Origin of the sequence: Novosphingobium sp. UBA6272, from assembly GCF_002440635.1 — a bacterium.
Lineage (GTDB): Bacteria > Pseudomonadota > Alphaproteobacteria > Sphingomonadales > Sphingomonadaceae > Novosphingobium.
On sequence record NZ_DJUW01000030.1, the window covers coordinates 1 to 54,892 of the forward strand.

General features: G+C 62.7%; 57 protein-coding genes, 1 tRNA gene and 1 pseudogene (1 of these 59 cut by a window edge). 26 read left to right on the plus strand and 33 right to left on the minus strand.

What is annotated here, in order from left to right; all coding sequences use genetic code 11:
* The first annotated feature begins 460 nt into the window (after window positions 1-460).
* The 3 genes and pseudogenes from B2V17_RS14210 to B2V17_RS14220 all read left to right on the plus strand — a co-directional run bounded on the left by B2V17_RS14210 (window position 461) and on the right by B2V17_RS14220 (window position 1,396).
* A complete protein-coding gene (locus B2V17_RS14210) occupies window positions 461-784 on the plus strand; it encodes a hypothetical protein (protein WP_292998791.1) in 324 nt (107 codons plus the stop codon).
* Window positions 785-1,010: 226 nt separating this feature from the next.
* Window positions 1,011-1,244, plus strand: a pseudogene (locus tag B2V17_RS14215) (RHS repeat-associated core domain-containing protein); the annotation flags it as partial.
* 78 nt (window positions 1,245-1,322) lie between these two features.
* Window positions 1,323-1,396 (plus strand) — tRNA-Gly (locus B2V17_RS14220).
* 82 nt (window positions 1,397-1,478) lie between these two features.
* On the opposite strand, the gene B2V17_RS14225 is transcribed toward B2V17_RS14220, so the two are convergent.
* The 5 genes from B2V17_RS14225 to B2V17_RS14245 form a co-directional block, all read right to left on the minus strand.
* Window positions 1,479-1,856, minus strand: a complete 378-nt coding sequence (locus B2V17_RS14225; protein ID WP_292998793.1) for an avidin/streptavidin family protein — start codon at window positions 1,854-1,856, stop codon at window positions 1,479-1,481.
* A 230-nt stretch (window positions 1,857-2,086) separates the two neighbouring features.
* Complete coding sequence (locus B2V17_RS14230; protein WP_292998795.1) at window positions 2,087-3,247, minus strand: aminotransferase; 1,161 nt, start codon at window positions 3,245-3,247, stop codon at window positions 2,087-2,089.
* A gap of 23 nt (window positions 3,248-3,270) precedes the next feature.
* On the minus strand, window positions 3,271-4,707 hold the full coding sequence (locus tag B2V17_RS14235; RefSeq protein ID WP_292998797.1) for a bifunctional 3-(3-hydroxy-phenyl)propionate/3-hydroxycinnamic acid hydroxylase: 1,437 nt from the start codon (window positions 4,705-4,707) through the stop codon (window positions 3,271-3,273).
* A gap of 4 nt (window positions 4,708-4,711) precedes the next feature.
* Window positions 4,712-5,551 (minus strand): fumarylacetoacetate hydrolase family protein, encoded by an 840-nt coding sequence (locus B2V17_RS14240; protein WP_292998799.1) that lies wholly within the window; start codon window positions 5,549-5,551, stop codon window positions 4,712-4,714.
* Window positions 5,548-6,567, minus strand: coding sequence for a VOC family protein (locus tag B2V17_RS14245; RefSeq protein WP_292998801.1), 1,020 nt, complete (start codon window positions 6,565-6,567; stop codon window positions 5,548-5,550). The genes B2V17_RS14240 and B2V17_RS14245 overlap by 4 nt, the downstream gene beginning before the upstream one ends.
* A gap of 89 nt (window positions 6,568-6,656) precedes the next feature.
* On the opposite strand from B2V17_RS14245, the gene B2V17_RS14250 reads away from it, so the two are divergent.
* A complete protein-coding gene (locus tag B2V17_RS14250; RefSeq protein ID WP_292998803.1) occupies window positions 6,657-7,349 on the plus strand; it encodes a TetR/AcrR family transcriptional regulator in 693 nt (230 codons plus the stop codon).
* Here the strand turns inward: B2V17_RS14250 and B2V17_RS14255 are convergent.
* From B2V17_RS14255 to B2V17_RS14285, 7 genes are all read right to left on the minus strand, one after another.
* Window positions 7,276-8,499: an MFS transporter gene (locus B2V17_RS14255; protein WP_292998805.1), complete on the minus strand. Its 1,224-nt coding sequence runs from the start codon at window positions 8,497-8,499 to the stop codon at window positions 7,276-7,278. The two genes, B2V17_RS14250 and B2V17_RS14255, sit on opposite strands and share 74 nt — an antisense overlap.
* Complete coding sequence (locus B2V17_RS14260) at window positions 8,496-9,725, minus strand: MFS transporter (protein WP_292998807.1); 1,230 nt, start codon at window positions 9,723-9,725, stop codon at window positions 8,496-8,498. Before B2V17_RS14260 ends, B2V17_RS14255 begins: the two co-directional genes overlap by 4 nt.
* 57 nt (window positions 9,726-9,782) lie before the next feature.
* Window positions 9,783-10,961 carry a saccharopine dehydrogenase family protein gene (locus tag B2V17_RS14265; RefSeq protein WP_292998809.1) on the minus strand — a complete coding sequence of 393 codons (1,179 nt, stop codon included), beginning with the start codon at window positions 10,959-10,961 and terminating at the stop codon, window positions 9,783-9,785.
* A 289-nt stretch (window positions 10,962-11,250) separates the two neighbouring features.
* Window positions 11,251-12,423: an acyl-CoA dehydrogenase family protein gene (locus B2V17_RS14270; protein ID WP_292998811.1), complete on the minus strand. Its 1,173-nt coding sequence runs from the start codon at window positions 12,421-12,423 to the stop codon at window positions 11,251-11,253.
* Between the two features lie 12 nt (window positions 12,424-12,435).
* The gene (dcd, locus tag B2V17_RS14275) at window positions 12,436-12,990 is read right to left on the minus strand and encodes a dCTP deaminase (protein WP_292998813.1); all 555 of its coding nucleotides are present in this window, start codon (window positions 12,988-12,990) and stop codon (window positions 12,436-12,438) included.
* Window positions 12,991-13,009: 19 nt separating this feature from the next.
* Window positions 13,010-13,522, minus strand: coding sequence for a hypothetical protein (locus tag B2V17_RS14280; protein WP_292998815.1), 513 nt, complete (start codon window positions 13,520-13,522; stop codon window positions 13,010-13,012).
* Between the two features lie 38 nt (window positions 13,523-13,560).
* A complete protein-coding gene (locus B2V17_RS14285) occupies window positions 13,561-14,559 on the minus strand; it encodes a GDP-mannose 4,6-dehydratase (protein ID WP_292998817.1) in 999 nt (332 codons plus the stop codon).
* A gap of 220 nt (window positions 14,560-14,779) precedes the next feature.
* On the opposite strand from B2V17_RS14285, the gene wecB reads away from it, so the two are divergent.
* From wecB to B2V17_RS14310, 5 genes are all read left to right on the plus strand, one after another.
* Entirely contained in the window at window positions 14,780-15,913 is a 1,134-nt protein-coding gene (gene wecB / locus B2V17_RS14290; protein WP_292998819.1) for a non-hydrolyzing UDP-N-acetylglucosamine 2-epimerase, read from the plus strand.
* Window positions 15,897-17,201 (plus strand): UDP-N-acetyl-D-mannosamine dehydrogenase, encoded by a 1,305-nt coding sequence (gene wecC / locus B2V17_RS14295; protein ID WP_292998821.1) that lies wholly within the window; start codon window positions 15,897-15,899, stop codon window positions 17,199-17,201. The genes wecB and wecC overlap by 17 nt, the downstream gene beginning before the upstream one ends.
* A gap of 8 nt (window positions 17,202-17,209) precedes the next feature.
* The gene (locus tag B2V17_RS14300) at window positions 17,210-17,596 is read left to right on the plus strand and encodes a DUF3592 domain-containing protein (RefSeq protein ID WP_292998823.1); all 387 of its coding nucleotides are present in this window, start codon (window positions 17,210-17,212) and stop codon (window positions 17,594-17,596) included.
* A gap of 68 nt (window positions 17,597-17,664) precedes the next feature.
* On the plus strand, window positions 17,665-18,105 hold the full coding sequence (locus B2V17_RS14305; RefSeq protein ID WP_292998825.1) for a DUF4870 family protein: 441 nt from the start codon (window positions 17,665-17,667) through the stop codon (window positions 18,103-18,105).
* Between the two features lie 11 nt (window positions 18,106-18,116).
* Complete coding sequence (locus B2V17_RS14310) at window positions 18,117-18,452, plus strand: hypothetical protein (RefSeq protein WP_292998827.1); 336 nt, start codon at window positions 18,117-18,119, stop codon at window positions 18,450-18,452.
* Between the two features lie 27 nt (window positions 18,453-18,479).
* Here B2V17_RS14310 and B2V17_RS14315 read toward each other — a convergent pair whose 3' ends face one another.
* Together B2V17_RS14315 and B2V17_RS14320 are read right to left on the minus strand one after the other, a co-directional pair.
* The gene (locus B2V17_RS14315; RefSeq protein WP_324475806.1) at window positions 18,480-18,845 is read right to left on the minus strand and encodes a DUF1294 domain-containing protein; all 366 of its coding nucleotides are present in this window, start codon (window positions 18,843-18,845) and stop codon (window positions 18,480-18,482) included.
* Between the two features lie 145 nt (window positions 18,846-18,990).
* Window positions 18,991-19,119, minus strand: coding sequence for a DUF1330 domain-containing protein (locus tag B2V17_RS14320; RefSeq protein WP_324475840.1), 129 nt, complete (start codon window positions 19,117-19,119; stop codon window positions 18,991-18,993).
* A 79-nt stretch (window positions 19,120-19,198) separates the two neighbouring features.
* Between B2V17_RS14320 and B2V17_RS14325 the strand changes: the two genes are divergently transcribed.
* The 3 genes from B2V17_RS14325 to B2V17_RS14335 all read left to right on the plus strand — a co-directional run bounded on the left by B2V17_RS14325 (window position 19,199) and on the right by B2V17_RS14335 (window position 20,942).
* Entirely contained in the window at window positions 19,199-19,426 is a 228-nt protein-coding gene (locus B2V17_RS14325; protein WP_292998829.1) for a hypothetical protein, read from the plus strand.
* A 3-nt stretch (window positions 19,427-19,429) separates the two neighbouring features.
* Entirely contained in the window at window positions 19,430-20,350 is a 921-nt protein-coding gene (locus tag B2V17_RS14330; RefSeq protein WP_292998831.1) for an IS1595 family transposase, read from the plus strand.
* A 436-nt stretch (window positions 20,351-20,786) separates the two neighbouring features.
* The gene (locus B2V17_RS14335) at window positions 20,787-20,942 is read left to right on the plus strand and encodes a hypothetical protein (protein WP_292998833.1); all 156 of its coding nucleotides are present in this window, start codon (window positions 20,787-20,789) and stop codon (window positions 20,940-20,942) included.
* Here B2V17_RS14335 and B2V17_RS14340 read toward each other — a convergent pair.
* Entirely contained in the window at window positions 20,935-21,123 is a 189-nt protein-coding gene (locus B2V17_RS14340; protein WP_292998835.1) for a DUF1330 domain-containing protein, read from the minus strand. The two genes, B2V17_RS14335 and B2V17_RS14340, sit on opposite strands and share 8 nt — an antisense overlap.
* 508 nt (window positions 21,124-21,631) lie before the next feature.
* Between B2V17_RS14340 and B2V17_RS14345 the strand changes: the two genes are divergently transcribed.
* Window positions 21,632-22,051, plus strand: coding sequence for a hypothetical protein (locus B2V17_RS14345; RefSeq protein ID WP_292998837.1), 420 nt, complete (start codon window positions 21,632-21,634; stop codon window positions 22,049-22,051).
* A gap of 233 nt (window positions 22,052-22,284) precedes the next feature.
* On the opposite strand, the gene B2V17_RS14350 is transcribed toward B2V17_RS14345, so the two are convergent.
* The 6 genes from B2V17_RS14350 to B2V17_RS14375 form a co-directional block, all read right to left on the minus strand.
* Entirely contained in the window at window positions 22,285-23,130 is an 846-nt protein-coding gene (locus B2V17_RS14350; protein ID WP_292998839.1) for a NotI family restriction endonuclease, read from the minus strand.
* Window positions 23,130-24,260: a DNA cytosine methyltransferase gene (locus B2V17_RS14355; protein WP_292998841.1), complete on the minus strand. Its 1,131-nt coding sequence runs from the start codon at window positions 24,258-24,260 to the stop codon at window positions 23,130-23,132. Before B2V17_RS14355 ends, B2V17_RS14350 begins: the two co-directional genes overlap by 1 nt.
* A gap of 81 nt (window positions 24,261-24,341) precedes the next feature.
* Entirely contained in the window at window positions 24,342-25,403 is a 1,062-nt protein-coding gene (locus tag B2V17_RS14360; protein ID WP_292998843.1) for a ribonucleotide-diphosphate reductase subunit beta, read from the minus strand.
* Between the two features lie 276 nt (window positions 25,404-25,679).
* Complete coding sequence (locus tag B2V17_RS14365; protein WP_292998845.1) at window positions 25,680-26,057, minus strand: PepSY domain-containing protein; 378 nt, start codon at window positions 26,055-26,057, stop codon at window positions 25,680-25,682.
* 140 nt (window positions 26,058-26,197) lie between these two features.
* Window positions 26,198-26,458, minus strand: a complete 261-nt coding sequence (locus B2V17_RS14370; RefSeq protein ID WP_292998847.1) for a hypothetical protein — start codon at window positions 26,456-26,458, stop codon at window positions 26,198-26,200.
* Window positions 26,459-26,467: 9 nt separating this feature from the next.
* Window positions 26,468-28,519 (minus strand): ribonucleoside-diphosphate reductase subunit alpha, encoded by a 2,052-nt coding sequence (locus B2V17_RS14375; protein ID WP_292998849.1) that lies wholly within the window; start codon window positions 28,517-28,519, stop codon window positions 26,468-26,470.
* Between the two features lie 578 nt (window positions 28,520-29,097).
* On the opposite strand from B2V17_RS14375, the gene B2V17_RS14380 reads away from it, so the two are divergent.
* Window positions 29,098-29,358 (plus strand): GlsB/YeaQ/YmgE family stress response membrane protein, encoded by a 261-nt coding sequence (locus B2V17_RS14380; protein ID WP_292998851.1) that lies wholly within the window; start codon window positions 29,098-29,100, stop codon window positions 29,356-29,358.
* On the opposite strand, the gene B2V17_RS14385 is transcribed toward B2V17_RS14380, so the two are convergent.
* From B2V17_RS14385 to B2V17_RS14405, 5 genes are all read right to left on the minus strand, one after another.
* Complete coding sequence (locus tag B2V17_RS14385) at window positions 29,359-30,240, minus strand: alpha/beta fold hydrolase (RefSeq protein ID WP_292998853.1); 882 nt, start codon at window positions 30,238-30,240, stop codon at window positions 29,359-29,361.
* Between the two features lie 62 nt (window positions 30,241-30,302).
* Window positions 30,303-31,373 carry a polyphosphate kinase 2 gene (ppk2, locus tag B2V17_RS14390; protein WP_292998855.1) on the minus strand — a complete coding sequence of 357 codons (1,071 nt, stop codon included), beginning with the start codon at window positions 31,371-31,373 and terminating at the stop codon, window positions 30,303-30,305.
* A gap of 61 nt (window positions 31,374-31,434) precedes the next feature.
* Entirely contained in the window at window positions 31,435-33,009 is a 1,575-nt protein-coding gene (gene nadB / locus B2V17_RS14395; RefSeq protein WP_292998857.1) for an L-aspartate oxidase, read from the minus strand.
* Window positions 33,006-33,662: a septation protein IspZ gene (locus tag B2V17_RS14400; RefSeq protein ID WP_292998859.1), complete on the minus strand. Its 657-nt coding sequence runs from the start codon at window positions 33,660-33,662 to the stop codon at window positions 33,006-33,008. Before B2V17_RS14400 ends, nadB begins: the two co-directional genes overlap by 4 nt.
* Window positions 33,659-34,600 (minus strand): ABC transporter ATP-binding protein, encoded by a 942-nt coding sequence (locus B2V17_RS14405; RefSeq protein ID WP_292998861.1) that lies wholly within the window; start codon window positions 34,598-34,600, stop codon window positions 33,659-33,661. The genes B2V17_RS14400 and B2V17_RS14405 overlap by 4 nt, the downstream gene beginning before the upstream one ends.
* A gap of 181 nt (window positions 34,601-34,781) precedes the next feature.
* Between B2V17_RS14405 and B2V17_RS14410 the strand changes: the two genes are divergently transcribed.
* On the plus strand, window positions 34,782-35,315 hold the full coding sequence (locus B2V17_RS14410) for a DUF4402 domain-containing protein (RefSeq protein ID WP_292998862.1): 534 nt from the start codon (window positions 34,782-34,784) through the stop codon (window positions 35,313-35,315).
* 38 nt (window positions 35,316-35,353) lie between these two features.
* Window positions 35,354-35,581, plus strand: a complete 228-nt coding sequence (locus B2V17_RS14415; protein WP_292998863.1) for a zinc-finger domain-containing protein — start codon at window positions 35,354-35,356, stop codon at window positions 35,579-35,581.
* Here B2V17_RS14415 and B2V17_RS14420 read toward each other — a convergent pair.
* Window positions 35,578-36,021 (minus strand): GNAT family N-acetyltransferase, encoded by a 444-nt coding sequence (locus tag B2V17_RS14420; protein ID WP_292998864.1) that lies wholly within the window; start codon window positions 36,019-36,021, stop codon window positions 35,578-35,580. The genes B2V17_RS14415 and B2V17_RS14420 overlap by 4 nt on opposite strands.
* Window positions 36,022-36,076: 55 nt before the next feature.
* Here B2V17_RS14420 and tldD point away from each other — a divergent pair, with 55 nt between their 5' ends.
* From tldD to B2V17_RS14445, 5 genes are all read left to right on the plus strand, one after another.
* Window positions 36,077-37,495: a metalloprotease TldD gene (gene tldD, locus B2V17_RS14425; protein ID WP_292998865.1), complete on the plus strand. Its 1,419-nt coding sequence runs from the start codon at window positions 36,077-36,079 to the stop codon at window positions 37,493-37,495.
* 64 nt (window positions 37,496-37,559) lie between these two features.
* Complete coding sequence (locus B2V17_RS14430; RefSeq protein WP_292998866.1) at window positions 37,560-37,970, plus strand: hypothetical protein; 411 nt, start codon at window positions 37,560-37,562, stop codon at window positions 37,968-37,970.
* Between the two features lie 141 nt (window positions 37,971-38,111).
* A complete protein-coding gene (locus tag B2V17_RS14435) occupies window positions 38,112-39,362 on the plus strand; it encodes a cytochrome P450 (protein ID WP_292998867.1) in 1,251 nt (416 codons plus the stop codon).
* Window positions 39,362-40,015 carry a TetR/AcrR family transcriptional regulator gene (locus B2V17_RS14440; protein WP_292998868.1) on the plus strand — a complete coding sequence of 218 codons (654 nt, stop codon included), beginning with the start codon at window positions 39,362-39,364 and terminating at the stop codon, window positions 40,013-40,015. The genes B2V17_RS14435 and B2V17_RS14440 overlap by 1 nt, the downstream gene beginning before the upstream one ends.
* 24 nt (window positions 40,016-40,039) lie before the next feature.
* Window positions 40,040-40,531, plus strand: a complete 492-nt coding sequence (locus B2V17_RS14445) for an asparaginase domain-containing protein (RefSeq protein WP_292998869.1) — start codon at window positions 40,040-40,042, stop codon at window positions 40,529-40,531.
* Here the strand turns inward: B2V17_RS14445 and B2V17_RS14450 are convergent.
* The 6 genes from B2V17_RS14450 to B2V17_RS14475 form a co-directional block, all read right to left on the minus strand.
* Window positions 40,528-41,721 (minus strand): esterase-like activity of phytase family protein, encoded by a 1,194-nt coding sequence (locus tag B2V17_RS14450; RefSeq protein WP_292998870.1) that lies wholly within the window; start codon window positions 41,719-41,721, stop codon window positions 40,528-40,530. The genes B2V17_RS14445 and B2V17_RS14450 overlap by 4 nt on opposite strands.
* A gap of 303 nt (window positions 41,722-42,024) precedes the next feature.
* Window positions 42,025-43,287: a YiiX/YebB-like N1pC/P60 family cysteine hydrolase gene (locus tag B2V17_RS14455; RefSeq protein ID WP_120220372.1), complete on the minus strand. Its 1,263-nt coding sequence runs from the start codon at window positions 43,285-43,287 to the stop codon at window positions 42,025-42,027.
* Window positions 43,274-44,650, minus strand: a complete 1,377-nt coding sequence (locus B2V17_RS14460) for a hypothetical protein (RefSeq protein WP_292998871.1) — start codon at window positions 44,648-44,650, stop codon at window positions 43,274-43,276. The genes B2V17_RS14455 and B2V17_RS14460 overlap by 14 nt, the downstream gene beginning before the upstream one ends.
* Window positions 44,647-47,016: a hypothetical protein gene (locus tag B2V17_RS14465; protein ID WP_292998872.1), complete on the minus strand. Its 2,370-nt coding sequence runs from the start codon at window positions 47,014-47,016 to the stop codon at window positions 44,647-44,649. The genes B2V17_RS14460 and B2V17_RS14465 overlap by 4 nt, the downstream gene beginning before the upstream one ends.
* Window positions 47,017-47,024: 8 nt before the next feature.
* Window positions 47,025-48,371, minus strand: coding sequence for a hypothetical protein (locus tag B2V17_RS14470; RefSeq protein ID WP_120220363.1), 1,347 nt, complete (start codon window positions 48,369-48,371; stop codon window positions 47,025-47,027).
* Window positions 48,368-49,555 (minus strand): Fic family protein, encoded by a 1,188-nt coding sequence (locus B2V17_RS14475; RefSeq protein WP_292998873.1) that lies wholly within the window; start codon window positions 49,553-49,555, stop codon window positions 48,368-48,370. Before B2V17_RS14475 ends, B2V17_RS14470 begins: the two co-directional genes overlap by 4 nt.
* A gap of 541 nt (window positions 49,556-50,096) precedes the next feature.
* Here B2V17_RS14475 and B2V17_RS14480 point away from each other — a divergent pair.
* From B2V17_RS14480 to B2V17_RS14500, 5 genes are all read left to right on the plus strand, one after another.
* Window positions 50,097-51,290, plus strand: a complete 1,194-nt coding sequence (locus B2V17_RS14480) for a DUF932 domain-containing protein (RefSeq protein ID WP_120220359.1) — start codon at window positions 50,097-50,099, stop codon at window positions 51,288-51,290.
* 127 nt (window positions 51,291-51,417) lie between these two features.
* A complete protein-coding gene (locus B2V17_RS14485) occupies window positions 51,418-53,514 on the plus strand; it encodes a ParB/RepB/Spo0J family partition protein (protein WP_120220357.1) in 2,097 nt (698 codons plus the stop codon).
* A gap of 68 nt (window positions 53,515-53,582) precedes the next feature.
* Window positions 53,583-54,101 carry a hypothetical protein gene (locus B2V17_RS14490; RefSeq protein WP_120220355.1) on the plus strand — a complete coding sequence of 173 codons (519 nt, stop codon included), beginning with the start codon at window positions 53,583-53,585 and terminating at the stop codon, window positions 54,099-54,101.
* Entirely contained in the window at window positions 54,088-54,303 is a 216-nt protein-coding gene (locus B2V17_RS14495; protein WP_120220353.1) for a DUF6117 family protein, read from the plus strand. Before B2V17_RS14490 ends, B2V17_RS14495 begins: the two co-directional genes overlap by 14 nt.
* Window positions 54,304-54,348: 45 nt before the next feature.
* Window positions 54,349-54,892, plus strand: the start of a protein-coding gene (locus tag B2V17_RS14500; RefSeq protein ID WP_120220351.1) for a strawberry notch-like NTP hydrolase domain-containing protein. The gene runs 3,797 nt beyond the window's last position; the window shows 544 of its 4,341 coding nt (coding positions 1-544); it begins with the start codon at window positions 54,349-54,351; its stop codon lies off the right edge, out of view.

Sequence of the window (54,892 nt, forward strand, 5' to 3'; positions counted from 1 at the left end):
CTCGGCCTCGGCGGCGGCAGCAACCTTTATGGCTATGTCGGGGGTGATCCGATCAATGCGGTGGATCCGGAGGGGCGGCGGTCGGCCACAACTGCTGAAGTCGGAAAGTTTGCCTTTGATTGGTGGTTGAAGCGGCAAGCCAGGCCGTCAAGGAAAACGCCTTGGGGGCGGGCTATTTCAATTGGCGATGCTCTTGGGACTGTCGCAGCGGTAGCCAAATACTGCTACGACCATGCTGATAGTGATGATCCCGACGAAGACGGGCCTTGTGAAATCCAGAAACGTGAAGACGAGTTGGATTGTAATCAATGGAATATAACTGGAGCACGTGAGGGCCTAACTCGAAAGCAGGGATACGTTGCATGTTTGCGCACCGTAATGATTCGATACAGCGAATGTCTTTCTCGTGGGAGGAATCCTAACAGAATTTCAACGCCACTTTTCTTGCCAACTGGACGCCGTGGCGGACCAGATCGATCCAGAACTCGGAGTTGATGGAATGGAGCGAATTTTCGTCGGAAGAAATCTTTTTACTAAATCTAATGGTGAAATGAAGGCGACGCAAATTACAATTGATCAGCCAAGATTGAATGGCGACGGGCTATTTGAATGTAAAGTCAAATTCTCCAACGTAAAAAAATATAACACAAGTGCCAAGTGTTTCGATGAAATCTGTGCGTTAGAATGTGCCCTAGATTATGTTGAAGGAATTTGTAAAAATAGTGAAGATCCAGAGTTTTTTATAAGTATAGATGAAAGCATGAAGGGATTCAATCGGAAGTAGATCAAATAGCTTTCCTTCGTATGCCTTGTCATCAAGCATTTCGAATGTGCCGGGGGTCGCATTTTCATTTTCGGCTAGAGCCTCCATGGCACCTACTGGTGCCGCGATTGGTGTAAACTCTATTGCATCACGGTACTTAGCGGAATTGAGGGCTCAGCAAGGGATAGCCTCAAAGGATCGAAGGGCTTGGCACCTGCCCGCGTCATAGGCAGTAGCTTTCGGCTACCCCGGCCAGTGGCGCGACGGCGCCAGCGGCCTGCTCCAGAACCACCACCGCGATTACGACCCGATGACCGGCCGCTACATCGAAGCCGACCCCCTCGGCCTCGGCGGCGGCAGCAACCTCTACGCCTACGTCGGCGGCGATCCGATCAACGCGGTGGATCTGGATGGGTTGAGACCGGGCGGGCCGCGCTCTACAGCGCCGCTGTCATGCCTTGTCTTAGGGGTCATTCGATAGATTGTTCTTAGCGCCATTCGCGCGGCAGACTCAGTTGACCGCCTTTGCCTGCCGTGGCAAGGGCGCTGCGCGCAGCGGGCGGGTGTAGCTCAATGGTAGAGCAGAAGCTTCCCAAGCTTACGACGAGGGTTCGATTCCCTTCACCCGCTCCAGATCCACCGAATGTTCATTCGAACTATCCCAACCGCAACAACGTGCGCAGTGCCAATTGGGCCGGGCCCACTCCTGGGCCGCTTATGCGGGTGGTTGCTGGGTGAAGGTGTCGGAGCCGGCGAATATGGCTCCTTCCGGTTCATTGTCGGTGGCCAAGCTGGTCGTCATTTGCCAGAGCGTAGAAATCGTGACGATGCCGTTGTTGGTGTTGGCCGCACCGGCCCAGGCAGTAATGCCAGTCCCGGGAAAGTTGACCGTAAAGGCAATCAGATCTCCATTCACAAACCCGGCAAGCGGATTAGCTCCCGGCACTTCTTCGGATTCGAAAACACCGCTAAGAGAATTGCCGTTCACTTGGAATGTGACCTGCGAACCGAACTGGTTGTACCAGGTTCCGTCAAGTGCAGCATTTTCCGTTGCCGCGCCAGCTGCTTGCTTTAAGGCATTTTTGTGAAGCATGTTCCTCTCCAGATACAATTGTTTTGCATTTCACGCCGCGTGAAGTGAACTAATTGTCAATGACATCAGACGGATCGCGAAATTTCAAGGCAAAGGCGCTTTGTTCGCAGGTTTCGAGCAGCATAAGGGGGTTTTAATTCCTTTCGCCTTCGCGCTTGCTCTGTTTGGCTTGTTGATTCGTTATCGATCAAATCAAACTGACAACCACTGTGTAGTTGACTAGAAGAATTTCACTCTGTCCGAAACGCCACCAGCCGCTCGACCGCCTGGTCCAGCGTTGCGTCCTGCTTGGCGAAGCATAGGCGCAGATAGCCGCGCTCGGGCTGGTCGGCGTAGAAGGCCGAGACCGGGATCGAGGCAACTCCGGCTTCGCGGATCAGCTGCTCGGCCAGGGCCGCGTCATCCGGAGCGAGGCCGGATGCCGCGAGGTCGATCGTCACGAACCAGGTTCCGCTGGCCGGAAGCACGGCAAAGCCTGCTGCGGTCAAGCCTTCAACCAGCTGGGCCTTGGCGGCGGCATAGCGGGCGCGGTGGGCCCGGTGCCACTCGGCGGGCAGGGTCAGCGCCTCGGCCACGGCCCATTGCAGCGGGGTGGCGGTGGTGAAAGTCAGGAACTGGTGCTTGCCGGCCACCGCTGCCGCCAACGGCGGAGCGGCGAGCGCCCAGCCAACTTTCCATCCGGTCATCGAGAAGATCTTGCCGGCCGAGCCGATCTTGACCGTGCGTTTGGCCAGAGCGGGAATGGCGAGCGGCGAGACATGCGGGGTGCCATCGAACACCATGCCTTCCCACACCTCGTCACTGACCACCCACAGGTCCTGGCGCTCTGCCAGCGTGCCGACCCCTTCGAGTTCGGCCCGGGTCAGCATGGTCCCGGTTGGGTTGTTGGGGGTATTGAGCACGATCCCGCGTGTCTTGGGTCCGATCGCGGCGGCGAGCTTGTCCAGCGGCAAGGTCCAGAGCGGAGGCTCGAGGCTGACCAGCCGGGCGGTGCCGCCGGCCCATTGCACCAGCGGCAGGTAGGCATCGTAGAGCGGCTGGACCAGGATCACCTCGTCGCCCGGGCGGACCAGCGCGAGCAGGCTGGCGGCGAGCGCCTCGGTCGCGCCAGAGGTCACCACAATCCCGGCGGGGTCGAGTTCCAGCCCTTGCTCGCGGCTATAGTAGGCCGCAATGGCGGCGCGCAGTTCCGGCAGGCCCCGCATCGGCGGGTACTGGTTCGAGCGTTCGGACAGTGCACGCTGCGCCGCCGCGACCAGTTCGGGCGGCTCCGCCAGGTCGGGAAAGCCCTGACCGAGGTTGATCGCGCCGAGTTCGCGGGCAAGGCCCGACATGATCTCGAAAATGGTGGTGCTGGCAGGGCCGGAAAGCCGCTCGGCAAGGCTGGTCATGGACCCAGCCTAACCCCGCTGGCTCAGTCCGGCAATGCCGCCCAGGCTTGCCGCAGCGCGGCCGGCGCTCCGGTGCCGAAGACGTAACGATCGGGCCGCACCAGCACGGCTTCCGCGCCCTGCTTGTCCAGCCAGGCGGAAAGTGGGCGGGCGAACGGCGCAAGGCGCGGTTCGGCCAGATCGGCGCGGGCGATCAGCCAGTGGCCGAGGCAAAGCACCTCATCGAGCCGCGAACCGTCGGCCGCCAGCGGCTGCGGGAAATAGGAACCGGCCGCGGCGCTGCCCGCCAGGATCCGTCCGGCGGAGATCGGCGGATAGGCCGGCGGGCCATCGGGCAGCTTGCCCAGCTTACGGGCCAGCTTGAACTTCAAGTCGCGCACCAAGGCGCCCCACTTGCTGGTGATGCAGACGGTCTTGCCCATCATGATCGCCATGTCGATCGCCGCGCGCAGGTTGGGTGCGCGTTCGACCTGGTAGGTGTCGAGCAGGCTGTCCGACGCCCCGTCTCGGGTTACTGCAGCGAGCTTCCAGGCCAGGTTGGCCGCATCGCGCAGGCCCGAACACATGCCCTGCCCGGCAAAGGGCGGGGTCTGGTGCGCGGCATCGCCGGCCAGCAGTACCCGGCCCTTGCACCACTGCGCCGCGATACGGGCGCGGAAAGTATAGACCGCCTTGCGCTCCAGCCGCACCGCGCCTTTGACGTTCCAGGGTTCGAGGAGCTTGTCGATGAAAGCGTCCTCGCTGATCTGCTCGGCAGTCTCGCCCGGTTTTATCATGAACTCCCAGCGATGCCGCCCTTCGCCCATCAGCACGCAGGTGGTCGGGCGTTCGGGGTTGCAGATCTGCAGGTTCGCAGTTGGCAGTTTCGAATAGTCGTCGACCAGGACATCGACGACCAGCCAGGGTTCCTCGAAATTGAGATCGTCGAAGTGGATACCGGCAGCCTTGCGCACGGGACTGCGCGCACCGTCGGCACCAACGAGGTAGCGCGCGCGGAGCACCTTTTCGCCCTCGGGAGTCGCGACCATAGCAGCCACCCCGTCAGGCTCCTCGCTGAACCGAGTCAGTTCCCAGCCACTGTGCAGCGCGGCATTGGCATGGCTCGCCAGCGCCCGGCGCAGTTCGGCCTCGACGCTCGGCTGGTGGATCATGTTGGCAGCCGGCCAGCCGCCTGGGCCGATCTGCTGCGAACCTTCGAAGCGCAGCAGCACTTCGCCTTTCGCATTGAGGAAATCATAGCGGTTGGCGCGCCGCGCGGTCTTCATCACCGCTTCGGCCGCGCCTGCTTCCTGCAGGATTCGCATCCCCTCGTGATCGATGTGGGCAGCGCGCGGCAGCGGATAGATATCCGCCTCCTTCTCGATCACGATTACCTCAACCCCGCGCCGCGCGAGCAGCACGGCCAGCGTTACCCCAGTGGGGCCACCGCCAACGATCAGGACATCGCAATCGAAGTTCATCGCCTCAGTCTTCCGCGACCATGGCGCCTTCGATGTGGCCCAGCTCATCGATCTCGCAGCGCACCACGTCGCCTGCTTTCAGGAACTGGCGCGGGTCCATTGCGGCGCCGATTCCGCCCGGAGTGCCAGTGAACAGGCAATCGCCCGGCTCCAGAGTCATCCCTTTGGACAAGTGTTCGACCTGCTGCCAGATGTTTAAGACCAGGTTGGCGGTGTTCGAATCCTGGCGCTTTTCGCCATTGACGAAGCAGCGGATGCCGAGGCGGTGCGGATCGCCCAGCTCGTCAGCGGTTACGATCCACGGACCCATCGGAGCATGCGTGTCAAAGCTCTTGCCGAAGGACCACTGCGGGGTTGCATGCTGGGCCATTCGCTCGGTCACATCGTTGCCGACACAATAGCCGAATATCGCCGCCGACTCGTCGGCTGCGGCGATATGCTTGCCGCCCGGGCCGATCACCGCGACCAGCTCCACCTCGTAATCGTTGGTGAATGCGCCGCGCGCGATCAGAATCGGATCGTAGGGTCCATTGACCGAAGTCTGGGCCTTGGTGAACCAGACCTGCTGCTCGGGCGTGCCCATCTTCGATTCCGCGATATGGTCGGCGTAATTGAGCCCGATTGCGAAGATCTTGCCAGGACGCTGCACCGGGCTTTCCAGCTTGACCGAGGCCAACGGCACGCCGCCGCCGGCTGCTGCCTTTGCTCCCAGCTGGGGCTTCAGCGCATCCCAGTCGCGGATCAGGTCGATCATCGTGCCAGGCACGCCGCTGTCGATCACGGCATCGCCGACCACGATCCCGGTGCGGGTCTGGCCCTGGGCGGTATAGGTGCAGAGTTTCATGCGGAGGCTTCCTTGGCTGGGCGGGAGAACAGACGCTTCAGACGAAGCTGCAGCGCCATAAAAAGGGCGATCAGGCCGGGCGGGGGCGGCATCCTGCCGGCGAACATCGGATGCGGCGATCCCCATTGTACTGCCAGCAGCGCACTGACCGGCATTTTTTGCGGTGGGTCCTTGGCGGTGAACAGGTCGCCGTCGGTCCAGTGTTCCAGCTCGTTGCCGAAGGGGTCCTTCCAGTAATCGAATATCTGGCTGCCCATGATGTGGCGGCCGACGCCCCAGGCGGGCTCGCGCTTCCGGGCCTTGAGGTGCTGGTGGCCGAGCATCAGGTCATCGAGGTTGGACACTTCGAAGGCGGCGTGGAGTATCCCGAGTTCGCCGGGCAACTGGGCCAGGAACAGGGTGTGGTGATCGGCCGGCTTGTCGCCCCGGTCGCAGCGCATGAAGGCCCCAAGCGGCAGGTCCTTGGCCGCTTCGACTTCGTCCGAGGTGAGGAACCCGAAGCGGTCCTTGTACCACTTCTCGGATCGGCGGAAATCGCGGACCTTCAAAACCGCATGCCCGATCCGCTTGACGTGGGCCGGGGCGGGATCGAGCCGGACGGTCTGGCGGAAGCGCGGCTTGGCGGCGGCGGTGTTGAACGGCTGGTCGGCAGGGAGGGGCGCTGCCGCTCCCTTGGACTGCCCTGCAACTACCTCGACCGTATAGCCATCAGGATCGGTCAGCCGCACCACCTTGCCGCCGCCGGGTTCGGCCAGCTCCTCCACCAGCACGCCTTCGTGCGCGGCCAGCGTTTCAAGGTCAGCCAGCGTTTCGGCGCGCAGGCCGACCGCGAGAAACTGCGCCTCACCCGGCTCGGTCACATGGACGAAGGGGCGACCGTCGCTACCCTTGCCGTACAGACGGCCACCTTCCTCGAAGGTGTGCATTCCGAAGTCATCGAGAAAGCCGCGCATGACCGATAGATCGGGCGCTGCATAGCGCACGTGGGCGATGTCTTCGATGCGGATAACGCTCATGGCGCGTGTCCTCTCCCGCCGATTCGTTCTTGACTAAATGGTCAACTAAGTGCAATTGACCATTTAGTCAAGTGAGGTCAGAACAAGCCATGGCCAGCGCCGCAACCGTCAGCAATCCACGAGCTGCCCGCACCAGGGCGGCGCTGCTGTCGGCCGGGTTCGAACTGCTGGCCCAGCGCCCGATCGATGCGATCGCGATCGACGATATCGTCACCCGTGCCGGGGTGGCCAAGGGCAGTTTCTTCAACCACTTCAGCGACAAGCACGGCTTCGCAAACGCGATCGGCGCGGCGGTGCGGGACGAGGTTGAGCAGCGCGTCGGTGCGGCCAATGCCGGGGTCACCGATCCGGCCGAGCGGCTCGCCGGGGGAATGCGGGTCGCGGTCGATTACGCGCTGACCGAGCGCGAGCGGGCGATCGTGATGCTGCGCGGACTCGAATTGTCGACCGGGCTGGACCATGATCTCAACCGGGGGATCCGCGCTGATATCGAGGCGCTGGTGGCCGCCGGGCTGGCCCGGCCCGAAGCGGCGCGCAGCGGGATGCGGTTCTGGCTGGGGCTGTGCAATGTCGCCATGCTCAACGTCATCGAACGCCAGCCGCCCCGCGATGATGCGGCCGAACGGCTGCGCGAGATGCTGGTGCTGGGGCTGTGCGGGCTGGGCGTCGATCCACTGCGTGCCCAGCAGGTAGCCGATGCAAGCGCCGCTAGGCTTCGCGCTTCGGCATCTCGGCCGGAAGACGCAGCGGCCAGAACAAGGCCGATCCCAGGGCAAGGATGATCAACGCCAGGACCTGAGCCGGGCCATAGCTGCCAAGCCGGTCGAAACTGTTCGAAAAGAGCATAATTCCACCGACGTTGCCGATCCAGCCGACCGTGTGGAGCGAACCAAAGATCGTCCCGTAATTGTCGAGCCCAAAGCGCCGTGCGGTAAGGTAGGCGAAGATATCGATGTCGGCCCCCTGAAGCAGGCCAATCAGCCCGGCGGCCAGAACCGCGACCCAGGCCATCTGGCCACCGAGCAGCAAAAGCAGGAAACCACTGGCCGGAACCACGATCATCAGGGCTGCGACCAGGCGAGGCTCGAACCGGTCGAGCAGCCAGCCGCCTGACAGCTTCCCCGCGAATTGTCCGGCAGCGAAAGCGGAAACTGCAAGTGCGGCTATCCCGGCGCTCAGCCCGCGCTCCTGGATCATCGGCGACATCTGGCTGATCGCCCCGCTGGTGGCCACGCCGATCAGCATATTGGCCCCGGCCAGCAGCCAGAAGTCACGGTTCTTCAGGAACGACCAGTCTACTCCGGTCATGGCCAGGTGCCGCGCGATCGGCGCGCTGGCCGCAGTGCGCGGCAGCAACAGCAAAGTCAGCGGCAGCCCAATTCCCAGCCCGATCCCGGCCAGTGCAAGGAACCCCGTGCGCCAGCCATAGTCCTCGATGATCCAGTGCAGCACCGGCGGAAACAGGATCGCGGTGATCGAAACCCCGATCCCGACCAGCCCCAGTGCAAACCCCCGATGTTTGCGGAAATGGGCGTTGATCGGGCGGGTCAGGGTGACGGACGAATTGCCGGCCCCGAAAAAGGCTGCCGCGGCAACGCTGATCCCCAGCAGCAAGGCGCTGTCGACCAGGGTGCCCTGGATGATCCCGGTCAGACCCAGAATCAGGGCACAGGCAGTGAAAACCGGACGGAAGCCGAGGGTATCGGTCAATCGTCCGATCAACGGCGCGCCCAGCGCGGCGGTCACGACCAGCGACTGGACGATCCCGGTTTCGGTCCTGGTCAGCCCCAGCTCTGCCGACATCGGCAGCAGGAACATCGAGAAGACGTAAAACAGCAGCGAGATGCCGGTGCCATTGGCGATTCCGCAAGCCAGCACGATCCGCCAGCCGACGGTCCATTCGCTCTCGGCCTTGTCAGTGGCTGCGCTCATACGGCCTTTGCTTCCTGCCGTTCGGGCAGCTTTATCGACAGCAGCAGGAAGGCCGAAACCGCCAGGCAGCCGATTGCCGCCAGCTGCGCCGGGGCATAGCTGCCGAACAGGTCATAGGCCTTGCCCATCCCCAGCAATCCGCCGACATTGCCGATCCAGCCGAGGCCAACCAGCGCGCCATAGATCGCGCTGTAATTGGCCAGATCAAACCGCCTCCCGACAAGGAAGGCAAATATATCGATCTCCGCGCCCTGCTGGATGCCGATGATCAGGACCGCCAGCATGATTGCGCCGGTCATGTTCCCGGCGGTCAGCAAGGCGACAAAGCCGAGTGCGGGCAGCATGGTCAGCAGAAAGGCGGCGCGGCGCGGCTCGATCCGGTCGAGCAGCCAGCCGCCGCCGAGGCGGCCAATGAAGGTCCCGCCGGAAAAGAACGAGAGCGCCAGGGCGGCGGTGGCGGCGCTGACGCCGCTGTCCTGAACCATCGGTGCGAGTTGGCTCGCCGCGCCCGCGGTCGCCAGGCTCATCGTGATCAGGGCGAGGGCGAGAAACCAGAAGTCGCGCTCGCGCAGGAAGCGCCAGTTGCTTGGCGCGCGCGAAGCAGGTCCGGAACCGATCCCGCTGCCCGAGCGGCCGCCGTCGGGGACCAGCAGCAGCACGGCCGGGATCCCGGCGAACAGCGAAACCAGGGCCATCCCGGTGAAGGCTCCGCGCCAGCCCCAGTTCTCGATCACCAGGTTAAGCAGCGGCGGGGCCAGAATCGCCAGTACCGATACGCCCACCGCCATCAGCCCCAGCGCCGTGCCACGATAGCGGCTGAACGCGGCGTTGATCGGGCGGCTCAGCACCACCGTGCCAGTACCCGCGCCGACCAGCCCGACCAGAGCAATGGTCAGGCCCATGTGAACAAGGTTCGAGGCAAACAGGGCTGCGGCAAGGTGCGTCAACGCGACCAGCAGCGCACTCGAGGCATAGACCCGCCGCACTCCGTAAATATCGGTCAGCCGCCCGATCAGCGGCGATCCGATCGCGGCAGTGATGATCAGGGCCTGGACGTTGCTCAGCTCGCCCCGGCTGACCTGCAGTTCGGCAGTCAGCGGCACCACGAACAGCGAGAAGCTGAGGAACAGGATCGCGACGCCGCTGGCGATCCCGAGCGAACAGCCGAGGATGATCTTCCACCCGTTGCGGAACTCGTCCGGCACATCGGGCCACCGATTTGGCATCGAACTCAGCCTTCGCGATCAGGACAGGCAGGGCGGTGCGGCATCCCGTCACGCAGCTCAATCCTCCACAGCAAAAGTGATCTCGGCATGGTCCTGCAGGCGCTTGACCAGGGCTTCGCCCAGCAGCGCACCCGGAGTAGCGATCGCGCCATCCGCCTTGCAATCGAGCAGGGCAATCCCGGTCTCGGCGATCATCCGGCTGGTCGAGCCATAGCCCGGATCGTAGCGGCCCTTCACGCCATAGCGGATCGTCTTGCCATCGGGCCATTCGCCGATGAACAGCACATCGTAGAAGCCGTTTTCACGCTCTTCCTTGCTCGGGCCTTCGCCCGGCTTGGGCGGTTTGGCTCCGAACGGGTTCTTGAGCATTTCGCCGACCGCGTGCGCAGCCTTCTCGCCGATCTCGCCCGCGCTGGTCAGCATCATCTCGTCGTACTTGAAGTCGGCGCCATAGGGGTGGCCAAGCAGGAAATTGGTGCGGTGGACGTTCTTGGTGTTGATCGTCGCCATGATGAACGGCGCGGCCCACTTGCCGACGCTTTCGTCGTATTCCGGCACCAGGCCGAGCGGCTGCGACGGTCCTTCGAAGCCCGGGGTCAGGCCGAACGGGCTTTGCAGCACCTTGATCAGCGAGGGGTTGCGGGCGACCGCCTTCATCGTTTCGGTGAGGCTGGCGGCGGTCCCGCCGGAGAAGGTGCCCTGCATCCCCCGAACCCGGCCCTTGACCCGCGGCGCCGGGCTGCCGTTGCGGGCGACCGCTTCCTTCTGCAGCATCAGCACGCCCAGATCGAACGGGATCGAATCGAAGCCGGAGGAGAAGGCGATACGCGCGCCCGAAGCCTTGGCGGCATCGTGGTACTTGTCGATCATCTCGCGCATCCAGCCCGGCTCGCCGCACAGGTCGGCATAGTCGGTTCCGGCTTCGACGCAGGCCTTGATCAGCGGTTCGCCGTAAAGCTGGTATGGGCCGACCGTGGTGACGATGACGCGGGCCGATTCCGCCAGCGCTTTCATGCTCGCCGGATCGTCGGAATTGGCCGCGATCAACGGGGTGTCGGCAGGCGCGCCGATCAGGTCACGGACTTCGGCCAGCTTCTCGGCGCTGCGCCCGGCCATCGCCCATTTCGGGCCTTTGCCTTGATAGTGGTGGGCCAGGTATTCGGCGACGAGGCGTCCGGTGTACCCGGTCGCGCCATAGACAACGATATCGTAGGGGCGGTCAGCCTTGGCGGTCATTGCTGCTCTCCATTGCTCCCGAATCTGCGGCCGGGATCGTGCTCAAGAAGGACACAAAAGGGTAGCAATGTCGAACCGAATTTGCCTTCCGCTACGGCAAGCAAGATGCCCACCCTCCATCTCGTCACCCTGAACTTGTTTCAGGGTCCATTTCTCGATTCGGCCCTTACCTTTCGGTGCCGACCAACCGCTGCGGAAGTGTTGGCAGGCGATGTCGGCAGGGTGGCACGATGGACCCTGAAACAAGTTCAGGGTGACGGAGGAAGGATCCTGGTCTTGGTATCCGGCCTCAAAACCGGTATTGCCGGCTGGCGAGATCGAACATGATCTCTTCGCTGCCGCCGCCGATCGCCATCACCCGCACCTCGCGGTAGATCCGCTCGACCCGGCTGCCGCGCATGAAGCTGGCACCACCGAGAATCTGGCAGGCTTCGCGGGCGCAGAATTCCATGGTCTGGGTGGCCTGAACCTTGAGCAGCGCGAAATCGCCGGGAAAGGCGCAGCCATTGAGCACGGTCCAGGCGCATTGGTCGATCCAGGCCTGGGTCGCCTGGATCCGGCGGACCATGTCGGCCAGCTTGTGACGGATCACCTGGTTGGTGATCAGCGGCTTGCCGAAAGTCTCGCGTTGGCGGGCCCAGTCGAGCGCGTCTTCATAGCAGATCCTGGCAAAGGCATTGGCCTGCTGGCTCATCCCCAGGCGCTCTCCGTTGAAATTGCGCATGATCCCGGCAAAGCCGCCGTTCTCGGGCCCGATAAGGTTTTCGGCCGGCACTTCGACCGCGTCGAAATGGATCGTCGCGGTGTCGCTGGCGTGCCAGCCCATCTTGGCCAGCGGCGTTCGGGTGATGCCGGGCCGGTCCAGTTCGACCAGCAGTAGCGATACCCCGCCGATCCCCGGCCCGCCGGTCCGCACAGCCAGGGTGACATAGTCGGCGCGCATGCCGGTGGTGATATAGGTCTTCTCGCCGGTGACCACAAAGCTTGCCCCCTTGCGCTCTGCCCTGGTGCGCAGGTTGGCAACATCCGATCCGCCTCCCGGCTCGGTAATGCCGAGGCAGATCAGCTTTTCCCCGGCCAGCACCGCTGGCGCGATCCGCCGCTTCATGTCCTCGCTGCCCATGGCCAGGATCGGCGGCAGGCCGATCCCGTGAGTCATCAGCGAGGCACAGATCCCGCCCGCGCCGGGCCGGGCCAGTTCCTCGGTCTGGACCAGGCTGTGGAACAGGGTGAAATGATCACCGGTGCCGCCGAATTCCTCCGGATAGTTGAGGCCGAGAATGCCGGCCTCGGCCGCCTTGCGGTGCAGTTCGCGGGGCAGTTCGCCAGCGGCCTCCCACTGGTCGACGTTGGGAGTGATTTCCCTGGCGACGAAGGCGCGGACGGTGTCGCAGACCGCTTCGTGGCTGTCATCGTAATGCGGCGAGCGCGAACGCCACTGGTCGAACAAGGGCGTTTCCATTTTGGCTCTCCGTCAAAGTTTGGGAAGGGTAACCCCGCGCTGGCCCATGTATTTGCCGCTGCGGTCGCCGTAGGAAACCTCGCACGGTTCGTTGCCCTTGAGGAACAGGAACTGGCAGGCGCCCTCGTTGGCGTAGATCTTGGCCGGCAGCGGGGTGGTGTTCGAAAACTCCAGCGTCACGTGGCCTTCCCATTCCGGCTCGAGCGGGGTGACGTTGACGATGATCCCGCAGCGGGCATAGGTGCTCTTGCCCAGGCAGATCACCAGCACGTCGCGCGGAATCCGGAAATATTCCACCGTGCGGGCCAGCGCGAACGAATTGGGCGGGATGATGCAGCAGTCGGTCTTCATGTCGACAAAGCTGTTGTCGGTGAAGTTCTTGGGATCGACCACCGCCGAGTGGACGTTGGTGAATACCTTGAACTCGTCCGCCACCCGCGCGTCATAACCATAGGACGACAGCCCGTAGGATATGCAGCCGTCGCGCTTCTGGTGCTCGACGAACGGCTCGATCATGCCCGAATGGCGGGCTTCGTTACGGATCCACTTGTCTGAAAGAATCGCCATGTGTTGCTGGTCCGCCGGTTCAGTTGCGCAGGCCGGGTTTGCCGTTCCCGTATGACTGGTACGTGATGTGGCAAAGCGTGAGACTTGTCTTCGAATTGACCGCGCTCAGCACCAACATGGCAAGGTTCTTCTTCTTGTCAGCAAACATGTCCGACTTCAGCTGCAAGGTGCCGAGGTCGGTAACCTTGCCGTCCACCGGCGTACCCAGCGGGCCGCGCACCTTGGCAAGGAAAGCCGGGCAGTTGGAATAGTCTTGCGGGATCATCTTGATCACGCTGAGCCCACCATTCTTGTCGAAGAAGAATTGCCATTCGACATCGAGCTCGTCCAGCTTTCCGCGCCGCTTGGCGCGCTGGTCCTGATCGAACACACGCTGCTTTTCGGTCCCTGCGAAGGGTTCGGTCCCCGGCCCGGCTTTGGCAATTACCGTTTCAACCGAATCGCCCCAACGGGTCTTCTCCCAATCGGCCTGAGCAGGCGCCGCCACGAGCATGGCGGCACTGGCGAACGCAAGTGCAATGGTCTTGTTCATTTCCTGAGCATGGCGCGCAGTGGCGCAGGCATCAAGGGTCAGTTGCCGTGATAGTCCTTGTACCAGCGCACAAAGTTGGGGACACCCACATCGATGCTGGTGGTCGGGGCATAACCCAGCTCGGTCTGGATCGCGTCGATATTGGCATAGGTCGCGGGGACGTCGCCGGGCTGGATCGGCTGGAAATCGATTACCGCCTTTTTTCCGCAGCTCTCTTCGAGCAGTTCGACTACCTTCATCAGGTGTTCGGACCTGTTGTTGCCGATGTTGTAGAGCGCGTGCGGCTTGGTGCTGCCACCGGCCTTGGCCGCGCCATCGTCAGCCGGCGGATTGTCGAGGCAGGCGACCACGCCCGAGACGATATCCTCGATATAGGTGAAGTCGCGGAACATCTCGCCGTTGTTGAACACCGGGATCGGCTGTCCGGCCAGGATCGCCTTGGTGAAGATCCACATCATCATGTCGGGGCGGCCCCACGGGCCATAAACGGTGAAGAAGCGCAGGCCAGTCAGCGGCACGCGGAACAGGTGGGCGTAGGTTTCGCTCATCAGTTCGTCGGCGCGCTTGGTCGCGGCATAGAGCGAGACCGGATGATCGACCCGGTCCTCGACCGAGAACGGCATCTGGGTGTTGCCGCCGTAGACCGAGCTGGAGCTGGCATAGACCATATGCTCAACCTTGCGGTGGCGGGCGATCTCCAGCAGGTTGACGTGGCCGGCCAGGTTGGCGCTGACATAGGCCTGCGGGTTTTCCAGGCTGTAGCGCACCCCGGCCTGAGCGCCGAGGTGGACGATCCGGTCGAATTCCGTGCCCTGGAGCGCTCCGTCGAGCGCGGCCATGTCGGCGAAGTCGAGTTGGTGGAACCGGAACCGTTCTCCGCCCGCTTCGGCGACGCGGGCGAGCCGGTCCTGCTTGAGGCTGACCTGATAATAGTCGTTCATGCTGTCGATCCCCACCACCGAATCGCCGCGGGCCAGCAGCCGTAGGGCCAGGGTGGAGCCGATAAAGCCGGCCACGCCGGTAATCAGAACGCGCATTGAAATCCTTTCGATCGGCTCTGCGAGCCCACGACACATGAACCACTTGCGTCACCCTGCGCATGCGCCGGGGTACCGCTTTCCGGACCCCTCGTTGAAGGAAGCCGGACCCCGGATCAAGTCCGGGGTGACGGCTTGGGGAGGCGATTTGTTGATTTCGCGCGGTTTTCGCTGCGGCGCCTTATGTCATGGTTAACCGAATGCCGTTATGGGGGCTGGCATGTCAGAGCCGCAAAAAATTCTCGTGGTCTTTGGGACCCGCCCCGAAGCGATCAAGCTGTTCCCGGTGGTCGCCGCGCTACAGGCCGATCCGCGCTTCACCCCGGTGGTCTGCGTTTCGGCGCAGCACCGTCAGATGCTCGACCAGGTGCTCGCAATCGCCGGGCTGGTCCCCGATCACGATCTTGACCTGATGAAGCCCGACCAGACGCTCGACGGGCTGACCGCTGCACTGCTGACCGGGCTTGGCCGGGTGATGGACCTCGAAAAGCCGGCACGAGTTATCGTCCAGGGTGATACCGCTACCGCGATGGCCGGGGCGCTCGCCGCCTACTACCGCCAGGTCCCGGTCGACCACGTCGAGGCCGGTTTGCGCAGCGGCAACATCTATCACCCCTGGCCCGAAGAGGTGAACCGCAAGATCATCGGCAGCATCGCCAGCCTGCACTTCGCCCCGACCGAAGTCAGCCAGGCCGCGCTGCTGGCCGAAAATGTCCCGGCGGACCGTGTCCACGTGACCGGCAACACCGTGATCGACGCGCTGCACTGGGTCTCGGCCCGGATCGAGGGAGATCCATCGCTGGCGGCAGGGCTCGACGAACTCAAGGCGCGCTTTGCGGGCAAGCGGATCATCGGCGTCACCAGCCACCGGCGCGAGAACTTCGGCGGCGGGATGGAGGGTATCGCCGAGGCAATCCGCCAGATCGCCGCGCGGCCTGACGTGGCGGTAATCTTTCCAGTCCACCTCAACCCCAATGTCCGCAAGGTGATGGGCGCGGCGCTCGATGGCCTCGACAACGTCGCGCTGATCGAACCGCTCGACTATCCGCATTTCGCCCACCTGCTGGCGATCAGCGAGATCATGCTGACCGACAGCGGCGGGGTTCAGGAAGAAGCGCCCGCGCTGGGCAAGCCGGTGCTGGTGATGCGCGAGACCACCGAACGGCCCGAAGGCGTCGCGGCCGGCACGGCCAAGCTGGTCGGCACCGAAACGGCGGTTATCGTTACCGAATTGTTCAAACTTCTCGACGATAAGGCGGCTTACGAAGCCATGGCGCGGGCTCACAATCCCTTTGGGGACGGGCAGACCGCGCGGCGGATTGTGGAGCTGCTCGGGAATGAAATCGGACGTTAAACCGGACGTTTGTGTCGTCGGTCTGGGTTATATCGGGCTGCCGACCGCCGCCGTTGTCGCGCGCGCGGGCTGCCGGGTTCACGGGGTCGACGTGACGCAAAGCGTGGTCGACACGATCAACCGCGGCGAAATCCATATCGAGGAAGTCGATCTTGACGGGCTGGTCCAGGGCGTTGTCGCGCGCGGGCTGCTGACCGCCTCGACCGAGGTCGCCCCCTGCGACGTCTTCATCATCGCGGTGCCGACCCCGTTCGACAAGAACCACGCGCCCGACATTTCCTATGTCCTCGCCGCAGGCGAAGCGGTGGCGAAGGTGCTCAAGCCCGGTGACTGCGTGATCCTTGAATCGACCAGCCCGGTTGGCACCACCGAAGCGCTGCGCGATCTGATCGCCAGCGCCCGGCCCGACCTGAAGTGCCCCGGCCTGACCAGCGAGACACCGGACATCGCTATCTCCTATTGTCCGGAACGCGTCCTGCCCGGCAAGATCCTTGAAGAGCTGACCAACAACGACCGCTCGATCGGCGGGATCACCCCGCGTTGTGCGCGCAAGGCGCTGGCGTTTTACAAGCTGTTCGTGCGCGGCGAATGCGTGGTTACGGATTCGCGTTCGGCGGAGATGACCAAGCTGGTCGAGAATGCCTACCGCGACGTCAACATCGCCTTTGCCAACGAACTCAGCATTGTCGCCGACAAGATGGGGCTCGACGTGTGGGAAGTGATCCGGCTGGCCAACCGCCACCCGCGCGTCAACATCCTGACCCCGGGTCCCGGTGTCGGCGGGCACTGCATCGCGGTCGATCCGTGGTTCATCGTTCACGGCGCGCCTGAAGAGACCCCGCTGATCCGCACCGCGCGCGGCGTCAACGACGGCAAGATCCATCACGTGATCGCCCGCGCCGAAGCGCTGATCGAGGCTCACCCCGGCCAGACGGTCGCCTGCCTCGGCCTGGCCTTCAAGGCTAACATCGACGACTTCCGCGAAAGCCCGGCCCGCGCCGTGGCCGCACGGCTCGCGCGCAAGTTCGGTGAGCGGATCAAGGTGGTTGAGCCTTATGCGGCGCAGCTCCCGCGCGAGTTCGAAGGCACCGCGGCCGAACTGATCGACATCGATACCGCGCTGGAGACTTGCGGCGTGCTGATCGTGCTGGTGGATCACGATGCCTTCAAGGCCGTGCCCTTGGCCGAACGCGCCGCCAAGGCGGTTTACGATACCCGCGGGATCTGGCTCGATCAGCCCAGGGCAGCGGCTCCGGCCAGCGCCGAGGCCTTGCGCCTGGCAAGCTGAATCGCGACGTGGAACGCTGGTTCCTCGGTGCCGGAATTGCGCTTTGCCTGTTCAGCCTGTGGGCGGTTGCCCGGCATGACTGGCAGCGCCTGATCCGGCCCGGGCGGCGGGTCCTCGCCCGGGTGACCGGGCACCGCGAAAGCTGGGAAAACGCGGCCAGGTCCTATGCCGCGATCTATTACTTCCAGGATGAGAACGGCACCCACGAGGTGGTCGATGCCGTTCACGCTTCAAACCCGTTTCCGCCGGTCGGTACGCAGGTCGAACTGACCTATCCTGAAGGCCGGCCCGATCTGGCCCGCCCGCCCCGGCCGCTGCTGTGGGCACTGGTCTATCTCCTGCTGCTGTTCCTGACCGGGATGCTGGCGGCCAAGGCACTCGGCTGGTTGCCTTAGGAAGGCGCGCGGGGCATGATGCGCCCCGACCGGGCCGCGAGGGGCGGCCCCATGGGGAGCAGCCAGCCATGTCCGAAACCGATCTCAGCGGTCCGCCGCCCTCGATGACGCCGTCGATGACCCCGCCAGAAGGCAATGTTCCGCCGCCGACTCCGCCGGGACCATCGGCCCCGCAGGGCGGGTTCGATTTCAATTACCCAACCATCGTCTCGCTGCTGTACCTCAGCTCGTTCGTGCTGGGGATCACCGCGATCGTTGGGGTGGTGCTGGCCTATGTCTGGAAAGGCGAGTCGCGTGAGGCGTGGGAGGCTTCGCATTACGAATACCTGATCAACACCTTCTGGATCGGGCTGGTCGGCTCGATCATCGGCTTCATCCTGATCTTCATCCTGATCGGCATCCCGATCCTGCTGGCGGTGATGGCGCTGATGGTGGTGCGTTCGGTCCTGTCGCTGATCCGCGCGCAAAAGCATGAGCCGATGCCCAACCCCGGGACCTGGCTGGCCTGAGGGAGGCACCGATGACCGCGCTGCGGCTTTACCTGATCCTGGCCTGGACCGCGCTGATCACCTTCACCGCGTTCGTGATCGGGCGCGACGGGCTGAACCTGCTGCCAGTGTTCTTCGGCGATATCGCTGCAGGGCACTGGCCGGGCCAGTTCAACGCCGATTTCATGTCGGTGCTGGCGCTCTCCGCGCTATGGACCGGCTGGCGCAACGGCTGGACCGCGCTCGGCTGGGGGCTGGCCGCAATGGCCTTCTTCTTCGGCGGGGCCTTCCTGATGGCCTACCTGCTGATCCTGCTGCACCTGGAAAAGGGCGACATGCGCCGGGTGCTACTGGGGGTCAGGGTCTAAGCGGGAGCGGCTGACGGTGCGGCCCGGTCAGAGCAGCTGCCAGCCAATCCACGCGCCCAGCCCCGCCACCTGCAGCACCAGCACGGCGAACAGGTTGCTGGAGAACGGCTGCTTGCGGGTCTTGTGCCGGAACAGCGCCCGCCCGGCATAGGCCCCGGCAGTGCCACCCAGCAGCGCGAGCAGCAGCAGGGTCGATTCCTGCACCCGCCAGCCGCCGCTTTCCGCGCGCGCCTTGTCGATCCCGAACGCGGCGAAGCAGACGAAACTGGCTGCCGCCAGCCAGCTGACGAGATTGGCGGGGGTCAGGAAGGCGAGAACCGCCGCCACTGCGACGACGCCATTCCAGACTGCCACCCCCAGCGCTGCCGCAGCAAGAAGGAGCAGCGTGATCAACCCTTCGAGAATTGTCCCGTCAGGGCCGCGCGGACGCTGGCGGCGCTGGACGCGGCCAGGCGGCTCCGCCCTCCGCGGCCGTGATCGGTTCGGGTGCTGCGGCGATTTCATCCGGGCGCGTGATCCACGGGAAGGTAAGTCGCGCCTAGAGCCCCTGGGTGATGAACACCCGGTAATCGGCCCCCTGGAACCGCACCCGCCGCGCTTCCTGATAGGCGTCGGAGTGATACCAGGCGCGGGCCGCGTCCATGTCGGGGAATTCGATGGGAATTATATACTTGACTACCTAAACGGGATAGGGTAGTTATCTTCTTATCGAGAGGATAAGCCTCTGCGAAAACAGGAGAAACAAAATGGCAAACTTGACCAAAAGCAAGCTGGAACGCTTCATCAAAATCCGCAACAAGGGCGGCTTTTCGAGTAACCTCCAATTCAGCATCGATGCTACCGAAGCGGGTTTTGACGTTGGCGATCTTGGCGACCCGACCAAGCTGGAAGAGGGCGGTTATGCGTGGAACACCGCGCATGGTAAATTGATCGAGCAGCCCAACGGGCAAATGCAACTGGCCGAGGCGGTCTGAGCCGTGAGCAAGTCCAGCATCAGCACCTTTGAGCTGTTCCAGCGGTTCCCCGATCAGGAAAGCGCCCGTCTCTATTTCGAGGCGGCGCGCTGGCCCGACGGGGCCGTCTGCCCCGCTTGTGGCGAAGCCAAGCGTATCGGCACCCGCAAGGACGGCTTCTACCGCTGCAACGCCTGCCTGTCCGATTTCACCATCCGCACCGGCACCATTTTCGAGCGGTCCAAGGTGCCGCTGCACAAGTGGATTTACGCGATGTATCTGCTTGTCACGAGCCGCAAGGGTATCAGTAGCCTGCAACTGCACTCGCAGATCGGCGTCACGCAAAAGACAGCATGGTTCATGTTGCAACGGCTGCGCGAAGCCTGCGGCAACGATCCTACCGAACTGGCCGGAATTGTCGAAATTGATGAGGTCTATATTGGCGGAAAGGAGGCGTCGAAGCACGAACATAAGCGCCTTGGTCTTGGACGGGGTAGCGTCGGCAAGACCCCGGTTATCGCTGGCAGGGAGCGTGAAACTGGCCGCGTCAAAGCAGAGGTCAAGCCATCGATCAGCGGGCGTAACGCGGTCGGCTTCGCGCACCGGCACGTTCAAGTCGGCTCGACGATCCACACCGACGAAAGCGCGATCTACAACCGGGTTGGCGGACTGCTCTACAAACACGAAACCGTCAACCACGGCGCTGGCGAGTATGTCCGGGGCGACGTAACCACCAACGGCATCGAGAGCGTGTTTGCCGTTCTCAAGCGCGGCCTGCATGGCGTCTATCACCATGCCAGCCCAAAGCATCTGCACCGTTATGTCGGTGAGTTTGCGTTCCGACTTGGGGATGGCGATGTCAGCCGCCACACAATGGAACGCCTCGCCAGCCTGTTCGCTGCGGCCATAGGCCAGCGCCTGACTTACAAGGATTTGATCGCATGACGACGTGCAAAGGCTGCGGGAAACCCATTGTTCCCGGCCAGTTTCGGCGCGGGGACGACCATCATGTGGAGTGTCATCCTCTTTACGGTGTAGAGCGGAAACCTGTCCTAAAGCGCCAAAAGCGGACCCCACGGAGCGAGCAAGATATAAAGGCTCCAGATGGTTACACGCTCGGCGGACTGCGCTTAGTGCGTTCCAATGGCACAGTGTTGTTCGGGCGGCAGTATTGGCCCGTCCAGAAAGATTGGATTGGTCAACGCATTTGGGTGCATGTTGCTGACTGTTATGGCAGTGAATTGGAGGTCGCCCCTCCAGGGCAGCATATTTACGCCGCCCGCCTCGCGCGCACCCACTTGATAGTCTCGGAAACGGTTGGCGATGCTCGCCATTGTTACCGGCGTCCTGAAAACAGGGCGTGGGCTGAAAGGAACTCCAAATGACCGACACCATCAAATCAATCCTCGACGGGATAACCGCCCGCGTTCTCTCCTACCGCCCCAAGGACAAGGGGTTGGCCGCGAAGAAAACCGAGCGCCGTTTGAAGCGCCAAGCAAAGAAGGAGGCTCACGATGATCGGGAGTCATCTATATAATTCCCAATTCGATGATCACGCAGCCCCCCGCCTCGGGCCCCTCCAGTGTTTCGATCGGGCCGTAATAGGCCAGCGGCCTGGCGGTGTGCCCGCCCAGCGACGGACCGGCCTTGGCGGCATAGTCAGCCATGGCGGCAGCATCGTGCTCGCGTTCCTTGATGAAGACGATGTAGGCGCTCACGGACAATTCCCCCACTGGTTTGAGGCGATCATGCGGAGGAGCGCGGCGCGGCGCAAGGGGCTTGGCATGCGTCTACAGCGGACAGGCCAAAGGCCCGGCCAGCTGGGCGCTGCCGGGGGCGGACGAGGGGGACGAATGACCGGCGCGGGGTTGCCGCATTTTGTGCCCGGACTCGACGACGCTTGGGTTGGGATATTGGGTACGCGTCGAGATTTGTTGCCACCGGCCGTAGTCCCGATTCCAGCATGACACGACGGATCGGAATCGCACGTTGGTAGCTGCCTTGCGAACGTTCGGCTGGTTGCCGGGACGCCCGCGCCAGTCATCTCCCGCACCCTCGCGCCGGGTGGCGCAAGCCGCGGGACGGTCCATCCGCTGCGCTGGCCAGCCACATCGGACGGCCGGGGAGATATGCTGATCTGGGGTCTGTAGGAAAGTTGTTTTTTGGGAGGCGTTCCAGCTGGCATGCTGCGCTGGACAGGAATTCGGGCGGGCCTAGACTGATCCCATGCCGCAGCCCGCGCTCCGCCTGGTCCTGACCCTTGCCCTGGCCTATTTCGCCGGTGTTTTCGCGCTGGCCTTTGTGGTCGGCATCGGGCGGACGCTGTGGCTGGCCCCGCGGGTCGGAGCGGTGGCGGCGGTGCTGGCCGAGCTGCCGGTGATCCTGGCGGCGAGCTGGCTGTGGTCCCGCCACCTGCTCCGCCGCCACCCCCTGCCACGCCGCACCCAGGCACTGGCGATGGGCGCCGCCGCCTTCGCGCTGCTGATGGCGGCAGAACTGGGGCTGGCCCTGTTGCTGGGGCAAAGCGCCGGGCAATGGTTGGGTAGTCTGGCTACTCCGGCCGGCGCGCTGGGACTGGCCGGACAGCTGGGCTTTGCGGGTATGCCGTGGGTGGTTTGGGTGGAGGTGCGGGGGAAGGTGGGGTGAGTGGGGGATTTTGATTCACACGAAGGCACGAAGATGGTGTTCCTGTTCCCGGCGTAGCGCTTCTCGGTGGAGCGGGTCGTGATCGAAAGGGTTCAGCGCGTCAAGGCGAAGGCGCTTTGCGTCTTCGTGCGAACCATTTTGAAGCGGTATGCGGCAAGGCAAGGATGGGGATCTAGCTTTGCTGCCGCCGGAATTCCTCCATGCGGGACTTGCAGTTTTGTGCCCCTTCCCGATTATCGATTGCAACTTAGTACCTGAGGTTTCCGTCTCACTGGTCCGTCTAGTTTGGCTTGAAGCTCACTTACGATTTCGGAAGGCTCGGGAGGCTTTCCTTCACGCAGTGAATTTTGCACTTCATCCCATTCCGAATAGAAAATATTTGGTTCAGCAAGCCCGTAGCCTATCCCGTCAGTTGAAATGGGATATGTCAGCCAAGTTAGTTCGCTATTGCTTGGCGTAGTAGCTGGGAAACTTGGCAGAGAGGCAAAAAACTCAGCGTCGACAACAACGAAAAATTTTTTGCCCCACCTGCGGAAGACAGGAATTTTCAGTTGGAGCTGGGGGATGAGGCGTTTTTGAGCGCAAGATCGAAAGTCCGGACGTCTGCGCGTGTCTATTCCATCAAGAGATCGAGTTTCGATGAAATGCTGAAAGACTTTTCTCAAACTGCCGCCAGAAAAGTACGCAGCCTGAATTTCCACAGCCGCGAAGTCTGTGACCTTCTGATCTTCGATCTGACCAAGAAGGAAATCAACTTTTCCTATCTTGCGAGGCCGTCCGCCGACTTTGATTGGCGGAATCTCCAATATCCGGATCTCAGGAAAGACACCAAATGTTGAGTTATCACCAAATGCGATTTTAGCGGCATCAACGAATATACGCTTGTGCTCCAGAAAGCGCACTGGACACAATGACGCCGCACTCGCTCCGTCGGAAAGCGAGCAAACCCCCAACGGATCGGTAATGCTTGATTTTGTGCATGGTAAATCACGAAAGCGGCAATACTTCGTAGTTCGAGCAAGCCATGCCTCCTCGGTATGGTCAGCTACGTCGTATCCGAAGACTTCAGCGACTTTCATTAGGCTGCGATCGATATGCCAACCTGTTCCGTTGCGCGAATCTTTTCTGCTATTGCTCTGGCCAATAGCGGTGGCACCGCATTTCCGACCTGTACGAATTGCTCAGTCATGCTGCCAAAAAAGACGAAATCATCTGGGAAGGATTGCAGTCTAGCTGCTTCCCGCACTGTGAAGGCGCGGTTCTGAATTGGATGAACGTATGCGCCCCAATGAATATCACATTTCGTAAGAATAGTGCAGGCGAGATCGGTAAGCCGAGGACGTCCATAACGTTTCGTATGATCGCTGCGCTTGGCCTTTTTCATTCCGGCTGGCAAAAGTTCGAACGGTACGTCTCGCCAAGAACCGCCCTGTGGAATGTGGCGAACGCGTTCAAGGTTGATCTTGCCAAGTCGCGGCCCATAATGATTCATCGCCAAATGCGAAGTTCGACGCATTGCGGCCTGGAACTCGTTCTGCACTTCGCACTCGTACGCAGCTCCGCCCTCGAACTCCCATTGGGAATTGACAGGCGGGAGATCACCAATCGCATCCCAAACGGTCACAAATGGTCTCACCTTCCCGTCATGACTGATGGGTGGAAATTCGACTGAAGCTCCCCGTCTGTTGGCGATAAAGACAATCCGCCTACGCTCCTGAGGTACGCCGAATTCTTCTGCCTTTAGAACCTTAAAGGCCACGTTATCATATCCCGAGGCTTTGATCTCGGCGACAATTGACTCGATGAGTCGACCTCCGCTTATTGACGCAAGTCCCGTCACATTTTCCATCACTAGCCACTTAGGCTGGAGCCCTCTCACCAAGCGAAGGTATTCGCGGAACAGGCCAGCGCGAGGGTCTTGTTCGCCTCTGCCATGATTATAGACACTGTAGCCTTGGCATGGAGGCCCTCCGACTAAAACATCCAGCTGGCCGGGTTCCAAATGTGTCGCTTGAAGGATCTCTTCGACCTGCAGCGCTTGAATAGGCTTCGCAACAAACTTGGCGTGGGGGTGCGAGGCCATAAAGGTTTTGCCAAAAGTTGGATCTATATCGGTGCCAAATAGGACATTATATCCAGCTTGCATGAAGCCATGGCTTAGGCCGCCAGCGCCGCAGAAGAGATCTACTACCGTCGGGGGGGTGCGCACCAAATGTTCCTCCAATGTTCTATTTAGCGCGCGATTGTTCTGTGGTCAATCGGTACAGGCGTTGTTTGATCCAAACCGGATTCACTCCGCCGCGTTCACCCCAAACAACCCAGGCTCGCTCGCCTCATCGGCCCCGGCGTCGTTTGCGCCCGAGACTTCGCCCTTGGCCTTCTGCCTTGCGTCGAAGCTGGACCAGACGTCGTTCCAGTTGCCCCGGGTTGCGGCCTTTGAGTATTCGGTCGCGCGGGTTTCGAAGAAGTTGGCGTGTTCCACCCCGTTGAGCAGCGGGGCGAGCCAGGGGAGGGGGTGGTCCTCGATCATGTAGATCGCGGGCAGGCCCAGCTGGCTCAGCCGCCAGTCGGCGATGTAGCGGATATAGCGCTTGATCTCCTTGGGGCTCATCCCCGGGACCGGGCCCATTTCGAAGGCAAGGTCGATGAAGTTGTCTTCCAGCCGCACGGTCTTCTGGCAGCAATCGATGATGTCTTCCTTGACCGCCTTGGTCAGGCACTGCCGCTCGGCGCAGAATGCGTGGAACAGGCGGATGATGCCTTCGCAGTGCAGGCTTTCGTCGCGGACCGACCATGAGACGATCTGGCCCATGCCCTTCATCTTGTTGAAGCGCGGGAAGTTCATCAGCATGGCGAAGCTGGCGAACAGCTGCATGCCTTCGGTGAAGCCGCCGAACATCGCGAGGGTGCGGGCGATATCCTCGTCATTGTCGACCCCGAAGGTGTGCATGTAATTACACTTGTCGGCCATCTCGGTATATTCGAGGAAGGCGCTGTATTCGCTTTCGGGCATGCCGATCGTGTCAAGCAGGTGGCTGTAGGCGGCGATGTGGACCGTTTCCATGTTGCTGAACGCGGCCAGCATCATCTTCACCTCGGTCGGCTTGAAAACCCGCCCGTAATGCTCGTGATAGCAGTTCTGCACCTCGACATCGGCCTGGGTGAAGAAGCGGAAAATCTGGGTGAGCAGGTTCTTTTCATGCTCGGACAGCTTTTGCGCCCAGTCACGGCAATCCTCGCCCAGCGGCACTTCCTCCGGCATCCAGTGGACCTGCTGCTGGCGCTTCCAGAACTCGTAGGCCCAGGGATATTCGAACGGCTTGTAGCTCTTGCGGGCTTCGAGAAGGGACATCTTACGACTCCGGATGAAAACAGCGGGAATGGATAGCGCAAAGGCCCGGTCGGCGCGATGCGGAAAGGGTGTGGAAGCTGGGGATAGGGCGGGGAGAAGAACGAAGGGATTTCGCTCGCAAAGGCGCAAAGACGCCAAGGGGAGCGGGCGCGCCGCAGGCTTTCGATCCCAACCATGCCCCATTCGGCCCGGTTGATGGATCAAAGCGGCTGCGCCGCATAGGCCAACCTCTTCGCGCCTTTGCGCCTTTGCGAGAGAAAATCTCTTCCCTTTGGCTCAGTGCCAGAACCAGCCCGGCTTCTGCGTGCGGGCCTTTCGGTGGCGCCACATCTGGATGTAGAGCCACAGGCCCGAGACCGAGAAGAACACCAGCGCCAGCCCTGCCGCGATCGATATGGCCACGCCGGCCGCCCCAAACTCCTCGCCGCCGTGCAGGTGATGCAGGAAGCCCACCCAGGCGCGCGCGCCGCCCGGATCGGGCTTTGGCCGGCAAGTCATGCTTTCCGGGCAGACGAAGCCAGCTGGGGCTGCGGCCACGGGTTGCGGCTCGCTGCTGGCCACCAGCGCGGCAAACTGGCTCATCACGCCGGTCACCGCGATCCACAGCAGGAACACTCCGAAAATCACGCTGAGCCAGCGATGCCATTTGCGCATGGGGGACAATCTCCTGAGTAAAGTTGCGAACAATTCGCAACAAGCAGGAGTCACCCCGCAAATCAAGGCGCGCTTCGTCGCCAATTGTAACGCAGGCCTGCTTCACCACCGCGCGCCAATTCCGTTTTGCCGGATTGCGCCTAGCATCCGCTCACCTGCTTGCAGACGGTGATAACCCCCAGCAGCATCAGCAACATGCCGCTCAGCGCGAAAAACGGATAGACGAACAGGCAGCCTCCGCAGCCGAGCAACGGAAAGCCGATCCAGCGCCCCGTGCGCCACGAATCCGGGCCGGCCTTGCGGCTGGCCAACAGCACTATGCCGCCAAACGCCATGACTGCCGCGCCGACAATGAACCAGCCCTTCATGGACCATAGCATTGCACCCAATTCGTTGACCATGTCTGCCGCTCACTGGCAGCTCAGGCACTCGTCGTAATCGGTGGTCGGCAACTGGTAGGTGGCCGGCTCGGCGGTGTTGTCCGCCTCGACCCCGCCGGCGAACCCGGCGCGCTGGACCGACTTCGAGCGCAGGTAGTAGAGGCTCTTGATCCCCCGCTCCCAGGCCTGGAAGTGCAGCATGGCGAGATCCCACTTGTCGACATCGGCCGGGATGTAGAGGTTCAGCGACTGGGCCTGGTCGATATAGGGGGTGCGATCGGCCGCGAATTCGAGCAGCCAGCGCTGGTCGATCTCGAAGCTGGTCTTGTAAACGTCCTTTTCCTCCTGGCTGAGGAAGTCGAGGTGCTGGACCGAACCGCCGTGTTCGAGGATCGAGTTCCAGACGTTGGTCGAATCCTTGCTCTTCGAAGCGAGCAGTTTTTCCAGGTAGGGGTTCTTGACCACGAAGCTGCCCGACAGGGTCTTGTGGGTATAGATGTTGGCCGGGATCGGCTCGATGCAGGCCGAAGTGCCGCCGCAGATGATGCTGATCGACGCGGTCGGCGCGATCGCCATCTTGCAGCTGAAGCGCTGCATCACGCCCATGTCGGCGGCATCGGGGCAGGCCCCGCGTTCCTGCGCCAGCAGCAGGCTGGCTTCGTCCGCCTTGGTCGCGATCCACTTGAACATCTTGAGGTTGAAGGCCTTGGCCATCGCGCTTTCGAAAGCCACGCCCTTCTTCTGCAGGTACGAGTGGAAGCCCATTACCCCCATCCCGACCGAGCGTTCGCGCATCGCCGAATACTTGGCGCGGGCCATCTCGTCCGGAGCGCGGTCGATATAGTCCTGCAGGACGTTGTCGAGGAAGCGCAGCACGTCTTCGATGAAGTGCTCGTCCTTGTTCCACTCTTCCCAGGTTTCGAGGTTGAGCGAGGACAGGCAGCAGACCGCGGTGCGATCGTTGCCGAGGTGGTCCTTGCCGGTCGGCAGGGTGATTTCCGAGCACAGGTTCGAGGTCGAGACCTTGAGCCCCAGATCGCGGTGATGCTTGGGCATCATCCGGTTCACCGTATCGTTGAAGACGATATAGGGCTCACCCGTGGCCAGGCGGGTTTCGACCAGCTTCTGGAACAGGCTGCGGGCATCGACCCGGCCGCGCTCCGACCCGTCCTTGGGGCTGCGCAGGATGAATTCATCGCCGGCCCGGACCGCTTCCATGAATTCGTCGGTAACCAGCACGCCGTGATGCAGGTTGAGCGCCTTGCGGTTGAAATCGCCCGAGGGCTTGCGGATCTCGAGGAACTCCTCAATTTCGGGATGCGAGATATCGAGATAGCAGGCGGCCGAACCGCGCCGCAGCGAACCCTGCGAAATCGCCAGGGTCAGGCTGTCCATCACCCGCACGAAGGGAATGATGCCGCTGGTCTTGCCGTTGAGCCCAACCGGCTCGCCGATCCCGCGGACGTTGCCCCAATAGGTCCCGATCCCGCCGCCGCGCGAAGCGAGCCAGACGTTCTCGTTCCAGGTCCCGACGATCCCTTCGAGGCTGTCCGATACCGAGTTGAGATAGCAGCTGATCGGCAGGCCGCGGTTGGTGCCGCCGTTCGACAGCACGGGGGTGGCCGGCATGAACCACAGCTTCGAAATATAGTCGTAGAGCCGCTGGGCGTGATCCTGGCCATCGGCATAGGCCGCGGCAACACGCGCGAACAGATCCTGATAGCGCTCACCAGGGAGCAGATAGCGGTCGTCGAGCGTATCGCGGCCGAAATCGGTCAGCAGCGCATCGCGGGCGTGATCAACCTCGATCGCGAACCGCCGTTCATGGATTGCCTTGCTGTCATCAGCCGGCTTGGCGGCCGCCGCCACCGCGCCAGCCAGCGCCTCTGCACCCAGCTTGGCCACCAGGGCTTCGGATCCGGTATCGCTCTTTTCGCTCATCGCCACTGCCGGGGCGCTCCCGGCCTCCTTCTTGGGCTTACCGCCTGCCGCTTGCGCCTCGGCCTCGCCCGAGGGGGTGCCTTCCGCCAGCGCTGCCTCAACCTCGGCCATGCTCGGCTCGTCTCCGTTCCTGAAATCCACTCTTTTTGCCCCTGTAATTCGCTCAGCCCCGCAGCCCTCGCGGGCCACCCCCATGTTCCTGTTCCGTTCGAATCGGCGGGCAAGCGCCCACCCTACTCCAACAGGGAGAACGAAACGAGAAAAAGTTATCCCGGATTCGTCCCCAGCCCGATGCCCGCAAGGCCCGCCAGAGCCAGACTCCGCCCCCGTTGCGCGAAACCGCGCCAATCTGGGCAAATCTAGGTCTAGTAGGTCCCCCCGCGTGTCGGACCACTATCTATAGTGCCTCATCCTGAATCGCGCGCAAGAGGGTAAATGGGTGTTAACCCCATGCTGTGGGTAAGTTGGACCTCCGCCATTCATGGCGCGATGCAGCGACGCGCGGGAAATCCGCCACTGGCGAATCGCGCAAGAGTCAAAATCAAATCCGAAAAAAAATTTGCCCGGGCACAGCCCCCGGTACGGCGTTGACAAGGATAGAATCGGATCCGGAAATCTTGTTGCGCAAAGCGCCCTCGCTCTGCAATCGCCGCCCGCTTGCGCCCGCCGTTCCAGGCACTACCTAGGAGGGTGAATCGCGACAGGAGGAATTGTCGGCCATGTTCAATATCATCGGCGCTCTCATCACCGGGCTGCTGGTCGGCGCGCTGGCCCGCTTCCTCTATCCCGGCGCGGTCGAGATGGGCTGGGGCCTGACCAGCCTGCTCGGCGTGGGCGGCGCCCTGGTCGCCAGCCTGTTCAGCAGCTGGAGCACCGGCCAGAGCGTGCGCGAAGGCTTCAGCCGCGCCGGCTGCCTCGGCTCGATCGTCGGGGCGATGCTGCTGATCTGGCTCGGGCGGATGCTGGGCTGGGGGTTTTAGCTACCGCGCATGCTCCGCGATCGCATCGGCGATCGTGTCGACCAGTTCGAGCGGCAGGTCGTGGCCCATGCCGGGCACTTCCAGCAGTTTCGCTCCCGGAATATGCGCGGCGGTATCGCGGCCGCCTTCGACCGGGACCAGCGGATCGTCGACGCCGTGGATCACCAGGCTGGGGACGCGGACCTTTTTGAGTCGCTTGCGGCGGTCGCCGTCGTCCATGATCGCGCTGATCTGGCGGGCTGCGCCTTCGGGGTAGAAGCTGCGGTTGAAATCGCGGCCGATCCGTTCGCGCAGGCGCTCTTCCGGGGTCGGATAGAGCGGGCTGCCGATCGCACGGGCAACGCGGATCCCGATCGGGATCACGTCATCGAGCGCGGCATTGGCCGGGGCCCGGTCAAGCAGCGCCTTGATCGCCTCGGGCTTGGGCCGGGGCAGGCGCGGATTGCCGGTGGTTGACATGATCGAGGTCATGGAGAGCAGCTTGTCCGGATGGTTGATCGCCATCAGCTGCGCAATCATCCCGCCCATCGAGGCGCCGACGACATGGGCCTTGTCGATCCCTAGCACGTCCAGCAGTGCTGCAGCATCATCGGCCATGTCGCTGAGCCGATAGGGCAGCCGCGCGCGCAGCCCGAACAGCCGCATCAAGGCGACCCGGCGGAAATTGGGCACTCCGGCATGGCCGAATTTCTCGCTCAGGCCGATGTCGCGGTTGTCATGGCGGATCACGTAGTAGCCGCGATGGACCAGCGCCTCGACCAGTTCGATCGGCCAGAGGGTGAGCTGCGCGCCAAGTCCCATCACCAGCAACAGCGGCGGATTGGCCGGATCGCCGTGGGTTTCGTATTCGATCGTGATGCCGTTGGCCTTGATGCTGGGCATGGTCCCTCCCGGTTATGATTTGTAGGGAGGAGTAGCGGCAAAGGCCGGGCAGGCAAGCCCCGTCAGTCGCCCGGCGGCGGTGAAATCGCCTGTTCGCCGCGCTCGTAGATTGCGCTGGCCCGCCCGACCAGCAGCGGATCGACCTTGCCGATCACCTGATCGTTGCGCCCCTCATAGTCGAACGATCCCAGCACAAACCGCAGTGCATTCAGCCGGGCGCGCTTCTTGTCGTCGCTCTTGATCACGGTCCAGGGGCACAGGTCGGTGTCAGTGGCGGCGAACATCGCTTCCTTGGCGGCGGTGTAATCGTCCCACCGCCCGGCGCTGGCCAGATCGACCTGGCTGAGCTTCCATTGCTTGAGCGGGTGAACCTTGCGTTCGGTAAAGCGGCGCAGCTGTTCCTCGCGGCTGACCGAGAACCAGAACTTGATCAGGTGGATGCCGCTGCGCACCAGGTTGCGCTCGAACTCGGGCGCCTCGCGCAGGAATTCCTCGTATTCGCCTTGGGTGCAGAAACCCATGACATGCTCGACCCCGGCGCGGTTGTACCACGAGCGGTCGAACAGCACGATCTCGCCCTTGGTCGGCAGATGCCGGGCATAGCGCTGGAAGTACCATTGGCCGCGTTCGACTTCGCTCGGCTTGTCGAGCGCGACGACCCGCGCGCCGCGCGGATTGAGGTGTTCCATGAAGCGCTTGATCGTGCCGCCCTTGCCCGCCGCATCGCGCCCTTCGAACAGGATCACCACCCGCGCGCCGCTTTCCTTGATCCATGACTGGAGCTTGAGCAGTTCGGCCTGGAGCAGGAACTTCTCGCGCTCGTAGTCGGAGCGCAGCATCTTGAACTTGTAGGGATAGCCGCCTTCGGTGATCCCGGGAGCCAGCTCGTCGCTGGTCTTGCGGACGGGGATCATCGAGCCGGCCATGCTGAGGTGCAGTCGCAGCCGCTCGGCATCGTCGGGCGCGGCCCCGGCGATCAGCGCTTCCAGCTCCTTATGTGCGCCGCGCGCCGCCATTGCTTCGGCGGCGGCAAGCAGGCCCTGCTCGGCCGCGACGACGCGCTCACCCGCGATGCTCGCGCCGATCGCGGCAGCCTGGCCTTCGGGCCGTGGTGGTGAAGAATCGTCGCTCATGTCCCCTGGACTCTCGCTAGCCGCCATAATGTTGCAGTTTCATGGCAACTGCAAAATCATTCTAGGGCACCAGCACCGTATCCTGCGCCTCTGGCAGCAGCCCCGGATAGTCGAGCGTGTAGTGCAGCCCGCGGCTTTCCTTGCGGTGCAGCGCCGAACGGACGATCAGATCGGCGCATTGCAGCAGGTTGCGAAGTTCGATCAGGTCGGTCGAGACGCGGAAATGGCCGTAATAATCCTCGATCTCGCCGAACATCATCTGGATCCGGTGCGCGGCGCGCTCCAGCCGCTTGGTGGTGCGGACGATCCCGACATAGTTCCACATGAACCGGCGGATCTCGGTCCAGTTCTGCTTGATAATCACCTCTTCATCCGAATCGGTCACTCGGCTTTCGTCCCAGGGTCGAACCGGCGGGGGCGCATCGAAGCTGTCCCATCGCGCGAGGATATCCGCCGCCGCCGCCTCGCCGAAGACGAAGCATTCGAGCAGGCTGTTGGACGCCAGCCGGTTGGCCCCGTGGAGCCCGCTTTCGGTGCATTCGCCGGCGGCATAGAGCCCGGGCAGGTCGGTGCGGCCATTGAGGTCGATCACGATCCCGCCGCAGGTGTAGTGCTGCGCCGGGACCACCGGGATCGGCCCCTTGGTCATGTCGATCCCCAGCCCGATCAGCTTTTCATGGATGTTGGGGAAATGCTCGCGGACGAATTCGGGCGGCTGGTGGCTGATGTCGAGGTGGACATAGTCAAGCCCGTCGCGCTTGATCTCGCTGTCATTGGCGCGGGCGACGATATCGCGCGGGGCGAGTTCCGCGCGTTCGTCATAATCGGGCATGTATCGGTGCCCGGTGCGGGGATTGAGCAGGTGGCCGCCTTCGCCGCGGACCGCCTCGGTAATCAGGAAGTTCTTGACCTCCAGATTGTAGAGGCAGGTCGGGTGGAACTGCATCATTTCCATGTTGCCGACCCGCGCGCCGGCGCGCCAGGCCATCGCAATCCCGTCACCGGTCGCGCCGCGCGGCGCGGTGCTGAATTGATAGACCCGGCCCGCCCCGCCGCTCGCCAGGATCGTCGCGCGGGCGGTGTGGGCCTCTACCTTGCCGGTCGCCTCATTGAGGGCATAGACCCCCCAGACCCGGCCCGATCCGGAATAGCGCTCTTCGTGTTTGCCGGTGATCAGGTCGATGCAGGCCTGGTGCGGCAGCAGGGTGATGTTGGGGTGGGCTTCGGCCGCCTTGAGCAGTGCCGATTGCACCGCCCAGCCGGTTGCATCGGCTACGTGGACGATCCGGCGGTGGCTGTGCCCGCCCTCGCGGGTCAGGTGGAGCGAATTGCCCTCGTGATTGAATGGCACCCCCAGCTCGACCAGCCGCTGGATCGAATGCGGCGCACGTTCGATCACGAATTCGACCGTCTCCAGCCGGTTGAGCCCCGCGCCCGCGACCATCGTGTCGCGGATGTGGTTCTCGAAGGTATCCCCGGCATCGAGCACGGCGGCAATCCCGCCCTGGGCCCAGGCTGTCGATCCGCCGGTCAGCTCACCCTTGGCCAGGACCAGGACCTTCACCCGCTCGGCCAGCGCCAGCGCGGCGGTGAGCCCGGCAGCTCCCGAGCCGACGATGATGACGTCGGTGTTCATGGATTACGCTCCATCGTAGCCTTGATCGCCGGGCGGGCCACGGACCTGCACCAGACGTATTGGATTGCAAACAGACACAGCTTCGAAGCGAAAACCCAGATTGCCATGTACTGCGCGGTGCGCTCGGCGCTGACCGCGAGCACCAAGGTGAAATTCAGTACGCCCGTGCCCAGCAGTAGGGCCGCCCAGGCTTTCTCGAACCAGCCCAGCAGGCTGGTCGGCAGGTGCGCGGCGGCAATGGCCGGGATGTAGCGTGCCATCCACCCGCGCTTGAGCATCGAGCTGCCGATGATGCCATAGACCAGCGTCGCCTTGACCAGCACGAAGCGGGGATCGTTGGTCAGCAGGGTCAATGTGCCCACTATCAGCACCACGGCAATGCTGGCCCATTGCAAGGGTGCAATGGGCCGATGGCGCACCTTTGCGAAAACCAGCTGCCCAACCGCCAATGCCATGCCCACCGAAGCAGCAAGGCGGGGATCCCCGGTGATCGCAAGAATCGCGTAGAATGCCAGAGTGGAACCAAGATCGACCACAAGCGGCGCTACAGCGCTCAACAGTGTCGAGCGTTCGAGCCGCCGAACCTCGCGCCGATCCGGCGGCGCGGTTGCCGAGGTCTCAGCGGCAGCCGCGTCGGAGGACCGGGAAGTCATGCCGCGGCGGAACTCGTCAAACTCACGAACACATCCTCAAGATCGGCCTCCCGCGTGGTCACGTCGACGATGTTCAGCCCCATGCCCTGGATCAGCGAGAGGACTTCGCCGGCGTTGGACTTGTCCTTGTCATAGGTGATTTCCAGCGTGGCCTCGCCGGTTTTCTCGCACTTGTTGAACGCCGGATGGCTGGGGCAATCGCCGACCAGCTTGTCGAGCGTCACCACCACGACCTTCTCGCGCCCCAGCGCGACCAGCTCGCGGGTGGTCTGGTTGGCGATCAGTTCGCCGTGGTTGATGATCGCGATCCGGTCACACAGTTCCTCGGCTTCTTCGAGGTAATGGGTGGTCAGCACCACGGTGACCCCGCCATGGTTAAGCTCGCTGACCAGGTCCCACAGCTGGCGCCGCAGTTCAACGTCAACCCCGGCGGTCGGCTCGTCGAGCACGATTACCGGCGGGGTGTGGACCAGGGCCTTGGCGATCAGCAGGCGGCGCTTCATCCCCCCCGAAAGGGTTCGGGCATAGGCATTGTGCTTGTCCGAAAGGTGAACCTGGCCGAGCAGCTCCAGCGATTTGCGCGCAGCCTTGGGCACCCCGTAGAGCCCGGCCTGGATTTCCAGCACCTCAAACGGGGTGAAGAACGGGTCGAACACGATTTCCTGGGGGACGATCCCGATCGAACGCCTGGCATTGCGGTTGTCGGCATCGATGTCGAAGCCCCAGATTTCTGCGGATCCGCTGGTTTTCATCACCAGCCCTGCAAGGATGTTGATCAGGGTCGATTTGCCCGCGCCATTGGGGCCGAGCAGGCCGAAGATCTGCCCCTGCGGCACGTCAAAGCTGACGCCCTTCAGCGCGTGCTTGGCCGGGGCGGAACCGGATGGGGCATAGACCTTGGAAAGGTCGCGGATGCGGATGGCGGCGGGGTTGTTCATGAAGAATCGCTTAGCTGTTCGGGGAAGGGTGCGTAAAGTCCGGAAACGGGGCAACTTCTTCAATTCCTAACGCGTCAGTAACCATGATCCTGCAGGCTACTTTTATAGTCTGGCAGGTATCGCTGTCGGAATGAAATTGGGGGTCCAGAACCAGCACGGCCTGTTGCCGCTGCCTTGGCGCATGATTTGCGCGGCCCTGGTCCTTGCCTTTGTCGCCCTTGCACCCACGCCGGCGGCTGCCCAGGCCGTGGTGTCGAGCGGCCGCGCCGAAGCGGTGGTGGTAGGCGCGCTCAGCTTCTTCAAAGTCGATGATATTGTGTTCGGCAGTATCATCCCTGGCCCAACTGCTGGGACGGTTGTCCTGGCTCCAACAGGGGCACGCACGAAAACCGGCGGGGTCAAGCTCGCGACCGGTGCGACCCCTCAACCGGCAAGCTTCGCGGGGCGCGGGGCAAACAATCAGCGTGTCGCGATCTCGGTTACCAGCAATTCGGTCACGCTCAACAGGGTCGGCGGCGGCGGCACGATGACGATGGACACCTTCATAATCGGCAGTTCGCCAACCGCGCAGCTGACGACAGCGCCGCTGGCGTTTCGGATCAACTCCGCAACCGGGATTTTTCAGTTTCCGGTCGGCGCGACCTTGCGGGTCAAGGCCAATCAGGCGCCAGGCAAATATACCGGCACATTTGCGATCACGCTCCAGTACCAGTAGGCTGGAATTTGCCGCTTCGTCCTGCTAGGGGTGCAGCCATGAGCACGCAGCCCGAAATCGCCCTCGTCACCAGCACCCGCGTTTCCTGCGACGGCGCCACCGGCATCGCCGCCGCGCTCGGCCATCCGCGCGTTTATCTTGAGATCGACGAGCACGGCTATGTCGATTGCGGCTATTGCGACAAGCGCTTCGTGCTGAAGGGTGGCCCGGCCGATGGGGCCGACCAGAGCAAGCTGCCCGACATCGCCTCTGGCGCGAGCCGCTAAAGCTGCATCACATGGCTGGCATCGGTCGCGTCACTTCGAGCAAAACCGAGCGCTTCATAGAACGCCGCCCCGCGATCGGTGGTGGTGCGGAGCCGCAGCAATGTGAAGTGACCACGGGCCGCTGACAGTATCTCCACCATCAGCGCGGTGCCGGCCCCGCCTCGACGCGCATCCGGGGCAACATAGACATGCCGGACTCGGCCAATGCCTTCCTTATCGCAGTAGGGATCGCGGTTGAGCCCTCCTGCGGCGACCAGTTGGCCGTGCTTCCGCACAATGAAATATTGTTCTCCGGGCCGGTCAAAGCGGTTGCTCCCGCTCTCCCAGTGTTCGATCAGCCGGTCCATGAAGGCATATCCTTCAACGTGGGCGATCGCCACGAGCGCGCGCAGATCTTCATCGATGCGATCGATGGCTGAAACTTGAAAATTCTGCGTCATGGCAACCGATAGTTTGCCGCTGGCGCTCTGAAAGCAAGTACCTATATCAAGACCTATGACCCAAACCGATCCCCGTTCGCTGCTGTACCGCCAGCTTGATCCCGCCCGGGCCCAGGCGCTGACCGCCGAGGCGCTGGCGCGCTGCGACGATGGCGAGCTCTACATGCAGTTCATCGCCTCCGAGACCTTTGCCTTTGACGATGGGCGGCTGAAAACCGCCGACTATTCGCGCGATGCCGGGTTCGGGCTGCGCGGGGTTTCGGGCGAAATGACCGGGTTCGCGCACGCCAACGAGATCAGCGAGGAATCGATCCGCCGCGCCGGGGAAACGCTGGCTCTGCTCGATCCGGCCAAGGGCCAGCCAGGTGCGCCGCCGCGCCAGAACAACCGCCACCTTTATACCGACCAGTCGCCGCTCGATGCATTGCCCTTTGCCGAGAAGATCAAGCTGCTCGAAACGATCGATGCTGCCGCCCGCGCCCGCGATCCGCGGGTCGTCCAAGTCACCGCATCCCTGGCCGGTTCGTGGTCGGTGGTGGAGATCGTCCGCGCTGACGGTTTCGTCGCGCACGATGTGCGGCCGCTGGTCCGGCTCAATGTCTCGGTGGTGGTCGAGCAGAACGGACGGCGCGAGACCGGCAGTTTCGGGATTGGCGGGCGGCGGCTTTATGATGACCTGTTCCAGCCCGAAACCTGGAACCGGGCGATCGACACCGCGCTGGCCCAGGCGCTGGTCAATCTGGAAAGCGTGGCTGCCCCGGCGGGTGAGTTCACCGTCCTGCTTGGCCCCGGCTGGCCGGGCGTGCTGCTGCACGAAGCGGTCGGCCACGGGCTCGAAGGCGATTTCAACCGCAAGGGCACTTCGGCCTTCTCGGGCCGGATCGGCGAACGTGTCGGCGCGCCGGGGGTGACGGTGGTTGACGATGGCGCGATCCTCGGGCGGCGCGGCTCGCTCTCGATCGATGATGAAGGCACCCCGACCGGCGAAACCGTGCTGATCGAGGACGGGATCCTCAAAGGCTATATGCAGGACCGGCTCAACGCCCGGCTGATGGGAGTGGAACCCACCGGCAACGGCCGGCGCGAAAGCTATGCCCACGCGCCGATGCCGCGGATGACCAATACCTTCATGAAAGGCGGGAATGACGATCCGGCCGAGCTGCTGTCGCGGATCAAGAACGGGATCTTCGCCAAGAGCTTTGGCGGCGGGCAGGTCGATATCGTCTCGGGCAAGTTCGTGTTCAGCTGCACCGAGGCCTACAAGGTCGAGAACGGCAAGCTGGGCGCACCGATCAAGGGCGCGACGCTGATCGGCGATGGCCCGACCGTGCTGACCCGGGTCATGGGTATCGGCAACGACATGGCGCTGGACGAAGGGGTCGGGATCTGCGGCAAGGGCGGACAGTCGGTGCCGGCCGGGGTCGGCCAGCCGACCCTGCTGGTCGAAGGGCTGACCGTGGGCGGAACCGGGTGAATTTTCAGCCTTGGTTCAGGTACCCCGCCTAGACTATCGAGAAGGGCAAAGAAGGATCATGACCATGCGCAAGATCGCCATCGCATTCGCCGCCACCGCAGCCCTGCTGGGCACTGCCACGCTGGATGCCAAACCCAGGCTTACCCCGCAGCAGCGGCTCGACAAGCTGATCGAAGGCCGCGTCGCCGGAGAACCCGTCAGCTGCATCCCGAATTTCGAGACCCGCAACATGCAGGTGCTCGACAAGACCGCCATCGTCTATGGCTGGGGCAACACGATCTGGGTCAACGTGCCCAAGAACGCCAAAGACCTGGATGACGACGAAATCATGGTGACCCGCACCAGCAACAGCCAGCTGTGCGATCTGGATATCGTCCACACGCTGGATCGCGGCAGCCAGATTCCGAGCGGCTTCATCAGCCTCGGCAAGTTCGTGCCTTACAAACGCGCCGCAAAGGTCGCCGCGGCGAACTGAGCGCAGTCAAAGCTTACAGCGAGGCGCCGCCTGGAGCGATCCGGGCGGCGTTCTTTTTGTGCGCAGTTGACAGGATGTGCGGCAGGTTTAGGGTAATCACCCTAACAAGGGCGATTCGAACGCCCGAGGGAGAGGATTGCCATGGCCAGCACCGCCACGCTTGAACGCACTGCATCGCCGATCGAACCGATCGATGTTTCCCGGCCCGAACTCTATTCCGAGGATCGCTGGCAGGACCTGTTCCGCAAGCTGCGGGCCGAGGCACCGATTCAGTACGTGCCCAAAAGCGACTTTGGTCCTTATTGGTCGGTCACCACCTACAAGCCGATCATCCATATCGAAGCCCTGCCCAAGATCTTTTCGTCTGACTGGGAAAAGGGCGGGATCGCCATTTCCGGCAGCCCCGAACTGCTGGCGCAATACAATATGCGTGAGCCGATGTTCATCGCGATGGACCCGCCCAAGCACACTGGCCAGCGCCGCACTGTCGCGCCCAGTTTCGGACCCAGCGAAGTGGCCGCGATGAAGGCCGAATGCGCGGCACGCACGGGCGAAGTGCTCGACAGCCTGCCGATCGGCGAACCGTTCGACTGGGTCCAGCAGGTCTCGATCGAGCTCACCACCGGGATGCTAGCCAAAATATTCGATTTCCCGTGGGAGCAGCGCCACAAGCTGACCGAATGGTCGGACTTCGGCGGCGATGTCGAAATGATCAAGAACCCCGAAACGATCGAACTGCGGCTCGCCAAGATGCAGGAAATGGGCATGTCCTTTGCTGCGCTGTGGCAGGAACGCATGACCAATCCGGGCAAGGACCTGATCTCGGTCATGCTGCAAAGCGATGCGATGCGCGAGATGGAACCCGAGGAATTCATCGGCAACCTGATCCTGCTGATCGTCGGCGGCAATGATACCACCCGCAATTCGATGTCGGCCTATGCCTATGCTCTGAACAAGTATCCCGATGAGCGGGCCAAGCTGGAGGCCGACCCTTCGCTGATCCCCAATGCCGTGCAGGAGCTGATCCGCTGGCAGACCCCGCTTTCGCACATGCGCCGCACCGTGACCGAAGATACCGAGATCGAAGGCGTGCAGATGAAGGCTGGCGACAAGGTGGTGATGTGGTACCTCTCCGCCAACCGCGACGAGAGCGTGTTCGAGGATGGCGAAGCGATCAAGGTCGACCGCGAGAATGCCCGCCGCCATCTCTCGTTCGGTTACGGCATTCACCGCTGTGTCGGTGCCCGCGTCGCCGAACTGCAGCTCATCACCCTGCTGGAAGAGATGGCCAAGCGGCGTCTGCGCGCCAATGTGCTGGCTGAGCCGACCCGCGTTCCGGCCTGTTTCGTCCACGGCTACAAGTCGCTGCAGGTCGAACTGTCGCGCTACTGATGAAGACCCGCGCCAAAGGGACCAGGGAGCGCATTGTCGAGACCGCCCGGGCCCTGTTCAACGAGCAGGGCTATGGTGCGGTTTCGACGGCGGGGCTGGCCGCGGCCTGCGGGATTGCCGAGGGCAACCTGTGGTATCATTTCAAGACCCGCCGGGCCTTGCTCGATGCCTTGGGTGAGCGCTTTGCCGCGGCGATCGAAGTGCGGCTGGCGCTGGTTCCCGGGGCCGACCCGGTCGCCAGCTATGCCCGGCTGCTCGAAGCGGTGATGGACGAATTTCGCGGCTTCCGCTTTCTCTACCGCGACCAGCGCAGCTATGGCGAACACGCCGAGCCGATCGCCGCGCATGCTCCCGAATGGCTCGAGCGGACCTTCGTCCAGCTCGAGGCGCACCTTGCAGCGCTGGTCGATGGTGGCCTGCTTGACTGGCCACGCGATCGGCTGCGCGATCTGGCGATCAACGCCACGATCATCCTGCGCTACGGGCTGGAGCACTATCAGGAACTGGGCGAGCCGACGCTGGAAGGGACTGGCGCGGTACGGCGCACGCTATTGCGCCACCTGACCCTGTTCGAACATCAGCTGGATCGCGGCGCTGCCGCGCGGTTGCATGCCGCGATCGCGGAGATGGGCGCGGAGGCGCTGGCGGCCTAGCGAGCTTGTCGCTATGGCCCCTTTATGACCAAGTCCATTCTCGTTCTCACCACCGGCGGCACCATCGACAAGAACTATTTCGACGCGCTGAGCGAGTACCAGATCGTCGATTCAGGCATTCCCGCGCTGCTCAAAGAAGCCCGCGTCGCGCTGCCGCACCGGGTAGTCGAAGTGATGCGCAAGGACAGCCTGGAACTGACCGACGCGGACCGCGCTGCGATTGCCAAGGCTGCACGCGAGGCGCCGGAGGCGCAAATCGTTATCACGCACGGCACTGACACCATGACCCAAACCGCCGCAGTGCTCGCCGCCGAGGTCCCCGGCAAGACGATCTGCCTGACCGGTGCGCTCAGCCCAGCGCGCTTCGCCGAAACCGACGCGCACTTCAACCTCGGCATGGCCTTTGCCACCGCGCAGGTCGCCTCGCCGGGGGTCTATATCGCGATGAGCGGCGAGGTGTTTGACGGGCTGAAGGTCAGGAAGGATCGCGCGGCGGGGAAGTTCGTGGCGCTCTAAAGCTTCACTCGCCAGAACTGCGTGACCGCGCCCTCGGTGCCATAGTCGCTGTCGTTGCTGAGCAGCAGGCTGCCGTCATCGAGGACGATCATGCCTTCCAAGTCGCCGCAGACATCCGGGTGATCGTCGCTGGAGAAGACTCGCTCCTTGGCCAGCAGGGCTACCCCGCCTCGCCCCAACTGCTCGAGCGTCGGGCGGTGGGCGGGATCGAGGAACTCGGCCGGCAACGCCTCGCCAAGGGACACTTGATAAATGTGTGTTGAAAGCGTCACGCGTTCAAGCACCAGCAGGCTGCCATCGGCGAGCGCGGCAAGTTCGCTGACCTTGACGTCGCTTTTCACCACCGGCCCCGCGGCGCGGTCGCGGCGGAAGCTTTCCGGAGGATCGAGCGGATAGGCATATTCCGCCTGGAACGCGGCGCTTGTCGCATCAAGCGCCCAGATCCGCAGCACATCGCCAGCATCATGCGCGGCGCGGTCGGGGTGAGCCAGCGGGCTCTGGAAAGCGGCATAGAGCGTGGCCCCGTCCGGGCGCATCGCCAGCGCCTCAAACCCCCGGTTGAGCTTGCGCGCGGCAGCGAGCGCAGGCAGCGCCTCGACCACCGGAACCCGCGATCCGGCATAGCGCGCCGCGCTCCCTTGCGGGATCAGGCGGTGGTGGACCAGGCCAGCCTCATCGACCAGCAGCAGCGAAGGGCCATATTCCTCGGCGATCCAGAACATGCCGTCGCTACGCGCCGCGATCCCTTCGCTGTCGGCCCCATCGGGGCTGGAAGGCAGCGGTGATCCATCGAGCGCAAAAGCAGGCTCGGTCTCCGCCCCGGCCAGTTCGGGCGGCGGCAGGCCGTTCAGTGGAGTGCCGTCAGCGGCGTGGAGCGGCAAGACCGCCTCCAGCTCAATCCGCTCCCCCACCAGCCGGAACCGCGCCAAGGCCGGACCAACGTCGGGCGTGGGCATAACCTTGGCCCCCTCCAGCCCGGCCTGCTTGGCGAGGTGATCCAGACCGTAGCGTTTTACCGCATCCTTCGGCTTGATATTGGGCCCGCGGTCGCCGATGCCCCAGAAAGTCCCCACCGGATCGCCCGCGCGGCGGCACAGGCCCGAGGTAAGGCTGCGGTGCAGCGCCATTTCGCCTTTGGGTGTGGGCACGCTTTCAAGCGGCACGTCAGTCCAGGCGAGGCGATGGATCACTTCCGCGCTATTCCCACTCGATTGTTCCGAGTGACATCAAGCCATTGAGATTATTGTAGAAAATATTTATTTTCATTCTGGTTCCCGAAGGCGTGGCCGTCACATTCTTAAGATTATGATTTTACGGGCAAAAACTGCGGATTTTTTGAGGCGATGGTTTCAGCTACAATCGCTACCAATTGGCTGTTTTACCACACCGAATTGCCAAAACGAGTCTCCGCGTCAGTTGTAGCTGATTACCGTCGAAGCGAAACCCGATTCTGATTCGGTCAGGCCAATCACTGCTACCTAGTTCTGCGACCATCAGGCCAGCGGGTAAAGTTCTTCTCCAAAACCTCGCCTGATCGCAACGCAATCGTCGCAAAGCCGCAAAGAGGGCACGCCCGGCATTGCGTCGGCTGCATTGGCCAGCCCGTAATCGCGCGCCGGATCGCCACATGAAGAACAGACGTTGATTGATTTCGCTCTTCGTATCGCGTGACGAGCAATCACGCCCAACTGCGGCTCAACGCGGTCCACGATCGAAAACCATAACTCGGAATGGGGAACCACTCTCTCCATGTATTGGGCGACGTCTGCGGGATGGTGCCGGAGTAGCCAGGCGCGGGCAGTCTCGACCCGAAGCTCATGGTTGCGAACCAATGTCTCATAAAGCTGAATCAGCAGTTTCAGCGTCTCTCGCTCGCTCGCATTTTGCGCGGCCTGATAATGCGCCAGGTTGATTGCGAACCTGACACCCCCTGAATAGGCTTCACGGATCGTATCGACGCAATAGGTCCGCAGGTCGGCGAGCATTTCCGGGGCGACGATGCTTTCCATCACAGCAAGGTCATATCGGTAGGGATGCGCTTGAAGTTCGTGCTTCCAGATATCGAGGTAGCCAGAATCCCGATAGGCCTGTGCAATCGCGGAGTCCCATTCCGGATGATTCCGCACGACCTTGTCCAGATCGTTGAAATTCTCGATTGTGGGATCGAGTTTACGCCCCGCCGTCAAGACGGCATTCTGGGAGTCGCGCATTTCTTGGAGCGGGTTCGGGCGCGCCGCAATGGCCTCCATCTCGGCGACCGACACAGCCTGCGTCACATCCTCCAGTTCGACGAGGAGCGGACTCTTTCGCAGATCTTCCGGAGTGCAGTAGTCCTGATCCGGCACGAGCCAGATACCAATGCTGCCATAGGCGCGAGCAACCAGGCGCGAGCAAAATTGCCGGCTGCCGCGCGGCTTGGCACCGCCAAGCACCGAGCGTGCCGCTTCCGATTTCGAATATCTTGTACCTATCTCGGAGCGAGCGAAATCAATGACGCGCGCCATTTCGGCAGGTGACAGTGCGTTTCGCAACCGGAAGGCAAAGACCGCTTCGTCTTCGTGGAAATACTCGCGTTGCAGGTTCCAAGCCTGAACCCCGTCAGCGGTTGAATCGATGATAGACCCGTGTTGCACGCAGATCATTGCATGGGAAACGATACCCCTGCTTGCTACGCGCACGAGCTTTCCAGCCTTGGTCCGGTTGGCGGTAAGGATAATGTCCCCGGGCCGTAGCCTGTCTATGTCAATCCGCTGCATCAGCGCCTCGCCGCACCCTGAATATCCGCGAGTAGCCACCTGGAATACCGCCGTCGAAAGCCTCTCGTTTGAGCGTCACCTTGCCAAACGGAATGTTTGCTTCGAAATCGTCGAGCGACGCCAAGAGGCCCTTCAGTCTTTCCACAGCGTCCAGGCTGACCGCCTGCTCCAGCAAGTGGAGCGAATGCAGAACGAACATGTCTTCCGCTTCGCGCGCCGCACTGGGGTCGTTCACATTTAGTTTGATCTTGAGCGTGTTGGCAGCCTGCTCTGAGCCGTCGATGTAGTAAGCAATGTTGTTTCGCCAAATGGCACCGTTGCCAAATTCGCGCATGGGGCTTGAAGCGAACCATTCGCCATCGAAGCTGTGGTGGTAGTGGCCGGTCTCAACGCCAAGGTCTGCCATGAACTGCATGGCGAAGTAGGGCGACCAGCCATCCTTTGGCTGAACTGCCGGTGGCGATTTCTCGCGCGCCGTCAACGCGCGCAGGGCTTCGAGCGAGTGCTTGAGTTCGGCCTTGTTTGATGGACGCGAAGTTTGCAGCGCTTTGCGCCACCGATCGAGCAGCACGACGTCGCCGCGAATCCGGGTTATGGCGAGCCAGCGAGCATAGGGAACCAGTCGGCTTTCGATCCCGAAGATGCCGATCGTTGTGAACATGCTGTTGTAGGCGACGTAGGTCCGCCAACCATACAGGAAGGGCAAAAACCCAAGCGACAGCAGTATGGGAATGACGAATTCCGAAGCAGTATTCCAGGTGGCAGCCTTCTGCCACTGTTCGACAGTCTTCAGCAGGCTGAAGCCGAGGTACAAAAAACCAATAGCCGTGGTCATACAGCTAAGCAGCCGCGCCGCTGGCGCGTGTTCGGGTTTGTGTTTGGCGAATTCTCCTGTCAGCGCAATCAAGGTTACCAGCGGAAAGGCGATTAGCTCGACGATCAGCGGAAACGTGTGAAGCCCGGTTATAAACACCAGCACAGCCGTCACCGAGACGACGTCGCGGGTGATCTTGCCAAGGCTTGCAGGTCTTTCCTTGGCGTTCGCCACCTCGAACATCGTGACGAAGGCAAAGGTGGCCAGCCAGAGGATTGTCGTTTTCAAATTTGTTGCCGACCACAGGCCAAAGCGCTGCAGCGCCCAGATTTCTGCCCCTGCATAAAGCGCGGCAATGGCGAGAGGAGCCAAGAGCACCGGCTTTGCGAGGGCCTTCAATACACCAACGGCGCTTGGACGCGTTGACCGATGAAAGACTACAAACGCCGCGAATGCGACCAACCAAAATGTGGCGGCGGCTTCACGCGTGTTCACTGTGCCCAGGAAAGCTTGCGCGGCGTCGATTGCGCTCTCGCCGGTCAATGTCACACCGCAAACCGGGCGGCAAAGGCATGAACCTGACCAGCCTCCCAAACGGGTTCATCGGCATCAGCTATCGCCCGCTCGCGCGCCCGTTTCGCCATCCACTGGCGATAGCTTGGCTCGGGGTGCTCTTTTTCCAGCGCCTTGATCGCAGCGTAGGTCTCCGCGCCCGGCTCAGACGACAGCAGATTGAACAACTTGTTGCGCGCGTCCTGCGCGTTGTCCCGAAGCGTTGGCGAGTAAACGCCGCCATTGGCCCGGTTGAGATCTTCGCTCGACTTGATGTAGCGATGCATCAAGACATAGAGATCCTTGAGATGCGCAGCCGTCTTAAACGCGCCTGTCCGGTAGCCTGTCCCGTGCCGGTCGCACAGCAGTGATACGACGAAGAGCTGGGCGAAGTCCGAACCGCCTGCCTCACCAAGGCCTTCCAGTTCTGCCGTGAGAGCCGGAATGGCGTCCTCCGGTGCGTTATCGACCCACAGCGCATACCAGCGCGGACGCTGCTCGGCTTCGACCCCGACGGCGAGTTTCGCCTGCGCCAAACCACCAAGCTCGCCCGGCGACACCCCGGAACTTGACAGGATGTTGAGGCAATAACGCAGATTGTCAGCGTTGCGCATGTCGTTGGAACGCAGCCAATCACGGATCAGCGGCGCGACCTCTGCGTGCAGCCAAGGTGCATGGTAGAGGATGTCATGAAGGATATGGTGGGTCGGCTGATCGGCCTTGCTATGGTCCAGCTCCCAGATCAGTTCCTTGGCGACGGCTTCAAGTCCGGCTTTCGGGTGCGCGCGGTAGAGCGGCTCGAACCAGCGCGGGAACCCGTTCAACTCCCAGGCCACGTAGCGCAGGGCATGCCGGGCATCTTCGTCGCTGAGTGCGGTGAGGAAGTTTTCGGTTTCATCAAACTCGATCGCGATCCCCGCCATGGCGAAGATGAGAGCATAAGGCGTCGATCCAGTATCGCCCCCTTCCGACCGCAGCACTGGGCGATACGGTCGCCAAAACGCGATGGCCGCGTCACGATAGGCCTGCGCAACCTCGTCGCCGAATTCGGGGGTCAATTGCCGCCACGCCGCACCCCAATCGCGATCACGCGAGATGCCGTCGCCGCGCACACTGTGCAGCAGATGATATTGGTCATGGCTGAACTCCCCAGGCTTCAGTCCCTCTGGCGAGCGAACCCGGTTTGGGTCCGCCTTGAGCGCCCGCACCCAGTCAGCCCGATCGCGCTGCTCCCTGGCTTCCCGTGCCCTTCTTTGACGCTTCCACTTGCGCTCCTCGGCCTGCATGTCCCGCACTGCCGGTGACGGGCGGGGATCGGTCCGTTCGGCGAGCGCCGTTTCCAGTTCGGCCTGACCTGACGTGGCGTCTCGCATCTGTTCGAGCCATTCGGCCGGTCGATCCTCGCCGACAAAAAGGACAAGGCAGCGCGAAAGGGCAACCAGCCGGTCATCGAGCGCCTCCATTTCGCGCACCCAGCCTAGGCAGCGATCAAAATCGTCGGCCCCGAAGCGCCAGAAAGGGCTCATGAACGAAATCTGCCAGTCATCGACCAACCGCTCGCCTTTGGCGACGAGGTGCGTGCGACGCTCGGCAACGCTCGTCCAGTACAGGAGATCGTTCAGTTCCTGCCAGCGCGGGACATTGGCATTGAGGGCGGTCTTATAGTCTGCCCCGTCATCGCTACGCCAGAAGCGCACCGCAGGCACTTTGCGCAGGATTGCGAGAGCGCCAGCTTCCAATGCCGCTGATGCACGGCCGCTCACCAAGCGATCCACAGCATGGAGCGCGGGGCCCATAAGCCAAGTAAACGCCTCGGAGACATGGCACTCGCCACGCTCGATATAAGGCTCACGATCGAGAAATCCGTTGAGACCTTCCACGAGTCGCGCAACGGGCTGTTCGGGCGCTGCATCGGCCATGATCGGCAAACGGTCGATGAACCGATGCATCGCTTCCGATAGCCCCGTCGCTTCGAACCGCTCATATGGCGGCAGCCGATCAATGGTTGCGAGCAACAGTTCGACGCTGCGCAATGTCGGCGTCTCCCACTCGAGAATTTCAGCCAGCAGCCTTCTGTCGAGCGGGCCTGTATGCGCGGCAATGGCCGACCAAAGGCGATCTTTTTGCGCCTCATCTCCCAGAGTCATGATCGCGCGAATAGAGGCGATACGCGCGTAGCGGCCGCGCTCCGCTTCGAGTGCGATCTGTTCCAGCGCGGGCAGGCATTCGCGCATCTCGCCCTGCCAGACTAAGCGCCCCATGAAGAAAACGACGTCGTCGTCGCTGCCGAAGCGTTCGAGCAGCGCCAGCGCATCGGCACCAAGATCGGGGGCAGCAATGCGCTCAATAGCTGTATTGTCCATGATCCCTCTCACTTCGCGTCTTCGGCGATTTGCGTGACGATCCCGGCCAGCATTTGCTGACGCACCGCCAGAGGCAATTGCGATGGATCGCCACCCTCGCTGGCGATATCAGGTTCCAGCGCCAGCGCCCGGTCACGCACGCCTTCGTCGAGAACGAGCAACCAGCACAAAGTCGGTCGCAGCTTCGGTACGATGACCTGTTCGCCATATTGCGTGCGGAAGAACAGGGCTTCGACCTCGGGTCTTGCGCCTAGGCGGTCGAGCAGTTCTTTCGCCCATTCCGCCGTCAATAACTCGCGGATTTCGCGGTGACGGAAGCGCACGCTCGCATACACGATGTCGTCGAAGATGCCGGTGCGCAGGAGCGCATCCAGTTCCTGCTCCGACCATTCGGGCAAGACTGCCGCCGGATCGACACGATCATCCTTGTTGCCATCGTCAGGGAGCGAGACGATGCTCCTCCCGGTTAGCGTCACTGCTGCCGCTAGTGCTCGCGCACCGCTGCGCGCACGGGCTGGCTCGATCTTCGGCGACGCTCCCGTTTCCGACAGGGGTGACAGTTGGAGTTCGATCAGGCGCTGCAACACTTCGAGACGGCTGCCAAGCGCCCCATCGGCTTGCCATTTGCGGATTAGCGCCTTCAAATCGAACGGACGTTCCGCCAGTGTCATCAAATTGCCACGCTCGATCGCTGTGACAAAAGCGTTCACGTCGACCGCGTGGTGCGCGGCAAACAACTTGATCTGATCGATCTTCAGGCCGCCGAGGCGGTATATCTTGAGGACGCCGTCGCTGTCGGCTTCGTCCGAATCTCGCTGATCTCCATCCTGCGCTTCCGTTGGCGCACCGTGGGGCAGGTATTGCTCGACCAGCGTGCGATCGGACAATGCCTGCCAGGCGTCTTCCCGGCTGGTGATGATAATCTTCGCGCGCTCGCGCGCGATATGGATGCGCGCGCCGAAAACCCGGATGGCTTCTTCAAGCGCACGCGGTGTACCGAGTTGCGCTTCGTCGACGGAATCGAGGAAGAAAAACGCTTCGCCGTCGTTCGCAAGCCAGTCGGAAAATTCCGCTGCCGTTCCGACCTCGAACGCATCTTCGAACGCGGCGTCGATCGCCTCGATACGAATGAAGAAGGCCTTGGCACCCTTCTCACGAAGTTTGGTGGCGCGATCTTTTGCCTCGAACGTCTTGCCTGCACCGGGATCGGCCAGCACGAGGACGCGGTAGTGCTCCTCGAGCTCGCGCCATCCTTGCACCGCGCCGCTTGGCTCAGGATGCAGAAACTCCCAATCGCCCAGCAATGGCTTGGCCGGGACAAAACGGCGGATCAGGGGAACGATGACGTCCTTCATATCCGCGTCCCCGCATTGGCCGGATAGAGGTTCGGAAACCAGCGCTCAGCGACATCGGCGGGGAAGGCGAGCCTTAGGGCCGCTTTGTGCGAGGTTGCGGTCAGCATGCCGCGCTCGACCAGGGCGGCGGTGACATTGCGCGCGCCGCGCTCTTCATAGCCGGTGAGCATCGGGATTTTGGCGCGTTCGACCTCGCCGGCCAATACAGCCTCGCGCAGGACCGCATAGCTGCCACGTTGCAACCGCTTGGAGCGGATCTCTTCCTCGACATGGATTTCGATGCGCCGCAGCAGCATATCCGGCTCAAGCAATCCGTTCATGAAGCGGATCTGGTCGATCGAGCGCTCCAGAAAGAAGCGGCAAAAGGCGATCAGGCCGCGTTGGGTCAGATTGCCCCGGCCATCCCGGTCGCCTTCGCGCGGCCCGTCGGCCTGCGCGAGCAGTTTCTTGTAAAGCTCCTCATCGCGGGCGAGGCCGCGTGCAACCGACCAAAGGCTGGTTCCGATGCCCAGCCGCTTGAACAAGGCGTGCGACATCAACCGCGCGACACGGCCGTTGCCGTCGAGAAAGGGATGGATCCACAAGAAACGGTGATGGACAGCACCCACGGCCTGGATTTGTCGGAAACTATTGAGTGGTGGCGAGGTGTAGGCCCGATCGAACCGGACCATGAAGCGCGCAAGGTCGGTATGCTCGGGTGGGAGATGCCGCCCAACCTCGACATCACGGGTCCGCCACTCGCCCGGAACCACAGGGAGTTTTTCGCCGGTTTGCGGATTCGTCACCCACAGCATCTCGGGAGGCAGCCGCGAGCAGAATTCTTCATGCAGCCAAGCTGCATAGGCAGCGGACGCGGGCCAAACGTCTGGATCGCGGCCTTCGTCGATCAGCCGCTGGACGTGGATATGGGCAATCGCTTCCTGCTGCAGTTCGCGGCGCTTGGGCTCCGCAGAGAAGTCGTTGGCCAAAGCGCGATCGATGTCGCGCGGATGCGTATCATGTCCCTCGATGAGGTTCGAATAATAGCAGTTCATCGACCGAACGAGGTTTCCCATGGATTCGCAAAGAATGGGGTGCGCGCGACCCGCGAGGCGATTGGCCTCGGCGATCAGTGTCACGACCTCGTCTTCGAGGTCTTTCGATGCCTCCTCGGGCACCATAGGTTCCATAGTGGCAATATCCATCGCGTTTATGTGCCGGATTTCATGCCGGTTGTAAATGTTGAAAATACTAGCTTTAATTGACAATTTGGACAATTTTATGCCGCTTCATGTGCCGGATAAAACAACAATTTTCCGGGAAGGGGAAGGTCTTCCCCTGAGCGCGAGCCGCTGCGCTTCTCTCGCTACCCCTTCGAGCGGGGACACCCCGCAACTCCCCGAGAATCGGAGCGGGGCTGTTGACGCGCTCTGTCTCGAAGACCCTGCGGGCCTTCTCCTGAGGGCGCCGCGTTTGACGTTGAAGGGCCCGCGCGCACTCTGAACCGGCGGTAACGATATCACGCGCAGGCGACGAAAGCCGACAGACCCCGCCTTTCCGCCTGCGCTAGCAAGGGCAAGCGATACCTGCCTCCCTTCAGGGTGCGGTTTCTTGTCTTGGCGTTCTCGCTGGCCGCTCGCGCGACACACAGCATGAGCAGGTGAGAGTGAGAGGTTGGCTGGCTTCGCCGTGACGGGATGAGGGTCGAGAGAGAGGCTCCCGGCCGCCCGTCATGGAGGTTTCCCCATGAATATGCAGGTTCTCGATGCGCGCCGCGACGTTGGCGGCGGCTATAAGGTTGATGTCTCACGCGGCCAGCGGATTGGTCGGGTTTCGTCGGAGTGGTTCTCGCGGCCCGATGATGAGCGCTTTCTCTCGCTTGGCGATCTGGCGTGTTCGGTGCGCGGGCGTTCCGAGCGCAGCCGGACCCGCGTCGTCGAAAGCGCGCTCATCCACGTCGAAGCAAACCGCAACGATCCTGAGCGACTGGCACTGATCCTGCCCGGCACCGATGCCCCCGTCATGCCGACGCACTGGAGCTTCGGCCAACTGGCGAGCCAGGTCGGCGCGCCTGCCGCCTATCTGCGTCAACTTCCGGCACCGCTCGCGGCGATCAATCTGCAATACGGCCTGACCTCGCACCGCGCCGAGCAGATCAAGACGCTCGAAACCGACAACGGAAGGCTCGAGCTGCGCGCCGTGACTGGGCCAGACTATGGCAGGATCTACGATCATGAACTCGTCGAAGCGGTGCAGAAGATCGCAGGTAATGGCACCGGCGACACGCGCTGGAAGGTGCCTGGCGTGCTCGACTGGTCCACCGGCGTCTACAATCCACGCGTCGATATCACATGCGACACGACCACGCTTTACGCCTCGGACCGTGATGTGTTCCTGTTCCTGGTCGACGATCTCAATCCGATCGAAGCCGGACGACTGCCCGACGGGTCGCCCGATCTCTACTTTCGCGGGTTCTACTGCTGGAACTCCGAGGTTGGGGCTAAAACGCTTGGCATGGCGAGCTTCTACCTGCGCGCGGTTTGCCAGAACCGGAACCTCTGGGGCGTGGAAGACTTCGAGGAAATCAGCATCCGCCACAGCAAGTATGCGGCGAACCGATTTGCCCACGAAGCTGCGCCGGCGCTGGAAGGTTTCGCCAACTCCTCGCCCCAGCCGTTCGTCAACGGCATCAAGGCGGCGCGCGAACGCATCGTCGCTCGCACCGACGAAGATCGCAGCGACTTCCTGCGGAACCGCGGCTTCTCCAAGGCCGAGACCGGCAAGATCATCGAGACCGTGCTGGCCGAGGAAGGTCGCCCGCCTGAGTCCATCTTCGACTTCGTGCAGGGTATCACCGCGCTGGCGCGCGACAAGGCCCACCAGGATGCCCGCCTCGACATGGAGGGCAAGGCCAAGAAGTTGCTCGACCGGGTCCATTGATCCGGGCTCTTCCCGTCTGTTGTCCCGCGTGGCGCTGCCTTCTCCGAAAGTGAGAGGGCGGCGCTTTGCTTCGTGACGGGTCGAGGCCGAGAGAAAGGCTCCCGGCTGCCCGTCATGGAGAACACCCATGACCACGTCTCAAACCAAGTCGTCGGCCAAGCCACTGCCCAAGCTGGTGCTCAGTTCCTCACGCGACATCCCCTTTTCCCAGCTGGTGCTGAGCCAGAAGAACGTCCGGCGCGTGAAGGTCGGCATCTCGATCGAGGATCTGGCCGATGACATCTATCGCCGGACCCTGCTTCAGAGCCTCAATGTCCGCGCGATTGTCGATGCCGATGGCCAGGAGACTGGCCAGTTCGAGGTTCCTGCCGGCGGTCGCCGCTTCCGCGCGCTCGAACTGCTGGTCAAGACCAAGCGGATGGCGAAGGATCAGCCGGTGCCCTGCGTGGTGCGCGAGGCCGGCATCGCCGAGGAAGATTCGCTCGCCGAAAACGTGATGCGTGAAGGCCTGCATCCGCTCGACCAGTTCCGCGCCTTCAGCGCGCTGATCGAGGCTGGGCTGTCTGAAGAAGACATCGCAGCGCGGTTCTTCGTCTCAGTCTCGACCGTGCGGCAGCGTCTGCGGCTCGCTTCGGTCGCGCCCAGCCTGCTCGACGCCTACGCCGACGACGGCATGACGCTCGAACAGCTCATGGCTTTCACTGTCACCGACAACCATGCCCGCCAGGAGCAGGTCTGGGAACAGGTCAATCAGGGGCACCATGCGCCTGCGTACCAGATCCGCCGCCTGCTGACCGAGGATGCCATTGCTGCGAGCGACCGCCGCGTGCGCTTCATCGGGCTTGATGCTTACACCGAGGCGGGCGGCTATGTGATGCGCGACCTGTTCTCATCGGACGACGATGGCTGGCTGCAGGATCCGGCGCTGGTCGAACTGCTCGTCTCCGAAAAGCTGTCCGAGATCGCCAAGGAAATCGGTGCCGAAGGCTGGAAATGGGTCGAAGCGGCGGTCGATCTGCCCTACGGCTGCGAGCGCGGCAAACGCCGGATCACCGGCACGACCGCGCCCCTGACCGACGAAGAACAGGTGCGGCTCGATTCGCTGGTCGAGGAATACGACGCGATCGGCGAGGAATATAGCGATGGCTGCGACCTGCCCGACGAGGTCGATGCCAGGTTGACCGAGATCGACGCCGAACTCACCGCGCTCAATTGCCGCCCGGTCAGCTATGAGCCGGAAGAGCAGGCCCGCGCTGGCGTATTTGTGTCGCTCGCACACGACGGGCGACTGCGGATCGATCGCGGCTATGTTCGGCCGGAGGACGAGCCAGTTGCCGAGGGCCAAGATGCGACCGAAACCGGGAGCGTTGGCGGCACCGCCCAGCGCACTACCGTCGTGGTCGGCGGCCAGGTGCAGGATACCGGCGGTCAGGACGACGAGGACGACGCCATTCGTCCGCTGCCCGATCGGCTCATTGCCGAGCTGACCGCCGAACGCACGGTGGCGCTTCGTGATGCCGTGGCCAACGCCCCGCAGGCGGCCTTCCTCGCTCTGCTGCATGCGCTGACCCTGTCGGTGTTCCGCTCGCATAGCACCCAGGGCTGCGTGCAGATCGCCGTCACCCAGGCCTGGCTCGGCAATGTCGCCCCGAACCTGCGCGAGTGCAGCTGGAGCCAGTCGATCCAGGCACGACACGAGCAGTTGGGCGAAAAGCTGCCCGACGAACCGCAGGCACTGTGGGATGCACTCGCCGCCATGCCGCATGACGAACAGATGGCGCTGCTCGCGCATTGCGTGTCGCTCGGCGTCAACGCCCTGTTCGAACCTACCCGGGGTTATGACGGGCGCATCTCGGCCCACGGCGTGGCCCAGCGGATCGCGGCAGCCGATGCCCTCGCATCCGTCGTTGGGCTCGACATGGCGCAGGCGGGCTGGACGCCGACGGTCGACAATTATCTCGGCCGCGTGACCAAGCCGCGGATCATCGAGGCCGTACGCGAAGCCAGGGGCGATGCGACCGCCGTACTGATCGAGCACCTCAAGAAGGGCGACATGGCGCGCGAAGCCGAACGCCTGCTCGATGGCACGGGCTGGTTGCCCGAACCGCTGCGTCTGCCAGTCGCCGAGCCGGATGAAGGCAGCACTGATCTGCCCAATTTCCTGAACGACGACCATTCCGACGCCGACGAAGCATACGATCCCATGGCGATTGCCGCCGAATGAGCGGCTGCGCGGGGCGGCTCCGGTCGCCCCGCCAACCTTCATCCCCAATTCCATCAAGGAGCCACGTCATGGCTGACTATTTCACGCCCACCGTGATCGATCCGGTGATCCCGCTCGCCGCTATGTTGCCGATCGAACGCATGTTCCTCGCACAGGTTTTCGACGAAGAGCTGAATGGCGAGACCGCATACTATTTCAGCGAAGACGGCGCGAACGACCTGATCTCGCTGCCCGCTGCCGAAGTTCGGGCAGCACTTGATGCCGCGACGCCCGAAACCAGTCGGCTCGCGCAGAAGCTGATTGACGAGCAGGCCGACGCCATCCTTGGCGATGACGACATCGACCTCGACATGTGCGGTGACCTCTGGGCCGACGTCCTGCAGGATATCGTCCGCCGCTCGCCGGATCTCGACCATCTGACCGTCACCATGGCGTTCACCTGCTCGAAGATGCGGCCTGATGGCTTCGGCGGGCTCGCAATGCTGATCACCGCCAGCACCATCCGCTCGGAATCGACGTACACGCTGTTCGACCGCTTCTACGTGGAAGCCCAGGCCAATGGGGAGATCGGTCATGGCCATTCCTGACTATGCCCGGCGCAACTTCGAAACGCTGCTCAAAGCCGCCGAGGCCGGTGACCTGGCGCTGATGGAATGCACCGAGGTCGAGAGTGGCGAGACCCGCTTCGTCCTCTGCGCCGTTGGTCGCAATGACGGTGATTACGTGATGACGCCATTCGGCCATCTCGCCCCTGGCAACCCCTACGAAGCCTATATCCCGCCCGCCTGAGCTCTGGCCGCTTCGCCTCTCACCACTCAATCAAAGGACAATCCCATGACCAACCTGCCTTTGGCGGGCGCTTCCGTGCGCCTACCTGCCGCTTCCGACCCGGACAACATCGCCCTTGCCATCATCGCGGCAGCCCAAGACCTGCTCGGTCACCTTGCCGCCGGTCGCCGCATCGATTCTTCAGCCATCCGTACCGCCATGCAATCCGCCTTTGGTGCTAGCGACGCCAGCGGCGCCTGGGACTGGAAAACCGCCTACGAAGCGGTCGAGGTGGCCCAAGTCCTGTTCATGCGCCGCTATGGACCGGCGATCCATGCTAGGTCTGCCGATCCGTTCGACCGGCTGAAACTGGTCGAGCGCATTGCGGCCCTCGCGCCCACCCAGACCCGGCGCAGCGAGGAAATGCAGCTCTACCAGCAGTTCTCGACGCCGCTGGGGCTGGCATGGATCGCGGGGTTCGCGGCAGGCTTCGGTCCGGGCGAACTGGTTCTCGAACCGTCGGCAGGCACCGGTCTGCTCGCCATTCAGGCCGAACTTGGCGCGAGCAGGTTGGCATTGAACGAGGTTGCCGATGTACGGGCTGCGCTGC

What these genes read in the sequence shown, in the direction of transcription:
- B2V17_RS14225 (WP_292998793.1), bottom strand. Translation starts at nt 1,856, where the DNA reads ATGCTTCACAAAAATGCCTTAAAGCAAGCAGCTGGCGCGGCAACGGAA.
- B2V17_RS14230 (WP_292998795.1), bottom strand. Translation starts at nt 3,247, where the DNA reads ATGACCAGCCTTGCCGAGCGGCTTTCCGGCCCTGCCAGCACCACCATT.
- B2V17_RS14235 (WP_292998797.1), bottom strand. Translation starts at nt 4,707, where the DNA reads ATGAACTTCGATTGCGATGTCCTGATCGTTGGCGGTGGCCCCACTGGG.
- B2V17_RS14240 (WP_292998799.1), bottom strand. Translation starts at nt 5,551, where the DNA reads ATGAAACTCTGCACCTATACCGCCCAGGGCCAGACCCGCACCGGGATC.
- B2V17_RS14245 (WP_292998801.1), bottom strand. Translation starts at nt 6,567, where the DNA reads ATGAGCGTTATCCGCATCGAAGACATCGCCCACGTGCGCTATGCAGCG.
- B2V17_RS14250 (WP_292998803.1), top strand. Translation starts at nt 6,657, where the DNA reads ATGGCCAGCGCCGCAACCGTCAGCAATCCACGAGCTGCCCGCACCAGG.
- B2V17_RS14255 (WP_292998805.1), bottom strand. Translation starts at nt 8,499, where the DNA reads ATGAGCGCAGCCACTGACAAGGCCGAGAGCGAATGGACCGTCGGCTGG.
- B2V17_RS14260 (WP_292998807.1), bottom strand. Translation starts at nt 9,725, where the DNA reads ATGCCAAATCGGTGGCCCGATGTGCCGGACGAGTTCCGCAACGGGTGG.
- B2V17_RS14265 (WP_292998809.1), bottom strand. Translation starts at nt 10,961, where the DNA reads ATGACCGCCAAGGCTGACCGCCCCTACGATATCGTTGTCTATGGCGCG.
- B2V17_RS14270 (WP_292998811.1), bottom strand. Translation starts at nt 12,423, where the DNA reads ATGGAAACGCCCTTGTTCGACCAGTGGCGTTCGCGCTCGCCGCATTAC.
- dcd (WP_292998813.1), bottom strand. Translation starts at nt 12,990, where the DNA reads ATGGCGATTCTTTCAGACAAGTGGATCCGTAACGAAGCCCGCCATTCG.
- B2V17_RS14280 (WP_292998815.1), bottom strand. Translation starts at nt 13,522, where the DNA reads ATGAACAAGACCATTGCACTTGCGTTCGCCAGTGCCGCCATGCTCGTG.
- B2V17_RS14285 (WP_292998817.1), bottom strand. Translation starts at nt 14,559, where the DNA reads ATGCGCGTTCTGATTACCGGCGTGGCCGGCTTTATCGGCTCCACCCTG.
- wecB (WP_292998819.1), top strand. Translation starts at nt 14,780, where the DNA reads ATGTCAGAGCCGCAAAAAATTCTCGTGGTCTTTGGGACCCGCCCCGAA.
- wecC (WP_292998821.1), top strand. Translation starts at nt 15,897, where the DNA reads ATGAAATCGGACGTTAAACCGGACGTTTGTGTCGTCGGTCTGGGTTAT.
- B2V17_RS14305 (WP_292998825.1), top strand. Translation starts at nt 17,665, where the DNA reads ATGTCCGAAACCGATCTCAGCGGTCCGCCGCCCTCGATGACGCCGTCG.
- B2V17_RS14310 (WP_292998827.1), top strand. Translation starts at nt 18,117, where the DNA reads ATGACCGCGCTGCGGCTTTACCTGATCCTGGCCTGGACCGCGCTGATC.
- B2V17_RS14325 (WP_292998829.1), top strand. Translation starts at nt 19,199, where the DNA reads ATGGCAAACTTGACCAAAAGCAAGCTGGAACGCTTCATCAAAATCCGC.
- B2V17_RS14335 (WP_292998833.1), top strand. Translation starts at nt 20,787, where the DNA reads ATGACCGACACCATCAAATCAATCCTCGACGGGATAACCGCCCGCGTT.
- B2V17_RS14345 (WP_292998837.1), top strand. Translation starts at nt 21,632, where the DNA reads ATGCCGCAGCCCGCGCTCCGCCTGGTCCTGACCCTTGCCCTGGCCTAT.
- B2V17_RS14350 (WP_292998839.1), bottom strand. Translation starts at nt 23,130, where the DNA reads ATGAAAGTCGCTGAAGTCTTCGGATACGACGTAGCTGACCATACCGAG.
- B2V17_RS14360 (WP_292998843.1), bottom strand. Translation starts at nt 25,403, where the DNA reads ATGTCCCTTCTCGAAGCCCGCAAGAGCTACAAGCCGTTCGAATATCCC.
- B2V17_RS14365 (WP_292998845.1), bottom strand. Translation starts at nt 26,057, where the DNA reads ATGCGCAAATGGCATCGCTGGCTCAGCGTGATTTTCGGAGTGTTCCTG.
- B2V17_RS14370 (WP_292998847.1), bottom strand. Translation starts at nt 26,458, where the DNA reads ATGGTCAACGAATTGGGTGCAATGCTATGGTCCATGAAGGGCTGGTTC.
- B2V17_RS14380 (WP_292998851.1), top strand. Translation starts at nt 29,098, where the DNA reads ATGTTCAATATCATCGGCGCTCTCATCACCGGGCTGCTGGTCGGCGCG.
- B2V17_RS14385 (WP_292998853.1), bottom strand. Translation starts at nt 30,240, where the DNA reads ATGCCCAGCATCAAGGCCAACGGCATCACGATCGAATACGAAACCCAC.
- ppk2 (WP_292998855.1), bottom strand. Translation starts at nt 31,373, where the DNA reads ATGAGCGACGATTCTTCACCACCACGGCCCGAAGGCCAGGCTGCCGCG.
- nadB (WP_292998857.1), bottom strand. Translation starts at nt 33,009, where the DNA reads ATGAACACCGACGTCATCATCGTCGGCTCGGGAGCTGCCGGGCTCACC.
- B2V17_RS14400 (WP_292998859.1), bottom strand. Translation starts at nt 33,662, where the DNA reads ATGACTTCCCGGTCCTCCGACGCGGCTGCCGCTGAGACCTCGGCAACC.
- B2V17_RS14405 (WP_292998861.1), bottom strand. Translation starts at nt 34,600, where the DNA reads ATGAACAACCCCGCCGCCATCCGCATCCGCGACCTTTCCAAGGTCTAT.
- B2V17_RS14410 (WP_292998862.1), top strand. Translation starts at nt 34,782, where the DNA reads ATGATTTGCGCGGCCCTGGTCCTTGCCTTTGTCGCCCTTGCACCCACG.
- B2V17_RS14415 (WP_292998863.1), top strand. Translation starts at nt 35,354, where the DNA reads ATGAGCACGCAGCCCGAAATCGCCCTCGTCACCAGCACCCGCGTTTCC.
- B2V17_RS14420 (WP_292998864.1), bottom strand. Translation starts at nt 36,021, where the DNA reads ATGACGCAGAATTTTCAAGTTTCAGCCATCGATCGCATCGATGAAGAT.
- tldD (WP_292998865.1), top strand. Translation starts at nt 36,077, where the DNA reads ATGACCCAAACCGATCCCCGTTCGCTGCTGTACCGCCAGCTTGATCCC.
- B2V17_RS14430 (WP_292998866.1), top strand. Translation starts at nt 37,560, where the DNA reads ATGCGCAAGATCGCCATCGCATTCGCCGCCACCGCAGCCCTGCTGGGC.
- B2V17_RS14435 (WP_292998867.1), top strand. Translation starts at nt 38,112, where the DNA reads ATGGCCAGCACCGCCACGCTTGAACGCACTGCATCGCCGATCGAACCG.
- B2V17_RS14440 (WP_292998868.1), top strand. Translation starts at nt 39,362, where the DNA reads ATGAAGACCCGCGCCAAAGGGACCAGGGAGCGCATTGTCGAGACCGCC.
- B2V17_RS14445 (WP_292998869.1), top strand. Translation starts at nt 40,040, where the DNA reads ATGACCAAGTCCATTCTCGTTCTCACCACCGGCGGCACCATCGACAAG.
- B2V17_RS14455 (WP_120220372.1), bottom strand. Translation starts at nt 43,287, where the DNA reads ATGCAGCGGATTGACATAGACAGGCTACGGCCCGGGGACATTATCCTT.
- B2V17_RS14465 (WP_292998872.1), bottom strand. Translation starts at nt 47,016, where the DNA reads ATGGACAATACAGCTATTGAGCGCATTGCTGCCCCCGATCTTGGTGCC.
- B2V17_RS14470 (WP_120220363.1), bottom strand. Translation starts at nt 48,371, where the DNA reads ATGAAGGACGTCATCGTTCCCCTGATCCGCCGTTTTGTCCCGGCCAAG.
- B2V17_RS14475 (WP_292998873.1), bottom strand. Translation starts at nt 49,555, where the DNA reads ATGGATATTGCCACTATGGAACCTATGGTGCCCGAGGAGGCATCGAAA.
- B2V17_RS14480 (WP_120220359.1), top strand. Translation starts at nt 50,097, where the DNA reads ATGAATATGCAGGTTCTCGATGCGCGCCGCGACGTTGGCGGCGGCTAT.
- B2V17_RS14485 (WP_120220357.1), top strand. Translation starts at nt 51,418, where the DNA reads ATGACCACGTCTCAAACCAAGTCGTCGGCCAAGCCACTGCCCAAGCTG.
- B2V17_RS14490 (WP_120220355.1), top strand. Translation starts at nt 53,583, where the DNA reads ATGGCTGACTATTTCACGCCCACCGTGATCGATCCGGTGATCCCGCTC.
- B2V17_RS14495 (WP_120220353.1), top strand. Translation starts at nt 54,088, where the DNA reads ATGGCCATTCCTGACTATGCCCGGCGCAACTTCGAAACGCTGCTCAAA.